This window comes from Jiangella anatolica (assembly GCF_003236295.1).
GTDB classification, from domain to species: Bacteria; Actinomycetota; Actinomycetes; order Jiangellales; family Jiangellaceae; genus Jiangella; species Jiangella anatolica.
The window spans coordinates 1-54,882 of the sequence record NZ_POTW01000034.1; the positions used below are offsets into that span (position 1 = coordinate 1).

Sequence of the window (54,882 nt, forward strand, 5' to 3'; positions counted from 1 at the left end):
CTCACCGGGCCGCCGCCGGACTCGCTGTCGCGCTGACCGCCACCGCCGCCGCGGCCGCCCCGGCCACGTCCGCTCCACCCACCGCACCGCCACCGGCCGCCGACCCGGCAGACCCGGCGGCCGCCGAGTCGACCACGCTGGTCACGCTGGTCACCGGCGACGTCGTCCACGTGACGACCGTCGGTGGCAAGACCTCCGTCGCGGTCGACGCGGCGGACGGCGGCGCGGTCGAGGCGTACGAGCTGGACGGCGACACGTACGTCGTCCCGGCCCGCGTCGCGCCGCAGGTCCGCGCCGGAACCGTCGACGACCAGCTGTTCAACGTCACCCGGCTGATCGAGAGCGGCTACGCCGACGATGCGACCGCCGAGCTGCCGGTCATCGTCACCTACGACGGCACCGCCGCGCGGTCCGCGGCCACCGTCGCGACCAAGGCCGAGAACCTGCCGGCCAGCGACGCCACCCTGCCGCTGCCCAGCATCGACGGCGCCGCGATCGAGGTCAGCAAGGCCGACGCCGCCGACTTCTGGGCCGCCGTCCAGGACGACAGCGGCGTCGACGGCGTGTGGCTCGACGGCAGCGTCGCCGCGACGCTCGACGTCAGCGTCCCGATGGTCGGCGCGCCGCAGGCCTGGCAGCAGGGCCTCGACGGCGCCGGCACCACGGTCGCTGTCCTCGACACCGGCATCGACGCGGGCCACCCCGACGTCGCCGGCCGGATCGCTCAGCAGCAGGACTTCACCGGCAGCGGCAGCCCGGTCGACCGGCACGGCCACGGCACCCACGTCGCCGCGACCGTCGCCGGCACCGGCGCGGGCTCCGGCGGCGCCCGCCGCGGCGTCGCGCCCGGCGCCGACCTGATGATCGGCAAGGTCCTCGACGACGGCGGCAACGGCCAGGACTCCTGGGTGATCGCCGGCATGGAGTGGGCCGCGCGCGGCGGCGCCGACGTCGTCAGCATGAGCCTCGGCGGCTGGCCCACCGACGGCACCGACCCGCTCAGCGTGGCGGTGAACGAGCTGACCGCGGAGACCGGCGCGCTGTTCGTCGTCGCCGGCGGCAACTACGGGCCGGGCGACTACTCGCTGACGAACCCGGGCGCCGCCGACGCCGCGCTCACCGTCGGCAACGTCACCAAGACCGACGAGATCGCGCCGTCGTCCGGCCGCGGCCCGCGCGTCGGCGACCACGCCGTCAAGCCGGACATCACCGCGCCCGGCACGAACATCGTCGCCGCCCGGGCCGCCGGCACCGCGCTGGGCACGCCGGTCGACACGCTCTACACGAGCGCGACCGGCACCTCGATGGCGACGCCGCACGTCGCCGGCGCCGCCGCGATCGTCCGGCAGCAGCACCCTGACTGGACGCCCGAGCAGGTCAAGGCCGCGCTCGTGTCGACCGCGATCCCGCGTGCCCGGCTGACCGTCTACCAGCAGGGCGGTGGCCGCCTCGACGTCGCGACCGCCGTCGCGCAGGGCGTCTACGCCGGCCCGGCGCCGCTGAACTTCGGCTACCTGCCGTATCCGCAGACCGAGCTGGAGCCGATCGTCCGCACCGTCACGTTCACCAACGTCACGGCGGCGCCGGTCACGCTCGACGTCGCGGCGTCGGCGAGCACCGGCGGAACCCCCGCTCCGGCCGGCCTGCTCACACTCGATACGCCGTCGGTCACCGTCCCCGCCAACGGCGCCGCCACCGTCGACCTCACGCTCGACCCGTCGCTCGGCGCCGCCGGCCTGTACAGCGGGTTCGTCACCGGCACCGGCCCGGACGGGGTGAGCGTCTCGCTCCCGCTCGGGCTGAACAAGGAGCCCGAGGTCTACGAGCTGACGGTCACCGTCCTCGACCGCAACGGCGACCCGAACCGCGGCGCGACGCTGCAGATCGGCAACGTCGACGACTCGTCCAAGCACGTCTCGTTCCCCGACCTGGACGCGCGCGGCCAGGCGACCGTCCGCGTCCCACCGGGCACGTACAGCGCGCTGAGCATCATGACCGACCTGGACGGCGAGCGGTACACCTATACGTTCGCCGGCGACCCGCAGGTCGAGGTCGGGCCGGGCGGCGCGAGCGTCGTGCTGGACGGGCGCACCGCGGTCCCGGTCACGGCCGAGGTCGGCCGGACCGTCGAGGGCGTCACCGCGAAGGTCGAGTTCTGGCGCTTCCCGCTGGCCGGCGAGGCGATGCACTACCGCTACCTGCTCGGCGAGCCGTTCACCGACATCTACGCGACGCCGACCGAGGAGGCCACCGAGGGCGGCTTCCACCTCGTCACGCAGTTCTCGCTGGCCGAGCCGGACATCGTCGTCGACGGCGCCGGACTGGAGTCGTTCGAGCCGGAGTACTTCGTCTACGCGCCGGAGCTGCCCGCGGGCCGGTTCCGGTGGGACGTCGTCGACGCCGGCGCCGCGACACCGTCCGAGCTGGCCGGGCTCGACCTGGACGGGCGGATCGCACTGGTCGAGGCCGTCGGCGGGCAGTGGAGCGAGCAGATCCGGGCGGTCGCCACAGCCGGCGCCGAACTGGCGCTGCTGTACAGCCGCAACGGCTACCCGTTCTCCGGCGCGGTCGAGCGCGGGCTGCCGATCCCCGGCGCCGCACTGGACCTGAGTGAGGCCGAGGCGCTGCTGGCCCGCGGCGGCGGCACGGTCACCGTCCACTCCACACCGGACAGCCCCTACCTCTACGACCTGCGCTTCGACCAGGACGGCGCGGTCGGCACGGACCTGTCGTACGACGTCGACACCGACGACCTCGCGACGGTGTCGAGCACGTACCACGCGGACGCGCCGCAACGCACCGTCGCCGACGTGAACGCCTCGTTCGCGCCCTGGCAGGTGTCGTCGTTCGACTCCTACCGCTACTACCGGGCGCCGTGGGAGCGGACGGAGTACGTCACGGCGTCGCCGGGGATGCTGTGGCTCAAGCAGGCCGTCGGCTACGAGACCGACGAGGTGGTCCTGGCCCGGCACGTGCGGGACCGGCTGCGGACGCTGTCGGCCGGCGACGAGCTGGAGGACACCTGGTTCGGCGGGCCGTTCGTGCCGTCGCCGCGGCGCGAGGCGCTCGAGCAGACCCGGCTGGCGATCCCCTGCCCGGCCTGCCGCGACGCCGACGAGCTGTTCTTCTGGATCGAGGACTTCGCCGACTCCGGCGACGGCCACTACGGTGCCTGGGACACCCGCTGGGAGAACTCGGCGACCCGGCTGTACCGCGATGACCAGCTGGTGGTCAGCCGGCGCACCGGGCGCGGGGTGCTGGCGGCGGTCGCGGCGGACTCGGAGTACCGGCTGGAGGTCGACGCCTGGTCGGACGCGCCGTGGAGCTTCGGGACGCGGTCGTCGACGGCGTGGACGTTCCGGTCCGCCGCCCCGTCGCTCCCGGCCTCGGCGCCGTTGCCGCCGCAGTACGCGTGCACCGACCGCGGTCATCGCGACTGCGCGTTCCTGCCGCTGCTGTTCGCGACGTACGACGTGCCGCTGGACGGGTTGAACCGGGCGCCGGCCGGGCGGACGTTCCAGTTCGGCATGACGGTCGGCGGGCAGCTCGGCGCGCCGTCGCCGTCGGTGCACCGGGTGCGGGTGGAGGTCTCCTACGACGACGGCGCCAGCTGGCGGCCCGCGGTGGTCCGGCCGTCGGCGAGCAGCCCGGGCCGGTACGCCGTCACCGTCAAGCACCCCGACGACGCCGAGCACGTCTCGCTGCGCATCGATGCCCAGGGCGATGGCACGCGGCTCGAGCAGGAGGTGATCCGCGCCTACCGGCTGAACTGACCTGCCGCCAGGCCTGGACGCCCTGAGCTGCACCGTGATACATCTTGTATCGTGAGTGAATCGACGGTGTCTCAGGACGTCCTGGCCGCGGCCAAGCGGCTGGCCGAGCGGCAGCAGCTGGGCGGCGCGTCGATGGCCGACATCGCCAAGGAGGCCGGCATCACCCGCGTCACGCTGTACCGGCGCGGCGAGACGCGGACGGCGATCCTGGTCGCGCTGCGCGACGAGCTGGCCCGCGAGGAGCGCGAGCGGCTGCTCCCCGTCCTCACCGGCCCCGGCGACGCCCGCACCCGGCTGACCGCCGCGTTCGAGGTCTTCTGCGCGATCACCGACGAGCGCTCGGACCTGCTGGCCGGGCTCGACGACCCGGCGCTGAACGCGATCTACCACGAGCCCGGCGACGAGTCGCTGACCCGCTCCGAGTTCACCGCGCCGATCGTCCGGCTGCTGCGCGACGGCGCGCTGGACGGCTCGCTGCGCACGGTCGCCGATCCGGAGGAGGCGGCCACCGTGCTCTACGTCCAGGTCTGCGAGACCTACCGCCACCTGCGCCGCGAGCACCGCTGGTCGGCGAAGCGCACCACGGACGCCGTCATCGAGCTGACGCTGAACGGGTTACTGCCGTGACGGCCCTGCTCGAGCGGGTCATCCCCGGCCAGGACGTCGACCGCGGCCGGGTCGCCCGGCTGACCGCCGCGCACGCCGGCGCCGACCTGTTCCAGGCCGCCGTCCCCGCGCTGATCCCGTTCTTCGTCGCCGAACGCGGCATGACCTACGCCGACGCCGGGTTGCTGGTGCTGGCGGGCAGCCTGGCGTCGTCGGTGATGCAACCGCTGGCCGGCGTCGTCGGCGACAAGGTCCGGGCCGCCTGGCTGCAGCCGCTCGGGCTGGCGCTGGCCGGCCTCGGGCTGCTGGCGGCGACGCTGCTCGACTCGTTCGGGGCGATCGCCGCCGCCCTGCTGCTCGGCGGCCTCGGCGTCGCGATCTTCCACCCGGAGGCGTTCCGCGCGACCCGGGCCGCGGCGGCCGCCAGCCCCGGCGCTGCGCTGGGCGTCTTCGCGCTCGGCGGCAACATCGGCTTCGCGCTCGGCCCGTCGCTGGTCGTGCCGCTCGGCGCGGCGTACGGCATCGAGGCGGCCGGCGCGGTCGCCGTGATCCCGCTGGCCGGGGCGCTGCTGCTGGGGCGCGGCATCGACTCGTCCGGCGTCGAGGCCGCCGCCGATCCGGCCGCGACGGCAGCGCTGCCGAGCGACTGGCGGACGTTCGGGTTCGCGACGCTCGGCGCGACGGCGGCCGCGGGTGTGCTGTTCGGGCTCATGGCGTTCGCCCCGGTCTGGTTCGACGAGACGCTCGGCGCCGGTGTCGGGTTGGGCAGCGCCGCCGTCACCGGGATGCTGCTGGCCGGCGCCGTCGGCACCTACGCGGCCGGGACGCTGGGCGACCGGCATGGCCGGCGGCCGGTCGTGCTGGTGTCGGTGCTGGCGCTGGTGCCGCTGACGGCGGTGCTGCCGCTGAACGGGGCGTTCCTGGCGGTGGCGTTGCTGGTGGTCATCGGGTTCGTGCTCGAGGGCATCTTCTACCCGCTGGTGATCGTCGCCCAGGACGGCCTGCCGCGGCACGCCGGACTGGCGGCCGGGATGGCGCTCGGGCTCAGTGTCGGCATCGCGGCCGGCACGACCAGCCTGCTCGGCGTGCTCGTCGACGCGAACGGGCCGGTCGCCGCACTGTGGGGTTGCGCCGTGATGGCCGTCGTCGCGCTGGTCGCCGGCGCCCTGGCCGTCCGCCGCCCGCACTGACGCCCAAATCCGTGGTGGTCCGGGGGGATGCCGTCCCCGCCCGCCTCGCTCGTTCCTCGCTCGGACGCCCGCGCCTACCCCTGACGGCATCCCCCCGGGCCACCACTCGCGACGCCGTCAACAGGGCGTGGACGCCTCGGCCGCGGCGACGCCGTCGACGAAGTCGAGGATCGCGGTCTGGAGCTGCTCGGCCGGGGCGCCGCCCTCGGCGAGGATGTCGGTGCCGTGCCTCGGGGTGGGCAGGACGAGCAGCTCGCTCCCGGGCAACCAGGCGTGCAACTGCCGGGTGTCCTCCGTGGCGCCGTAGCTGTCACCGTCGCCGGTGATCAGCAGCGCCGGGCAGCTCAGGCCGGCGACCGTCGCCTGGTCGAAGTCCATGCCCTCCGAGTGCAGGAGTCCTGCGACCCACACGACGCCGTCGGCCGGCGGCGACGGCTGCAGTGCGACGTGCAGCGACGCCATGGCTCCGAGGCTGGCCCCGGCGACCACGACTCGGCCCGCGCCGTGGTCGCGCAGGTACTCGACGGCGCCGATCACGTCCTGCCAGACCTGGTACCGCGGCCGGAGCCGCTCGTACGTCAGCACCTGGTGGCCACGCCCGGCGAGCGCCTCCGCCGTCGCGGCCCAGTCCTCCTGGCTGTCGCCGTCGCTGCCCATGTGCGACAGGACGACGGCGACCGGCGCGTCGTCGGGGCCGAACAGCCGGCCCTGCCGCGGCTGGCCGTCGCCACCGGTGAACTCGACCTCCTGGTACGGTCCGGCGGGTGTCGGTGCCGCGGACGGCGAGCTGCCGCCGTCGTCGGAGTCACCACCCGAGCAGCCGGTCAGGCAGAGCACGAGCAGGAGCACGAGGGCGGCGCGACGCGGCATGGGCGGCATGGTGCCCTACGAGCCGCGTCGGGTCCAGGCGAGCAGCTGGTCGACCGGCCAGGTGTTGACGATCTTCTCGATCGGCACCCCGCACGCGGCCGCGCGCTCGCACCCGTAGGGCTGCCAGTCCAGCTGGCCGGGCGCGTGCGCGTCGGTGTCGAGCGCGAACATGCAGCCGGCCTCGACGGCGAGCCGGAGCAGCCGCTTCGGCGGGTCCAGCCGCTCCGGCCGCGAGTTGATCTCGACGGCGACGCCGAACCGCGCGCACGCGGCGAACACGATCTCCGGGTCGAACGTCGACTCCGGCCGGGTGCCGCGCCCGCCGGTGATGAGCCGGCCGGTGCAGTGCCCGAGCACGTCCGTGTGCGGGTTCGCGATGGCGGTGACCATGCGCTCGGTGAGCTCGTCGGAGGCCATGCGCAGCTTCGAGTGCACGCTCGCCACGACGACGTCCAGCCGGCCGAGCAGCTCGTCGGTCTGGTCGAGGGTGCCGTCCTCGTTGATGTCGACCTCGATGCCGGTGAGGACCCGGATCCCGTCGCTCTGCTCGTTCAACCCCGCGACGACGTCGAGCTGCTGGCGCAGCCGGTCCGCGGACAGCCCGTTGGCGACGGTCAGCCGCGGCGAGTGGTCGGTCAGCGCCATGTACTCGTGGCCGAGCTCGGCGGCGGCCGCGACCATCTCCGGGATCGGGCTGCCGCCGTCGGACCAGTCCGAGTGCACGTGCAGATCGCCGCGGAGCGCCGTCCGGATCTCCGCGCCGCCCTCGGCGACCGGGCGGCCGCCGGTGGCCTCCAGACGGCGCAGGTAGACCGGGACCTCGCCGGCCAGCGCCTCGGTGATGACGGTCGCGGTGACCTTGCCGATGCCGGGCAGCTCGGTCAGCGTGCCGGCCTCGATCCGCTCGATCAGCTCGCCGATGCCGACGTCGTCGACGGTCTGTGCGGCGGTCCGGAAGGCGCGGACGCGGTAGGTCGGCTCGCGGGCGCGCTCCAGCAGGAACGCGATGCGGCGCATCAGGTCGCCCGGCGTGGGGTCGGCGGTCACGGACCCAGTGTCTCGCGTCCGGTGTGGCCCGGGTCGAAGGCGTCGGCGACGGCCGCGGTCAGCCGCCGGGCCGTCGATCCGTCCGGCTCGCCGTGATCGGGGTTGAACTCGGTGAGCACCAGGCCGGCGAACCCGGGATGCCGCACCATGACCGTCACCGCGCTCATGACCTGGTCGAGCGCGAGCCCCCGGTACTGCGGCACGTCCGCGGCCGGGAGGTCGAGGAAGTTCACGACGTCGACGTCGAGGTGGACGACGAAACGGTCGACGACCGACGTGAGCGCCGACAACGCCAGCCCGGCCGCGGCGGCCGGGTCGGCGCCGACCGACGCCGCCGGGAACCGCCAGCTCGGCACCCGTCCGTGCACGTCCTCCTCGTCGTCGGCGTAGCCGAAGAAGCAGACGCGGTCGGCGGTGAGCAGCGGCCGTCGCGGGCCGAAGCCGCTGAGCGCCTGCGCCGTCCCGGGCAGGTCCAGCAGGTGTGCGACCCCCATGCCGTCGGCGATCGGCTCCTGCGGGTGCTCGGCCGGCGTCATGAGGTCCTGCCCGCCGTCGACGTACATGAGCCCGACGTCCTGGCCCGCCGCGGTGAGGGCGCTGATGACGGCGATGGTCAGCGTGCACTCCCCGCCGACGACGAACGGCGTCTGGCCGGCGTCGAGGATCGTGCGCACCGCCGTGCGGGTGTCGTCGAGGACCTCGAGCACAGCGGTGAGGTTGTTCAGGCCGCCGCCGTCCGGCGCCGGGTGCGCCGCCCAGCGCCGGACCGGCCGGTCGCCGTGGTCGTGGACCGCCTGGCCGGTCCGCCGGAGCCGCTCGACCAGACCCGCCGCCCGCAGCGCCGCCGGCGCCCGCTCCTGGCCCGGCCAGTGCGCGGCAGCACTCGACGGCACGCAGACCAGCCCGAGCGTCGTCATCACATCAGTCCCGTCCCTGCCAGGTGCAGATGCAGATCTCGTTGCCCTCGGCGTCGGCCAGCACCCAGAACGCCGGTGCCCGTCCGTCGTTCACCAGCCGCCCGCCGGCGTCGAGGGCGGCCGCCAGCCGGCGCTGGGCCTCGTCGTGCGGGACGCTGATGTCGAAGTGGATGCGGTTGCGCTGCGGCCGCGGCGCGTCCATCTGCTGGAACCAGAGCGCGGGGCCCTGGCCGTGCGGGTCGACCAGCGCGTCCGCCGGCCCGTCCAGGCCGGGCTCGTCGGTGTAGGCGAGCACCGCCTTCCAGAACGGCCGGATCACCGGGATGTCGATCGCGTCGATGGCGATCTCGAGCGACTGCTCGGACCGCGGCAGCCCGCCGATCGCCGCGTCGGCGTCGCGCCCGGTGGCCCGCAGCGCCGCCGTGATGCGGTCCGCCGCCTCGACGTCCTCGCTGGTCACGTTCGCGATGGCGGGGTCCTGCAGGCTCAGCAGCACCCGGCCCGGCCGAAGGTCGGCCCGCAGGTGATCGTCGGCGGCGCCCGCCGCCCGCGCGGCCGTCGCCGCTACATCCGCGGCCTCCATCGTCGACCCCACCGCGACGCCGGTGTGGAACCGCGCGAGGAGATACCGCCAGCCCAGGTGCTCGACGGCGGCCGAGGCGTCGGGGCGGCTCAGCGGGATGAGCGCGGTGTCGTCCATGCCGGCCATGCTGGCACGAGGGTCCGACAGAATCGGCGGCTTTCAGCCCTGTGCCGCCGCGATGTGGTCGACGGGGCCGGCGTCGTCGACGGGGCCGGCAGGGCCGGCGGGGCCGCGGACGGCGGCGGCCAGGTCGGTGCGGAGCGCGAACGGCACGAACGCGGCCAGCACCGCGACTCCGAGCACCGTCGCCGCCGCGAACGCCGTCCGCAGCCCCCACAGCTCCGCGATGAGGCCGGCCAGGGCGGCGCTGGCCGGGATGACGCCCCAGCTGATCATCCGCGACGCCGAATAGATGCGGCCGAGCAGCTCCGGCGGCGACAGGTTCTGCCGGATCGTCGCGGCGACGATGCGCCAGATGCTCGATCCCGCCCCCGCGATGACGGCGCCCGCCGCCACCGCCCAGATCCCGGCGCCGAGGGCCACCGGCGCCACCAACAGCACCGTGCCGACGGAGTCGAGGATCAGCAGGCGGGTGGTGCCGATCCATCGGCGCAGCGGCTCGACCAGCACGGACGTGATCAAGCCGCCGACGGCCATGGCGGTCAGCAGCAGCCCGTACTGGGCGGCCGAGAGGCCCAGCGGTCCCGGCTCGACCACGTACACGACGAGCAGCGCGGTGGCCACCGCCCAGACGACGTTCATGGCGGCGGTGAACAGGGTCAGCGTCCGCACGACCGGCTGCCCCCACAGGAACCGGAACCCGGCGACCAGCTCGCTCCGCCTCCGGCCCGGCGACGGCGAACCGGCGGCGGGGCCGGGGAAGGCCGCGCCGTCACCCGAGCCCGCGGGAGGCGCCGGGACGCCCCTGCCGCCGGCGGACGCCGCGACCCATGCGGTCACGCCGCCGGGCGCCGCCGCCGGAGCATCCGGGGAAGCCGCCCCATCAGCCACGCCAACCCCGCTGGCCGCGGGAACGACCACCGCGGCCACGTCAACAACCGGCGCCGGGATCGACGCGGTCACACTGACGTGCGTACCGGTCCCGCTGTCCGCGGAGATGGCCACGTCCGCGGCGCCGATCGACGCAGCCGCGGCGGATGTCGACGCAACTGCCACTCCTTCGGCAGCAGCCGCGGGCGACGACCGGTGCAGCGTCATCACCAGCACACCGCCCACCGCGAGCAGATAGAGCGCCGCGCTGGCACCGGTCGCCAGGCCCAGCGTAGCGCCGGCGAGGAGACCGGCGAGTGGCGGCCCGGCCAGCTGGTTCGTCACGTTGACCGTCGCCTCGATCCGCGCGTTGGCCCGGCTGCGCCCGACCGGCTCGACGACCAGCGGGATGGTCGAGGTCAGGGCCGTGTCGACCAGCGTCTCCGCCACGCCGAGCAGCACCGCCACGGCAAGGATCAGCGGCAGCGACAGCGCGTCGGCCAGGTAGGCGGCCGTGACCCCGCCCAGCACCAGCCCGCGCACCGCGTTCACCGTGCCGAGCAGCGCGCGCCGGTCCACCCGGTCCACGATCCAGCCGGCGTGCAGCCCGAACACCGGCCACGCCAGCGTCAGCGCCGCCGTCACCGCGGCGACCCCACCCGCGGACGCATCGACGGCGAGCGCCAGCAGCGGCAGAACGAACAGCGCCATCCCGTCGCCGAGGTTGGCCGCGCCCGTCCCGAACCACAGCCCGTTGAACGACCGGCCCAGCGACACCGGCAGCACGCGCATCGGATTCTCACCCTTCATCGGCGTTTCACTGGTAGTAGTTCTGGCACAAATCGTTCTCACCTGTCAACGCAATATGAACGGTGAGATATTCTGGCGGGCATGACCGACGTCGAACTGGTGGGCAATGCGCTCTGCCTCGACTTCGCCAACACGGTCAACGCGCGACCGGTCGCCCGGCGTGACTGGCTGGCGTCGCCGGAGGAGGTCACGACCTGGGCGCGCGCCGTCGGGCATCCTGTCGACGGGGATCCGAGCCTGCGGTTCACCCTCCCCGCCGCGCGCGACCTGCGCGAGGCGGTGTTCCGGGTGTTTGAGCCGCTGGCGCACGGTGAGGCCGCACCACCGGACGACCTGGAGACGGTGCACGCCACCCACGCGGAGGGGTTCGCGCGCGGCCGGATCGTCGCCGACGGCGAGACGTTCCGGCTGGTGTGGGCCGAGCCGCAGACCCTGCGCGTACTCCTCTGGGACGTCGCGGCGTCGGCGGTCGGGCTGCTCACGACGGGGCCGCTGCACCGCCTCGGCGACTGCCCGTCGTGCCACTGGCTGTTCCTCGACACCAGCAAGAACGGGCGCCGCCGCTGGTGCAGCATGGCCACCTGCGGCAGCCGCGACAAGTCACGCCGCTACTACGAGACGCGCAGCGCCGGCGATCCCGAAGGCGACGGGTGAGCACACGGCAAGCACACCGGCGCCCGCCACGAGCGCCGTCGGGAGGGCGCGGCGGCGAGCGCCTTCCGGCGGACGGGGTTGTCCATCACCAGGCTTTCTGGAGCGTCGACACGATTGCACGCGTAGTACGACACGCGATTTCGTGCCGAACGTGATCAACTCGGCGCCGGAGCGGCACCAACCCGTCAGGACGACGGCAGCGTCGACGAGAAGTGCGCGTCCAGCGCCTCGACGGCGAATGCGACCTGGTCGGACTGGTCATAGAAGTCGGTCTGCGACCCCTCGCCCCACACAGCCGAAACCGGGCCACGCAGCCGGGACCGCAACTCCTCGATGTGGGACGGGAACACGCACCCGTCCGAGTGGACGAACAGCGTCGGCGCCGCCACCACGTCCGCCGTCGACTTGGCGTCGAACGTGAGCCACGGCAGCCAGGACGCCTCGGCCATCTCGTTGCGCCAGGATGGCAGTGCACCCCGCGAAGGGTTCGCGTAGTAGTCCATCTCGAAGAACATGCCGGCGCGGTCGTTGCCGGGCTCGTACGCGGGCACCGTCATGACGACGCCGTCGTCGCGGAAGCGAGCGAGGGCGGCCTGTGCCCGGTCGAGTCGCATGCGCACGCCGTCGATGCCGCCGTAGAAGGGGGCGACCGACTCGGTGTCGTGGAACCAGCCGGCGACCGAGCCGAAGGACGCGATCGGCGCGCCATAGGCGATCGCCGCCAAGGCGTACTGGGCGCTCGCGCACACCCCGACGTAGCCGAGGCCGCCGGGACGGACGAACGACAGCGACGAGGCGAACCGGGCGGCCGCGGCGATGTCGGCGATCTTGCGGCTGGGCAGCTCGAACTGCCGCGGCTCGCCGCCGCTCTCGCCGAAGCCGGCGAAGTCGAACGTGATCGCGGTGTAGCCGCGGGCGGCCAGCTCGGCGGCGTAGAGGTCGGCCATCTGCTCCTTGACGGTCAGCCAGGACCCGGTCACCAGCACGCCCGGCTGCCGCTCCAGAAGGTCATCGGTGCGACGGTGGACGCGGCCGGCGAGCAGGGTGCCGCTGCTCTCGAACACGACGGGAAACGTGGTCATGGGCCGACGCTCGCACGCCGGCCCATGACCACGGAGGGTCGAAACCTGCTGACCTCCGGATCGACCCCGGAGCGACCCGATCGACCTACGGCCGCGTCCGGTGGAATTTGCGGCGGCACTCCTTCAGGTCCACCGTCACCGACTCGCCGAGGTCCACGTTCACCTCGACGGTCTGCAGGACGGTACCGTCGGGCCGCTCGCAGGTGAGGATCCACGGCTCCTCGTAGAACCCGGTCTGGAACCCGTGCACCCCGTCCTCCTGGTACGCCGGGATCGGCCGGTACGACGGGTTCACCGCCCACTCGAACTTGCCGTTGCGGCTCTCGATCGTCAGGTCCGAGCCGAGCGTGGTGGTGAACGACGACGGGCGAGTGGCGCCGTCGGGCTGCAGGTAGGGGCTGGTGTACATGTCGAACGCCTTCGTGACGCGCAGCACGGCGCCCTTCGGCCCCTGGCCCTCGATGACGGCGTACTGGTCGGGGTCGGCGGCCGTCTCGAGCATCGTCAGCATCGCGTCGCGGTGCTCGTCGTACACGTCGAGGACCTGCGTCTGGTAGGTGCGCGGCACGCCGGCGTCCGGGCAGGTCTCCGTGGTCAGCGCGAGCCCGCGGGTCGCGTAGTAGGCCCAGTCGATCGCCTCGCCGGTCGTCTCGTAGTCCTCCGCCGACGGCAGCGCCTTGTAGCCGGGCCCGTAGATCGACGCGACCTCCGACGCGAGCGCGTGCAGCCGGTCGACGTCCTGGGCGGGGCCGGCCTCGAGCTGCAGCGGCGGATACAGCACGACCTGGATGCAGGTGTGCTGCGTGTTGAACACGACCGCCTGCCGGGTCGACAGCAGCCACTCCATGTTCCGCGTCTCCGGCTCCGACCACGGGGCCGCCCCGCCGGTGGAGATCGGCAGCCAGCCCAGGCCGTAGTTGCGGTTCATGTCGGTGTTGGTGTCGGTCTGGCGGCGGCCGCGGACGAACCCGTCGACGTTGACGACGGGCACGACGACGACGCGGGCGCGGTCCAGCAGCCGGGTCACCGAACGGTCGCCGGCGGCCGCGCGCTCGACCAGGTCGATGGCGAACTCCATGGTCAGCTCGCCGCTGGGGAACTCGTTGCCGTGGTGCATGCCGACGTCGACGAAGACCGGCTTGCCGTCATCGGCGGTGACGTTCGTGCTGATCTCGACGCCGCGGACGGTGCGCCCGGACGTCGTCGGATAGGGCAGCGTGATCGGTTTGACCAGGTCGGGATGGTCGGCGACCAGCTCGGCCAGGTCGGCCTCGTAGTCGGCCAGCGTCCGATACGCGGTGTTGCCGCTGGGCAGCTCGGCGGCCGACGGCTCGGCGGACCCGACAGCGGCGGGAACGGCGACCGCGGGGACCGCCAGGACGGCCGCGGCGGCCAACGTCAGCGTGCGACGCCTCGAACGGGGGTGACCAGTAAGCCTCATGAACGCATTCCTCTCCGCGGGGGACGACGGGGCATGCAGTCCGAGTCAAGATCGACCGGCTTGCGCCGAGGTTACCGTTTTGTGACGTATGGCACGAGCGATATCGCATGTCACGCCGCGCTGCATGAGTCCGCCGCGTGCGATAGCTTCCGTGCATGTCCGAGCCCGGCGCGCCGCCGCCCAACCCGTACGCGCAGCCCAGCGGCGCCACGCCACAGCCGCAGCCGCAGCCGTACCCGTCGACGCCGGCCGGCCCCACCCCGTACCCGCCACCCGGCGGCCAGTACCCGCCGCCACCCGGTGGCCAGTACCCGCCGCCCTACGGCCAGTACCCGTGGCCTGCCGAGCAGCAGCCCAAGCCCGGCGTCAACGGGCTCGCCGTCGCCGCCCTGGTGCTCGGCATCATCGCGATCTTCCCGCTGGCGATCATCTTCGGCATCATCGCGCTGGTCCAGATCTCCCGGACCGGGCAGAAGGGCCGTGGCCTCGCGATCGGCGGGCTGGTGACGGCCGGGCTGTGGCTGGCGCTCATCGTCGGCGCGATCATCTGGGCGGTCATGACGATGGCCGACCGCGACGAGGACGGCGCCATCGTCGAGGAGGGCGACGTCTCGACGCTGGACCTGCGGGTCGGCGACTGCGTCACCGGGCTGCGCGACACCGAGGACGAGACGAGCATGGCGACGGTACCGGCGCTCCCCTGCGACCAGCCGCACGAGGGCGAGGTGTACGCGACGTTCGACCTGGACGAGGGCGAGTATCCCGGCGAGGCGGTGCTCTTCGCGACCATCGAGGAGCGATGCCTCGAGGAGCTGGAGACGTTCTCGCAGCAGGCCTGGGACGACCCGAACATCAGTGTCTTCTACCTGTATCCGGAGGAGCGCAGCTGGTCGTACGACCGTGGCGCCGTCTGCATCGCCTACGCCCTAGAAGGCACGCTCACCGGGAGCCTGGCCACACAGGACGGGTGAACACCTGACGGAGTGGCTTGCGGTCTGAGTTAGGTTAGGCAAACCTAGTTGACTGCAGATCATTCTCCGTGAAAGGACCGCGCCCGTGGCGTACCCCGAGGGTCTCAGGCTCGCCGAACCGCCAGCAACCGGAACCGCCGAACCCGCCGACGACCTGCTCGAACGCCAACGCCGCCGAGAGTCCTCCGCCCGCTCCTACCCCCGCCGGCTGCCGATCGCGCTGGTCGCGGCCAGCGGCAGCACCGTCCGCGACCGCCAGGGCCGCGAGTACCTCGACTGCCTGGCCGGCGCGGGCGCGCTGGCGCTGGGGCACCACCACCCGGTCGTCGTCCAGGCGCTGCGGGACGTCCTCGACGAGGGGACGCCGCTGTCGACGCTGGACCTGCCGACGCCGGTCCGGGACCGGTTCGTCGAGCAGCTCTTCGAGGTGCTGCCCGAGCCGCTGCGCGACGGCCGCATCTTGTTCTGCGGGCCGACCGGCGCCGACGCCGTCGAGGCGGCGGTCAAGCTGGCCCGGACCGCGACCGGCCGGTCCGGCGTCCTCGCGTTCGGCGGCGCCTACCACGGCATGACCCAGGGCACGCTCGCGCTGACCGGGCGCAAGGCGGTGAAGGAGCCGCTGGGCACGCTGTTGCCCGACGTCCACCACCTGCCGTTCCCGACGGCGTTCCGCTCGCCGTTCGGCGTGAGCGACAGCGACGGGGCCGCGATGGCCGGCCGGCTGGTGGAGTGGGCCCTGACCGACGACCTCAGCGGCATCGCGACGCCGGCCGCCGTCATCGCCGAGCCGGTGCAGGGCGAGGGCGGCGTGCAGCCGATGCCGCCGGCCTTCGCCGCGACCGTTCGCCGCGCCACCCGCGCGGCGAACACCGTCCTCATCGCCGACGAGGTGCAGACCGGCCTCGGCCGCACCGGCGACCTGTGGGCGAGCGAGGCGATCGGCCTGGATCCGGACGTGCTGGTGCTGTCCAAGGCGATCGGCGGCGGGCTGCCGCTGGCGGTGATCGTGCACCGCGGCGAGCTCGACGGCTGGCAGCCGGGCGCCCACGCCGGCACGTTCCGCGGCCAGACGCTGGCGCTCGCGGCGGGCGCGGCGACGATCCGCGAGGTGGTCCGCGCCGGGCTGGCGCAGCGGGCCCGCGAGGCCGGCCGCCGGCTGACCGAGGGACTGCTCGCCGTCGCCGCCGATGACCCCAGGGTCGGGCACGTCCGCGGCCGCGGCCTGATGGCCGGCGCCGAGCTGGTCGACCCCGGCGTGGTCGACGCGGACGGCGTCCCGGTGCCGGACGGCTGGCTGGCCGCCCGGGTGCAGCGCGCGATGCTGGAGCGCGGCGTCATCGTCGAGGTCGGCGGCACGCACGACGCCGTCGTCCGGTTCCTGCCGCCGCTGATCATCACCGACGACGAGCTGGACCGGGCGGTCGAGGCGTTCGGCGCGGCGCTGCGGTCGGTGCACGCGGACGAAGGTGCCGACCGATGACCGCACCGCTGTTCCTCGACGGAAGCCCGGCCGCGCACGACGCGCTGCGGGCCGCAGTCGCCGAGGTGCTCGCCGTCCTCACCGCGACCGACGAGCGCGGGCCGTTTCCGTCCGCCGGGCCGGCTCGGCTGCGCGAGACCGCCCAGGCGATCGAGCCGCTGCCCGACGACGCGGAGCCGCTCGGCGAGGTGCTCGCCGACGTCGGGCGGACGGTGCTCGCGAACGGCGCGCGGGTCACCGATCCGTGGTGCGCCGCCCACCTGCACCCGCCGACGCTGCTGACGGCGGCCGCGGCCGAGCTGGCGATCGCCGCGACGAACCAGTCGATGGACTCCTACGACCAGGCGCCGATGGCGACGTACGTCGAGGACCGGCTGGTCGGCCGGCTCAACGAGCTGATCGGGCTGCCGGCGACCGCGTCCGGGGTGCTGACGTCGGGCGGGACGGCGTCCAACCTGCTTGGGCTGCTGCTCGCCCGCGACCACGCCGCCGGCGGGGCGAACCTCAGCGGGCTGCCCGCCGGCGCTGGCCGCTGGCGGATCCTCGCGTCGGCCGGCGCGCACGTCAGCGTCCGGCAGGCCGCCGCCGTGCTGGGGCTGGGCCGGGACGCCGTCGTCGCGGTCGGCACCGATGACGACGGCCGGATGGACGTCGCGGCACTGGACCGGACGCTGGACCAGCTGGCGCAGACCGGCGCGGTGCCGATCGCCGTCGTGGGGACCGCCGGCACGACCGACACCGGCGCCGTCGACCCGCTGGCCGCTCTGGCCGACCGCGCCGCCGCGTGTGGCGCGTGGTTCCACGTCGACGCCGCCGTCGGATCGGCGCTCGTGCTCAGCGACCGGCTGAAGCCGCTGGTCGCGGGGCTGGAGCGGGCCGACTCGATCACCGCCGACCTGCACAAGCTGTGGTGGCAGCCGATCGGCGCGAGCGCGCTGCTGGTCCGGTCGGCGGCCTCGCTGGGCAGCGTGCGCGAGCCGGCCGACTACCTCAACCGCACCGAGGACGACGACGTGCTCAACCTCGTCGACCGGTCGCTGGACACGTCGCGCCGGTTCGACGCGCTGAAGATCCTGGTGTCGCTGCGCGCGACCGGCCGGCGGCGGCTGGCCGGGCTGGTGGAGCACCTGGTCGACCTGGCCGCGCTGGCCGGCGAGGCGGTCCGGCGGCGCGCGGACCTGGAGCTGCTGGCGCCGCCGCAGACGGTGACCGTACTGTTCCGCTGCCGCCCCGACGGCGTCGACGAGGACCGGCTGGACGCCCTCAACGTCGACGTCCAGCGGCGGTTGCTGACCTCCGGCCGGGCCGTTGTCGGGCGGACCCGGTATCGCGGCCGCGTCGCGCTGAAGCTGACCTTCACGAACCCGTTGACCAGCCCGGACGATGTCGCGGCGCTGCTCGCCGCGGTCGCCGCCGAGGCGTCTGCACGGGTGGGGGTGGCGGCATGACGGACGTGCTGGAGGCCGCCGCCCTGGCCGCTGCCGCGACGCCGACCCGGGCCGCGGACGATGCGACGGCGCATGCGCTGCTGTCGTGCTGGCTGCGCGAGGTGCCCGGGTGGACGCTGGTCGCCGCCGCCGACGCTGCCGCCGCCGACGCTGCCGGTGCGCAGTCCCCGCCCGGCCGGGTGGGCCACCGACTTTACGAGCAGGCACCGACAGACTCCGCCACGATCGGCGACACCACGGATGTGCAGACCCCGTACGGCTCCGCGCTCGCGCCCGACGCCTCGGTTCCGAGTGCGCAGACCCCGCCGGCATCGCCGAGCGCTCCTGCCGACGGCACTGCCGGTGCGCAGTCCCCGCCCGGCCGGGTGGGCCACCGACTTTACGACCAGGCACCGACAGACTCCGCCACGATCGGCGACACCGCTGGCAGGGGCGTCGGAACCAGCGGGGCGCGGATCATCATCCCGCTGCCGCGCTGGAACGCCCGCCTCATCGTCGGTGTCCGCCGGGTGTCCGCGACGTTCCGGCACCAGTTGGAGCTCCCGGCGCTGATCCAGGTCGGCGACGCCGAACCGCGCCCCGCCGGACTCGCGCAGCTGGCCGTCCTCCTCGCCGACGCGCTGCCGGGGACCACGGCGGAGCCGCTGGTCACGCGCGTCCTCGACAGCGCCGCCGCGGTCGCCGACCACCTGACCACCCGCGCCGCCGACATCGACCGGCTCTGGTCGGCCGAGCCGCTGCCGTTCATCGAGTCCGAGCAGGCGCTGCTGCTCGGTCACCTCGTCCACCCGACCCCGAAGAGCCGCGGCGAGCTGGGCGCCGTCGAGCGCCGCCGGTACTCCCCCGAGACCGCGGGCGCCTTCCCAGTGCACTGGCTGGCCGTCGACCGCGACCTGGTCCGCCACGGCAGTGCCCTCGACGCGTCCGCGCCGGAGCTGGCCGAGGCGCTGCTGCGCGACGATCCCGCCGTCGACCGGTCCGTCCTGGCCCAAGCCCGCGGCGACCGGATCCTGCTGCCCGCCCACCCGTTCGAGGCCGCGCACCTGCGCGCGGCGCCGGACACCGTGGACCTGTTCGAGTCCGGCGCGGTCGTCGACCTCGGCCCGCTGGGCGCGCCGTTCCGGCCGACCACGTCGGTGCGGACGCTCTACCGGGCCGACAGCCCATGGCAGCTCAAGTTCAGCCTGCACGTCCGCGTCACGAACTCCATGCGCGTCACGCTGGCGAAGGAGCTGGACCGCGCAGTCGAGTCGGCGGCGCTCGCGCGCACCGTCGTCGGCGCCCGGACGCGGGAGGCCGCGCCCCACTTCGTCCTCGTCCAGGACCCCGCCTACCTGACGGTTGCCCGCGGCGACACCGTGCTGAACGGCTTCTCCGTCCTGCTTCGCGAGAACCGCTGGAACCAGCAGGGGCCGGCCGACGTCACAGCGCTCACCACGCTGTGCCAGGACCATCCGTACGGCGGACGCAGCCGCCTGGCCGCGATCGTCGCGGCGCTGGCCGCACGGACCGGCCGGGCCGAGGACGACGTCGCCCGCGAGTGGTTCGGCCGGTTCTGCGACGTCGTCGTGCGGTCGCTGGTCCGGCTCTACCTCGACGTCGGCCTGTGCTTCGAGGCGCACCAGCAGAACACGCTGGTCGAGCTGGACGGCGGCTGGCCGGTCCGCGGCGCCTACCGCGACAGCCAGGGCTACTTCCACCGCGAGGCCGCCCACGGCGACCTGACCGCCGTCATCCCCGGGCTGGGCGAGGTCACCGAGTCGATCTTCCCCGAGGAACTGGCCGACGAGCGGCTGGTCTACTACCTGTTCGTCAACCTCACGCTCGGCGTGGTCAACGCGCTCGGCCCGGCGGTCGATGAGTCCACTCTCCTCAGCGACCTGAGAAGGGTGCTGACGGAGGAACGCGCGCGCGGCGGCCAGTACCCCGCGACGCTGCTGGACCGGCTGCTCGACGACGAGCGCTGGCCGTGCAAGGCGAACCTGCTGACGCGGGCGCACGACCTGGACGAGCTGGTCGGCGACATCGCCACCCAGTCGGTGTACGTGACGCTGCCGAACCCGCTGGCGGTGAGCCGATGAGCTGGTCGGTCACGCTGCCGGGAGCGGCGGTGGAGCTGACGTTCGCGCCGGTCCGGCCGGACGATGACGCCGAGCTGATCCACGACTGGATGAACCGCTCGCACGTCGTGCCGTGGTGGCAGCTCGGGGTGTCGCTGCCGGAGATCCACAGCTATCTGGCCGGGCTGACGCACCTGCGGCCGTGGCTCGTGTCGGCGCACGGCGTCCCGTTCGGCTACGTCGAGACGTACGTCGTCGCCGAGGACGCGCTGGCCGGCTACTACCCGGCGCGGTCCGACGACCAGGGCTTCCACCTGCTGGTCGGGCCGCTGTCGATGCTCGGGACCGGGGTGCCGCGGCTCATGGGCCGGGCGATCCTGGCCTGGCTGCTCAACCGCGGCGACCGTGCCGTCTGCGAGCCCGACGTCCGCAACGGCCGCATGCTCGCGTACTGCGACCGGCTCGGGCTGACGTCGCTGGGTGAGGTCGACCTGCCGGAGAAGCGCGCGGCAATCCTGGCCTGCGAGCGGGCGACCTTCGACGCCCGCTGGCCGGACGACCGCGCCGCGGTGGGGGTGCTCGAATGACCGAGTACGACGTCATCGGCGTCGGGCTGGGGCCGTTCAACCTGGGCCTGGCCGCGCTGCTCTCGCCCGTCGACGACGTCGACGCGGTGTTCTTCGAGGCGGCGCCGCGGTTCGCCTGGCACCCCGGCCTGATGCTGCCCGGCACGACGCTGCAGGTCCCGTTCCTGGCCGACCTCGTCACGCTGGCCGACCCGACCAGCCGCTGGTCCTTCCTCAACTACCTGCACGAACGCGGCCGGCTCTACCGGTTCTACTTCTACGAGCGGTTCCACGTGCCGCGGGCGGAGTTCGACGCGTACGCCCGCTGGGTCGCGGAGTCGCTGCCGTCCTGCCGGTTCGGCTCGCGAGTGACGGCGGTGGAGCCCGACGGCGGCGGCTGGCGCGTCGTCGTCGAGACGCCCGGCGGAGTCGAGGAGCACCGGGCCCGGTCGGTCGTGTTCGGCGTCGGCACCCGGCCGGCCGTGCCCGCCGTCGCCCGGTCCGTGCTCGGCGAGAGCGTCTTCCACACCGAGGACTACCTGACCTACCGGGAGAAGGCGGTGACGGCGTCCGCCGTCACCGTCGTCGGATCCGGGCAGAGCGCCGGCGAGGTCGTCGCCGACCTGCTGGAGGCCGGGCTGCCCGGCGGGCTGACGGTGGACTGGTTCACGCGGTCGCGCGGGTTCCTGCCGATGGAGTACTCCAAGCTCGGGCTGGAGCACTTCACGCCCGAGTACACCTCCTACTTCCACGGCCTGCCCGCGGTCCGTCGCGACGAGATCCGGGCCGGCCAGGACCTGCTCTACAAGGGGCTGTCCGCCGAGACCAGCGAGCGGATCTACGACCTGCTCTACGCCGCGACGGTGGACCGCGCCGACCCGCCGGTCGTGTACGCCGGCGGCTGCGAGCTGGTGGCGATCTCGCCGTCGCCGGTGCCCGGACGGCGCTGGCGGCTGACCTGGCGGCACCGCGACCTGGACCGCACGTTCACCCGCGACACCGACGTCGTCGTGCTCGGGACCGGGCACGAGCCGTCCCCGCTGCCCGTGCGTGACGGCGTGCTGGCGCGCGACGCGCTCGGCCGGCCGGAGGTGTCGCTGGACTACCGGCTGACGCTGGCGTCCGGCGCGCCGTCGACGCTGTTCGCGCAGAACGCCGAGCTGCACACGCACGGCGTCGGCGCGCCGGACCTGGGCCTGGGCGCGCACCGCAACTCCGTCATCGTCAACCAGCTGGCCGGCCGCGAGGTCTACCCGGTCCGCGACCGCACCGTCTACCAGAGCTTCGGCGTCCCCGAGGAGGCCCGTCCATGACCGCGTTCGGCCTGGAGCACTGGGAGCGGGCGAACCGCGAGCTGATCGCGAAGCTGCTCACCGAGTTCGGCTACGAGGAGATCATCCCGCTGTCCGGCGCCGTGTCGGTGGAGCTGCCGGGAGCGACGCTGACCGGACGGGCGACGCGGCGGGCACTGGGCTGGTGGCGGGTGGATCCGTCGTCGCTCGAGCTGGCCGGCGGCGGGGCGCTGCCGGACGCCGTCGACGTGTTCACCGCGGTGCTTCTGGCGGCCGGGGCGGAGGCGGCGACCGTCGCCGGCGCGGTGTCCGAGCTGTCGTCGACGCTGCTCACCGACGCGCGCCAGCTGGCGACCGCGCGGCCGGCTGCCGAGCTCGTCGACCTGGAACCTGTGCTGGTCGAGGCCGAGCTGACCGGGCATCCGTGGATCGTCGCGAACAAGGGCCGGGTCGGGTTCGGCGCCGACGACCTGCTCGCGTACCCGCCGGAGGCGCGGGCCGACGTCCGGCTGCTGTGGCTGGCCGCGTCGCCGGCGGTCGCGGACGCCGTCGGGCTGGATCACCCCGCTGTCGTACGGGAGCAGGTCGGGGACGCGGCGTTCGAGGCGCTGCTGGCGGGCGCGCAGCTCGGCGGGCTGGACCCGTCGACCTGCGTGTTCGTGCCGGTGCACCCGTGGCAGTGGGCGCACCGGATCCAGTCGCTGCACGCGGGCCAGCTGGCCCGCGGCGAGCTGGTGTTCCTCGGCGAGGGGCCGGCTCGGTACCGGCCGCAGCTGGCGATCCGCACGATGACCGACCTCGACGACCCGGCCCGGCGGTACCTCAAGCTGCCGCTGTCGATCCTCAACACGTCTGTCTATCGGGGGCTGCCGCGGGAGCGGACGCTGGCGGCGCCGGCCCTCACGTCGTGGCTGTCGTCGGTGGTCGCCGGGGACGCGTTTCTGCAGGAGAGCGGGCTGATCCTGCTCGGCGAGGTGGCCGGCGTCAGCGTCGCGCACCCGACGTACGCCTCGCTGCCGGGCGTGCCGTACCAGTACACGGAGCTGCTCGGCGCGATCTGGCGCGAGCCGATCCAGCCGTACCTGCGCGACGGCGAGCAGGCGGTCTCGCTGGCCGCCCTCCTGCACGTCGACCCATCCGGCGGCTCGTTCGCGGCGGAGCTGGTGTCGCGGAGCGGGCTGTCGCCGGCCGAGTGGGTCGCACGGCTGCACGCCGCGGTGCTGCCACCGCTGCTGCACGTGCTGTACAAGTACGGCGCGATGTTCTCGCCGCACGGGCAGAACTGCATGATCGTGCACCGTGACGGCGTGCCGACGCGGCTGGTCGTCAAGGACTTCGTCGACGACCTGGCGATCTGCTCGGAGTCGATCCCCGAGCACGCGGACCTCCCGCCGGACGTCCGCGCCGCGCTGGCCGACGTGATCCTGGACGGGAAGACGCTGCGCAAGTATCTGCAGAACGGGCTGCTGATCTGCGTGTACCGGTATCTGGCGGAGATCTGCGCCGACGTTCTCGGGCTGCCGGAGGCCGATTTCTGGGCGTCCGCCCGGGCGGTGCTCGTCTCGTACCAGGACCGGTTCCGCGGCGAACTGGCCGACCGGTACACGCTGTTCGACCTGGAGTCGCCGACGTTCCCGAAGCTGTGCCTGAACCGGCTGCGGCTGTTCGAGCGCGGCTACGCCGACGACCCCGAACGCCCCGTCATCTCCGCCCTCGGCACCGTCCCCAACCCCTTGGCACCGACGTTCACCCCGGAATGATCACGTTGAGTTGGGGTGCTCCCGCTTCACCAGGCATGCACGCCTGGGGAAGCGGGAGGGATCCTACTTGACGTGATCATTCCCACGAGGGGTCAGTGGAGGTCGTTGCGGCGCCAGAGGGCAGCAGCGCGTTCGAGCTCTTCCGCCATGCGGAGGTTGCCCTTGGCGAGCCGGGTCTGCCGTTCGCCGTCCGCCTCCCCCATGTCGTCGGCGGAGTGCGCACGGCCGGCGGCGACGACCCGGCAGAACGCGGCCGCCCGTTCCAGTGCGACCGCGAAGTCGCCGGTGAACGCGCTGGTCAGCACCGCGTCGCCGAGCGCGGCCACCTCGGCCGGACCCGGCGGGTGTGCGACGCCGGCGACCGCCGTCGACACCTCCGCGACCCGCTCGCCGACGGCGAAGACGCGGGCCGCCTCGGAGCCGTTGCGGTGCACCCAGCTGCGCAGCAGGTACAGCGACCAGAGCGTGCCGGGCAGCGTGTCGGCGCCGGAACCGCGCCACAGCTCGGCCATCTCGTCCAGGCCGAGCCGGTCGGCGAGGTCGAGCAGCCGCGGCGCCGCGCCGGGCTCGGATCGGGCCGCCTGCAGGACGGCGGCCGCGGTGGCGTGCGCGACGGCGGTGCGGTCGGCGGGATCGGGGTCGCCGAGCAGTTCGGGCATGTCGGGGCGCAGCTGCGGGCGCCGGTGGCTGCCTTCGGTCACGTCACCATTGTCCACTGTCGTCCGGTCAGGCCTCGAACGCGCCGCCGGGAGCCAGCACGCGCAGCTCCGTCTCCTCCGGCGCGAGCTTCTCGTACAGGTTGTAGAAGAAGTCGGGCGCGGCCAGCAGCGCCTCGTGGATCGGGACCGCGACGTTCGGCGTCAGCGCCCGCAGGTAGTCGGCCGACTCGCTCAGCTTCAGCCACGGCGCGGCCGTCGGCAGCCCGAGGATCTCGACGTCGACGTCGGGGATCGTGAACGAGTCGCCCGGGTGCAGGAACCGGCCGCCGATCAGGTAGGCGACGTTCGGGATGACCGGCACGTCGGGGTGGATCACCGCGTGCTGGCCGCCGAACACGTCGATGCCGGTGCCGACGTGCAGCCGCTCGCCCGGCTGGACACCGGTGGCGGCGATGCCGGACTCGGCCAGGACGGCCGCGCTGCCGCCGTCGGTGTAGAGCGTCGCGTCAGGGTTGGCCGCCAGCAGCGCCGGCAGCCGGCCGACGTCGAGGTGGTCCGGGTGCTGGTGGGTGACCAGCACCGCCGTCAGCCCCGTCAGCGTCTCGAAGCCGTGCGAGAAGCCGCCCGGGTCGATGAGGACGCGAGCGTCGCCGTCCTCGACGAGAACACAGGAGTGCTCGAACTTCGTCAGCCTCATGATCTCGAGGCTAGCGCCGGCTCGGCGGTTCCGCGCGGCCACCGCCCGGCTGCCACAGGACGTCGCCGGCGGCCCGGTTGGCGTAGCGGGCCAGGATGAACAGCAGATCGGAGAGCCGGTTGAGGTAGGTGGCGGTGAGCGGGTTGACGCCGTCGATGTCGCCGCTGCCGTACTCCTCGACCGCCCGCCAGGCCGATCGCTCCGCTCGCCGCACGACGGTGGTGGCGACGTGCAGCTGCGCGGCCGTGACGGTGCCGCCGGGCAGGATGAACGACGTCAGCTTCGGCACCTCGGCGTTGTAACGGTCGCAGTCGGCCTCCAGCTCCTCGATCCAGGCGGCCTGGACCCGCAGCGGCGGGTGCTCGTACTCGGGCTTCAGCGGCACGCAGAGGTCGGCGCCGACGTCGAAGAGGTCGTTCTGGACCCGCTGCAGCACGGCCAGCACGTCGGGGCCGAGGTCGCCGCCGCCGGCGCCGGAGCGCTCCAGCGCGATCGCCACCCCGATGGCCGCGTTGGCCTCGTTGGCGTCGGCGTACGCGGCCAGCCGCGGGTCGGTCTTGCGGGTGCGGCTGAAGTCGCCCAGCCCGGTCGTGCCGTCGTCGCCGGTGCGGGTGTAGATCCTCGTCAGCCTCACCATGTCCCCACACTACGGTGACGAGATGTCCTCGACTCTGCTGCCGGTCGGTCCGGGTCTCGTCGTCACGATGGTGGTTCTCGTCGTGGTCGCCGTCGCCGTGAGCGCCGTCGCGCACCTCGGCCACGACCGCGCGGTGGTGACGGCGGCCGTGCGGGCGGTCGTCCAGCTCGCCGCCGTCGCGCTGGTGCTGGCCGCCGTCGTCGAGGTAGAGCCGCTGACGGCCGCGTTCCTGCTGGTGATGCTCGCGACGGCGACGGTGACCGCGGGGCGCCGGATCACCAGCGACCGGTCCTGGTGGCGGGCGGTCGTGCCGGTGGCGGCCGGTCCGCTGCTGGTGGTGACGGCCCTGCTGGCCGTCGGCGTCCTGCCGACGACGCCGCTGGCGGTGATCGCGGTCGCCGGGATCCTGATCGGCGGCGCGATGACGGCGTCCGCGCTGGCCGGACGGCGCGCGCTGGACGAGCTGGAGACGCGACGGGGTGAGGTGGAGGCCGCGCTGTCGGTCGGCCTGTTGCCGCGCGACGCCGCGCTGGAGATCGCCCGGCCGCAGGCGGCGACGGCGCTGATCCCGGCGCTGGACCAGACCCGCACCGTCGGTCTGGTGGTGCTGCCGGGCGCGTTCGTCGGCATGCTCATCGGCGGCGCCGACCCGATCCAGGCCGGCGCCGTTCAGCTGTTCGTGCTGATCGGACTGCTGGCGGTCGAGACGGCCGCCGTCGCGCTCACGATCGAACTGGTTGCCCGCGGCGCGATCGTCCGGCCGGCAGCCGGGCACTGACCCGCGTCAGCGCCGGCACGACGAGGTAGACGGCGACCGGCACGACCAGCAGCGTCAGCACCAGCGTGCTCAGCGGCGTCGGCAGGTCGCCGGTGAGCGGGCGGAGCAAGAACTGCCCGAGCGTCACGAGCGGGTAGATGGCCAGCCAGATGATCACGGCGCGGCGGTGGACGGAGGGTGGACGGTTTTCCAACTGCATGGTTGGAGTTTGCGCCAGTCGGCCGCAAAAAGCAACTAGACGGTTGGAGATTGCTACGGTGCTGTCATGCCGTGGGACACCGAGGCGACCCGTCGCCGCCTCCTGGACGCCGCCGTCGAGGAGTTCGCCGAGTACGGGCCTGCCGGCGCCCGCGTCGACCGCCTCGCCCGGTCCGCCGGCGTCAACAAGGAGCGCATCTACCAGTACTTCGGCGACAAGGACGGGCTGTTCCGGGCCGTGCTGACACAGGAGCTCCAGCGCCTCGCCGAGGCCGTCCCGCTCACGCCGGAGCAGGCCGGCGACCTCGGCGACTACGCCGGGCGGCTGTTCGACCACCACACCGACCACCCGCACCTCCTCCGGCTGCTGCACTGGGAGGGCCTGGTCAGCGGCGGCGAGGTCGTCGCCGAGACGAAGCGGGCGATGCATCTGCAGGAGAAGGTCGCGGCGGTCGCCGACGCACAGCGGCGCGGGCTGGTGACCGGCGCGGTCGGCGCCGGTCAGCTGCTCTACGGCCTCATGGCGCTGGTCGACTGGTGGTTCGTCGTGCCGCACGTCGCCCGGATGACGGTCGGCGCCGACGGCCTGGACCGCGCGACGCAACGGGCCGCCGTCGTCGAGCTGGCCCGCCGGATGACCGCGCCCTGACCGGCCCGAACCGCTCTGCGGCGTGTCGTCAAGGTGATCCTTCCCACGCCACAACGCTGGGAACAACCACGGACATCGGGTAGTTTCAGGTACTGGCGACAGCCCTTCGGGGCTCTCGCTGGGCGGCGGGCCGTGGTAACCCCGGGTCCCACTTATAGCCGCTACGAGCGGCCGTTGCGCCGAGAGGCGTTCCCGGCCCGGCGCCCGAACCATCCCGCGTAGGCCACACTGGCTGCGTGGAGCTCAGGCAGTTGGAGTACTTCGTCGCCGTCGCGCACGAGAAGAGCTTCACGCTGGCGGCGAAGCGACTGCACGTCGTCCAGAGCGCCGTCTCCGCGGCCATCGCCGCGCTGGAGAAGGACCTCAAGGTCACCCTGTTCGAGCGCAACGCGCAGCGGGTGGTGCTGACCGAGGCCGGCGCGGCCCTGCTGCCGGAGGCGCTGGCGGTGCAGGACGCCGTCCAGGGCGCGCACGACGTCGTCGACGAGCTCGGCAGCGGCCTGCGCGGCCGGGTCCGGATGGCGATGCTCGGCGGTCTGGCGCTGATCGACCTTCCCGCCGTCGCGGGCCTGTTCCGGGCCCGCTACCCCGGTGTGGAGCTGCAGCTGCGGGTCGAGGCGAGTGGGTCGTCGGGCAACCTGGCGGCGCTGCTGGCCGGCGACTGCGACGTCGCGCTCCTGGCCCTGAGCGGGCCGGCGCACCCGGATCTGGCCACGTGGGAACTGGTCCGCGTGCCGAACGTGCTGGCGGTGCCGGTGCGGCACCGGCTGGCCCGGCGCCGCCGGGTGATCCTGGCCGATCTCGCCGACGAGAGCTTCGTCGACTTCCCACCCGGCTTCACGAACCGCGCGATCGCGGACCAGGTGTTCGAGGCCGCCGGCCTCTCCCGTCGCATCGCCGTCGAGGTGGCCGGCGTCGACGAGGCCGCCGCGTTCGTCCGCCACGAGGTGGGCGTCGCGCTGCTGCCCGAGTACGCGGCCCGGCTCACGGACGGGGTGCGCGTGCTGCCGGTCGACGGGCAGTCGTTCGAGTGGGCCGTGCACCTGGCGACCCTGCGCCGGCGCCGGCCGCCCGCGGCGCTGCGGGCGCTGCTGGGGCTGGTGACGCAGCACGTCCGGTTGCTCGACGGCACGGTCGCCGGCCGGGACTTGCATCGCGCGAACTGATCCTGGCATCGAAGAGATTCGTTTGTATTGATGCTTCTCGGATTCCACGATCGAGGTGTCAGCACACACCTCAGATCCGGAAGGACCCGGTCATGACCGACCAGAACACACCTCGCGTCGCGATCGTCACGGGCGGCTCGCGCGGCATCGGCCGCGAGACCGCCGCCCGGCTGGGCCGCGAGGGCTATGCCGTCGGCGTCACCTATGGCGGCTCGAAGGACGAGGGCGAGCAGGCGGCCGCCGAGGTCGTCGCCGCGGGCGGGCAGGCCATCGCCGTCCAGGCCGACGTCGCCGACGAGCACTCCGTCGCCGCCCTCTTCGACGAGGTCGAGCGGGCCTTCGGCGGCGTCGACGTCGTCGTCAACGCCGCCGGCATCATGCGGCTCGCGCCGCTGGCCGACCTCGACCTCGCCGAGCTCGACGCCCACCTGCGCACCAACGTCCGCGGGACCTTCGCCGTCGACCAGCAGGCCGCCCGCCGGCTGCGTCGGGGCGGCGCCATCGTCAACGTGTCCAGTTCGCTGACGCGGTTCTCGCGACCCGGCTACGCCGCCTACGCGGCCAGCAAGGGCGCCGTCGAGGCGATCACGCTGATCCTGGCCCGCGAGCTGCGGGGCCGGGACATCACTGTCAACGCCGTCGCGCCCGGCCCCACCGCGACCGCGCTGTTCCTCGACGGCAAGCCGCAGGAGCTGCTCGACCGGCTGGCCGCCGAGGCGCCGCTGGAGCGCATCGCCGAGCCGTCGGACATCGCCGAGGTCATCGCGTTCCTGGCCGGACCGGCGCGCTGGGTCAACGGCCAGACGCTGTACGCGAACGGCGGTGCGATCTGATGGGCACGATCCTCATCAGCGGCGCGTCCAGCGGCTTCGGCGCACTCACCGCCCGCGCCCTGGCCGACGCCGGCCACACCGTCTACGCGGGGATGCGCGACGTCGCCGGCCGCAACGCCACCGCGGCGGCCGAGGCGCGGGCCTACGCCGGCGGCACGTTGCGCGCCGTCGAGCTCGACGTCAGCTCCGACGAGTCCGCCCGGCAGGCCGTGGCGACCGTCGTCGGCGAGCAGGGCCGGCTGGACGTCCTGCTCCACAACGCCGGTCACATGGTCACCGGCCCGGCCGAAGCGTTCACGCCCGAGCAACTCGCCCAGCTCTACGACACGAACGTCGTCGGCACCCAGCGGCTCAACCGCGCCGCCCTGCCCGTGCTGCGCCGGCAGCACGACGGCCTGGTCGTCTGGGTCGGCAGTTCCAGCACCCGCGGCGGTACCCCGCCGTATCTGGCGCCGTACTTCGCGGCGAAGGCCGGGATGGACGCGCTGGCCCAGAGCTACGCGCTGGAGCTGTCGCGGTTCGGCATCGAGACCACCATCGTGGTCCCCGGCGCGTTCACCAAGGGCACCAACCACTTCGCGCACAGCGGCTCGCCGGCCGACATCGCCGTCGCCGCCGAGTACGAGGAGCGCTACGCCGGCCTGATGGACGACGTCAGGCAGCGGCTCGCCGGGCTCGAGCCGGAGTGGGCCGACGTCGCCGACGTCGCCCGGGCCATCGTCGACGTCGTCGGCGCCGAGAAGGGCCGCCGCCCGTTCCGCGTCCACATCGACCCCTCCGACGACGGCTCGGTCGCCGTCAACGCCGTCGCCGACCGCATCCGCGCCGACTTCCTGCTGCGGATCGGCCTGTCCGACCTGCTGCACCCGAGCGTCTCGTGACGCTCGTCGACGTGCACGCGCACTTCCTCACCGAGGAGTACGTGGCCGCGGCCGTGCGAGCCGGGCACCTCGCCCCCGACGGGATGCCCGGCTGGCCGCGGTGGTCGGTCTCGTCGCAGCTCGAGCTGATGGACCGGCACGGGATCTCGCGTGCCGTGCTGTCGGTCTCGTCGCCCGGCGTGCACTTCGGTGACGACGTCCGGGCCCGAGTGCTGGCCAGGCGGGTGAACGAGGCGGCCGCGGGACTGGCCGCCGAGCGGCCGGACCGGTTCGGGTTCCTCGCCGCGCTCCCGCTGCCCGACCTCGACGGCGCGCTGGCCGAGACCGGGCACGCGCTGGACCAGCTGGCGGCGTCCGGGGTGGCGGTGCTGACCAACGCCGCCGGCCGCTACCCCGGCGACCCGCGGCTGGAGCCGTTGTGGCGGTTCCTCGACGAGCGGGAGGCCGTGGTCCTGCTGCACCCGACCTCGCCGCCGAACTGGCGCGACGTCGCGCTGGACCGGCCCCGGCCGCTCATGGAGTTCGTGTTCGAGGGGGTGCGGGCGGTCGGCGACCTGGTGCTCTCCGGGGTGCTGACGCGCCATCCGCGGATCCGGTTCGTGGTCGGCGACGCCGGGTCGGTGCTGCCGCTGCTGGCGTCGCGGCTGGAGCTCCTCGCCGACGACGGGGCCCGGCTCGCGGCGCAGCTGGACCGGCTGTGGGTCGATCTCGGGACGTCCGGCCTCTGGCCGTCGGGGTCCGAGCAGGTGGTCTACGGCAGCGGGTTCTGCTTCACGCCGGCGGCGGGGGTCGCCCGGCAGCTGAGCCGGCTGGACCGGGCCGGCGGCGACTGGCGTGCGACCACGACGGCGAACGCGGCGCGGCTGCTCGGCGATGTGCCGCTCGCCGCGCGGGGGTAGGTCACGACCAGCCGAGCTCGTGCAGCCGCTCGTCGTCGATGCCGAAGTGGTGCGCGACCTCGTGCACGACGGTGATCAGCACCTCGTCGACGGCGTCGTCGCGGGTGTCGCAGATGCGCAGGATCGGCAGCCGGAACAGCCTGATCGTGTCCGGCAGCACGCCGGTGTACCACTCGCCGCGCTCGGTCAGCGGCGTACCCTCGTACAGCCCGAGGATGTCGGGCTCGTCGGCCGGCGCCTCGTCCTCGATCAGGATGACGACGTTGTTCATCATCTCGGCCAGTTCCGGCGGGATCTCGTCGATCGCCTCGGACACCAGCCGTTCGAACTCCGCCTCGGTCAGCTCCAGCACGGCACCAGTCTCGCCTGCCGCGATGGGCGGAGCCGTTTCCGGGGGCGGAAATGTGTTACCAACGAGACGTGGAGGTAGCGACGGAGACGAGTCCGCCGGGGGACCCGGCGCCGCGCCGGGAGTGGCAGGACTACGCCCGCCCGGCGACCTGGCCACCGTGGCTGCGTCGCACGTTCACGCTGCTCAGCCCGGTCGCGCTGGCGCTCGTCGGCGCGTGGATCGCGTTGGCCGTCGCCGGCACCACGCAGGCCTACGTGGGGCCGCTGGCCATCGACGTCGCGTTCCGGCCGGCGTTCACCGGCGAGTCGGTCATCGAGCTGGACCCCGTCGGCGCCGTCGTCCTGGACACCCACTCCGGACCGGTGCAGCTGAACATCTCCGTCCGCGAGGTCGACCTCGACGGCCTCAACGGCTACGTCAACGACCCGTACTCGCTGGCCGGCCTGGACGACCAGATCGGCGCCGGCATCCAGGACGTCATCGTCGACGCTGCGGTCCGGGCCGGCCTCACGGCGGTCGTCGGCGGGACGCTGGCGGCGCTGCTGGTGCTGCGCTCGGTGCGGCGGACGGCGCTGGCGGCCGGCGTCGCCCTCGCCGCGGTGCTCGGCGGGTACGGGCTGACGGCGCTGACGTTCGACCCCGACGCCGTCCGGGAGCCGGCGTACACCGGGCCGCTGGCGGCCGCGCCGCAGCTGATCGGCAACGCCGAGGACATCGCGACGAACTTCGACGCCTACGCCGACCAGCTGGCCGGCTTCGTCGCCAACGTCGCCGCCGTCTACGACACGACGCTGAACCTGGAGACGTTCCAGCCCAACGACGACACGATCCGCGTCCTGCACGTGTCGGACCTGCATCTCAACCCGGCCGCCTGGGACATCATCGACGCCGTCGCCGAGCAGTACGCCGTCGACGTCATCGTCGACAGCGGCGACATCGTCGACCAGGGGACGCCGCTGGAGAACTCCTACGTGCGCCCGATCGCCGACCTCGGCCGGCCCTACGTCTTCGTCAAGGGCAACCACGACTCCGTCGCCACCGCGGCCGCCGTCGCCGCCGCACCCAACGCCGTCGTCCTGGACGGCGAGCCGGCCGAGGTGGCCGGGCTGCGCTTCCTCGGCGCGCCGGACCCCCGGTTCACGCCGGACAAGTCCGTGCGCGGCGTCCCCGACGAGGTCATCCGCGAGGGCACCGAGGAGTTCGCCGACGAGGCGGCCGAGCTCGACCCGCCCCCGGACGTCATCGTCTACCACGACCCCAGCCACGCCGAGCTGTTCGACGGCATCGCGCCGCTGGTGCTGTCCGGCCACGCCCACAAGCGCGACACGTATGTCCTCGACGACGGCACGCGGGTCATGGTCCAGGGCTCCACCGGCGGCGCCGGGCTGCGCGGCCTACGTGACGAAGATCCCACTCCGGTCAATCTGTCGGTGCTCTACTTCGATCCGGAGACGAAAGGGCTCGTGGCCTGGGACGATCTGACCCTCGGCGGCCTCGGCCAGACCAGCGCCGAGATCGACCGCCACCAGGCCGGCGAGGACGACGGCGCAGCCCAGGGCCCCGAGGACCCGTCGCCAGCTCCCGATTTGGAGAACTGAGCGCGTCCACCCTATGCTTTCAACGTCCCGAACGGCGACGAGCCATGGGCCATGTCGTCAGATCTGGTCCCCATCGTCTAGCGGCCTAGGACTCCGCCCTTTCAAGGCGGCAACGCGGGTTCGAATCCCGTTGGGGATGCGGTACCCGTTCCGACGGTCGCCGGGCACGGAAGTACGAACGCAAGGTCCTGTGGAGCAGCTCGGAGTGCTCGCCGCCCTGTCAAGGCGGAGGTCGCGGGTTCAAGTCCCGTCAGGACCGCCAGCAACACCCACAGCTCAGAGGTCATCCTCTGAGCTGTTTTCATGTCCGGAGCCCGATTCCGGAGCCCGATCGTGCGCAGCTGGTCGGCCCCTCTGGGAGGCCCAGCCAGCGGGCGACCGAGGCGCCGACGTCCGCCAAGGAGGCGAGGTCCGGGCCACGGCGCGTCGATGGGGCGCCGCCCGTTCCGGCCAGTACGGGGACGAGTTCGCGGGTGTGGAACGGGTGACCGATGGACGGGTCGTTACCGTGGTCGCCGGTGACGACCAGCAGGTCGTCCGGGCCGAGCCGGGCGGCGATGCCGGGCAGCGCGCGGTCGACGGTCTCCAGCAGGGAGGCGAACGCGGCCGGGTCCTGCGAGTGGCCGGCCAGATCGGTCTGCTGGACGTTCGCGACGACCAGCCCGGTCCCCGCGGCGGAGGCGACGTCGGCGAGGACGGCTGCCGTGTCGACACCGGGACGCCGGTCGGCCGGGGCGGACGTCACCAGCAGGTCCGCGGCCTTGCCGATCAGCACGACGCGGTGACCGGCGCGGGCCGCCACCTCATGCAGCTGCGAGGCATGGTCGACCGGCGCGCCGAGGTGCTGCACCCGCAGCCCGCCGTTGCGGTAGAACCCGCTGGCCGGCGTGTCCAGGCCGACCGTCCCGTCCGGACCTGGGCGGACGGCGTCGGCCAGCGGCCGGTCCGACCGGCCGCCGACGGCGATGACACGGGCGACCGGCGCCACCGAGCGGACGACCTGCGCGATCGCCAGGATCGCGGCGAAGTCCAGGTCGTCCAGCCGGGCCGAGACGTTCCAGTTCAGGCCGGGGTCGGCCTCCAGGTTGTCGTGCACGAGCGCGAAGCCGTCGACGACCAGCACGGGCAGATCGGCCAGCGTCGAGACGAGGTGCCCGGCGACCCGCAGCGCCGCAGCGACCACGTCGAGACGGTCGGCCAGCCGGCACAACACGACGTGCGACATGTCGGCGCCCATGAGCGTCTGGTGGCCGGCGAACGAGTCCGCGCCGGGATAGCCGAGCCCGGCCAGGGCGCCAGAGGCCCGCACCAGCGGAACGGGCGCGGCCAGAACGTCACCGAGATCCGGCCGGACCGCCGTCAGACCCAGACCAGCCAGGTGCGGCACTGCCAGCGGCCGGCCCCGTGACCGCGAGGTCCAGGCGGCGACGGAGCCGACGGTGTCAGCCGCGGCGTCCGCGGCCCGCACCAGAGCAGCGTCCGGCATCGCCCCGGCCCCGAAGCCGTCGAGGACGAGGACGGTCGCCGACCGGCTCATGCGACCCGGCCGCCCAGCGCGTCGAACACGCCGTCCAGCCGCGGCCGCCCGGACCCGATCCCCGAGACGACGGCGACCCGGGAACGCGTCACGAAGATCTGCGTCCGGAACGCCATGACGGCCGTGTCGCCGACCCGCGCGCCGCCACCGTCGCCGAGCCAGTCGAACCGCCGGTAGTAGTCGATGCTCCCGGCCGGGGTGTCCCGCAGCGTCGCCCGGCGCACCCCGCCGGCCGTGGCCACGACCAGGTCGCGAGCCCGGCCGCGGCTGTAGAAGCCGCCGCCGAACACGCTCGGCGCCGAGCCGAGCTGTGCGATCTCGGAGACGTACACGAGCGCCGGACGCTCGGTCAGCCCGGCATCGACGGCGTGCTCGGGCGTCGTGCCGGTGAGTGAATGGCCCGGCTCGCCGACCGTGCCGCCGAGCGCCGCGATCTGCGGGATCGTGCTGACGCTCGTGTGGCTGGGCAGCGACAGGACGGGATCGAGGCCCGCCGCGCGCAGGGTCGCCGCGGCGGCGAGCACCCGCTCCAGCGTGCCGGTGGGCCGCGGCCGGCCGGCGGCGGTGTCGAAGCTCAGGCACGGGAACCCGGTCGCGCCGGCGATGCGGACGCCGCCCAGTTCGGCGGCGAACGCCAGCACGCCGGCGACGTCGGAGACCTCGAAACCGCCGTCCTGGCCGGGGAACGTCGACTCGGCCGCGCCGCGGATCTTCAGCAGCACCGGCTGGACGCGACCGCGCCCGCCGGCCGAAGCGGCCGCCGCGACCGCGGCCAGGTTCTGCTCGTCCGCCACCGTCACGTATGCGGGCCCCGCGGCGAGCAACCGCGGGAGCCGGCGAGCGGGCACCTGCACCAGATGGCCCAGGTTGCCCAGCCGGGCGCCGGCCCCCAGCAGCGCGCCGGCCTCGCGGTGGTCGATCGCCGCGGCCAGCGGCAGGTGCTGCGCCACGGTGGCCGTGACGAGGGGATTGCGGCCGTACTGCTTCGCGACGAACCACAGCTCGACGCCGTGCCGCCCGCCGGCCGCCGCCAGCGCGGCCGCGTTGTGGTCCACCGCGTCGAGGTCGATCACGTAGGTGTCCGGCTCGACGGCGCCGGAGCGGTGCAGGTCGATCGCGGCCTCGACGAGCGCCGGGTTGCGCCGCTCGGTCATCGCCAGGAACATCAACGATCCCCTTCGGCCAGCGCCGACCGCAGGATCCGCACGGTCAGCTCGGCACCGGCCCGCATCGGGTTCACCCGGATCGCCCAGTCCGCCAGCTCCGGCTGCGCGGCCAGCGTCGACGACGACAGCCGGTAGACCAGCGGAGTGATCTCGTGCCGCGAGTTGGAGCCGACGGGGAACGGCGCGGCGCCGTGCCGCGCGGCCCACTCCGGCACCCGCGCCGCCACCGGCCGGTCCAGCAGCGCGATCACGCAGAGGTCCTGCGCATTCGCCACCCGCAGGTCGACGACACCCGGCACGGCGCCGCCGGCCAGCAGTTCGGCCAGCTCCGTCACCGCGCGGGCCTGCGCTGCCCAGTTCAGCGGGACCATCACCAGCGCCTGCAACGCCGCCAGCGCCTGGGCGCCCTGGACCTGGCCGCCGCCGGAGTAGTTCGCCACCCGCGCCCGCCCCACCACGTCCGCGGAACCGACGACCACCCCGACGCCCTCCGGCCCGTGCAGCTTGAACAGCGAGAACGCCGAGACGGTGGCGCCGTGCTGCACGCCGATCCGCGGGGTCCGGAACACCGCGTAGTTGTCGTCGACGACGACGCCGTGGCCGGCGGCGACCGCCCGCGCGATCACGGCGGCGGGCTGGTGCCGGTCGCCCAGCCGTTGCCGCGAGTGCTGCACGTAGACCCAGCGCGCCGGGTCGCCGGCCAGCGTCGCGTCGAGGGCGGCGTCGTCGTCGAAGTCGACCCGGGCCACCTCGACGCCGCCATCGCGGAACGTCGTCGCCGTCGTCGCGTAGTCCGGCGCGTCGTGGGCGATGACGCGCCGTTCGCCCCGCGCCCACGGGCCGGCCGACAGCGCGGCCCGGATGGCGCCGGTACCCGCGCCCTGGACCAGGCAGGCGTCGTCGGCGCCGAACGCCTCGGCCAGGGACGCCTCGGCACGCGCCGTCGTGTCCGGCCGGCCGAGTCCCGGGACGACCCCGACGTCGGCGCGGAACAGCGCGCCGTCGGTGAAGTGCGCCGCGATCGCGCCGACCAGCCGCTGCTGCATCCCCAGCGCGTCCTCGGCGGTCGCGATCGGCAGCGGCGTCGTCTCGGGCAGCGAGGGGCTCATGGTGTCTCCGTTCCGTCCAGCCAGCGCAGCGGGTTCGCCCGGTAGAGCAGGTCGAGCGTCGGCGGGTCGACGCCGCGGGTGGCGAGCTCGGCGCGGAACGGGCCGAGCACGTGGCCGAAGCCCGGCCCGCCGCGGCTGGTCAGGTAGGCGTCGCGTGAGATGTCGTTGCTGAGCAGGACGTGCCGCGCGTACCCCGCCGCCAGCAGCGCGAGCAGCAGCTCGATCCGCTTCTCGTCCGGCTGGTAGGACGCCTTGCCGACGGTGTCGAAGGCGACGTACGCGCCGGCGGCGGCGATGGCCTGGTGCTGACGCTGGTCGTCGATGAGGTCCTGGTGGCCGATGCAGATCCGGTGCGGCGGCAGCCCAGCCGACGTCAGCAGGTCGAGCTGCTCCAACGCACCCCGTCCGAGGTGGGCGTGGGTGGCCACGGACAGCCCGGTGGCCAGCGCGGCGCCGGCCGACGCGAGCAGCCCGACCCGCTCCGCAGGACTGGCCGAGCCGCTGCTGCCGATCTCGCCGATCACGCCGGGACGGACCTCCGAGCCGATGTCGTCCACCAGCAGCTCGGTGGCCCGCACGACGGAGTCGCCGGGCTCGCCGCCCGGGTGGAACCGCTCGTAGTACCAGCCGGTCGCGACGACGACCTCGACGCCGGCCCGCTCGGCGATCGCGCGGGCCCGGGCCCGGTCGCCGCCCATGCCGCGGCCGGTCAGGTCGACCACGAGGCCCAGCCCGTGCTCGGTCCGGGCCGCGGCCAGCTCGGCCGCCACCGCGGCGTCGTCGCTCACCCGCGCCTCGGGGTCGCCGAACCGGGTGAGGTCGACGACCAGGTGCTCGTGCGCGAGGACCGTGCCGGGCACGTCCGCCGGCACGAGCACCCGGCCGCTGGCGGTCCGGATCGGCATCAGCCCGCCACCGGCTGGACGAGGTCGACGAGGTGCAGCAGGTTGAGCGCGATGCCGCCGACGATGACCGCCGCCGGACCGGCCGCCATCCGCACCACCGGCCGTCCCATCGCCTCGTTGATCAGGTACAGCCCGCCGACCAGCGCGATGCCGAGACCGCCGCCCATCGCCAGGCCGGCCATCAGCGAGCCGACCAGGATCGCCAGCGTGAGCGACTCCGTGATCGCGTGCCTGATGTGGTCGGCCGACTCGCGCACGCTCGGCCAGTGCTGCAGCCACCGCCCGACGGCGCTGAGCAGCAGCACCTCGACCGACATCACCAGCGCGCCGAGCACGAACGCGACCGCGAGCGCCAGCGGCCAGGCGTCGATGAACAGGTGCGACAGGTAGCCGATCGGGTACACGAAGGTGAACCCGGCCATCGCGTACGCGCCGGAGGCCAGCGCCGTCGTCGCGATCAGCGGCACGAAGCCGAACGCCCGCAGGAAGTCGACCTGCGCGGCCTCGCCGTAGGTGCCGTCGGCGACGAGGAAGCTGGTCGCCTCGCCGCCGCCGAAGATGCCGCTGGCCGCCAGCGCCGCGACCAGCCCGCCGAGCACGCCCAGCGGGATCACGTTGCGGCGCAGCCGGTCCGCGTTCGGCCCGAACAGCTGGTCCGACGCCGCGGCAGCCGCGGCCCGCTGCTCGGCCAGCACGACGCGGTCGGTCTCGGAGGCGCCGGCCAGAACCAGTTGCTCGGCCCGCCGGGCGGACCGGTCCTGGGTGAGCGCGAATCCGAGCAGCATGACCACACCCACTGCCATCGCCAGCGAGCCGGGGAACAGCGTCTCCCAGACGTTCATCGACAGCAGCACGACGGCGAGCTCGGCGCCGAACGTGATCAGGCCCTTCGCCCGGCCGAACTGGCGAGTGATCGCCAGCACCGGGAACAGCGTGAACAGCCAGAGGATCGGGGTGGAGATCTGCTGGAGCGCGGTGACGAAGTCGATCGGCAGCGACGTCGCCGCGTCGTTGGCGGCATTGAGGCCGAAGACGCAGATCGCGCCCCACGCCGCGCCGCCCGCCGCCGCGAGCCACCGCCACGGCGCGACCAGGCCGATGATCTCCACCGGCAGGAACACCAGCCACGGGTTGAGGACGCCGGTGGACAGCGCCATCGGCGCGCCGAGGCCGAAGATGAACCCGGCCGACAGCCCGGTGACGATCGTCGCGGTGGCCAGCCGGGTGGACCGGCCCTGGATGTAGTCGAGCAGGAACGGCCGGGCGCCGTCGTTGAAGACGGCGAGGGCGGCGTTCGCGATCAGCGCCGCGAACGCGCACATCACGATGACCAGCGCGCCTTGCCACGTTTCGAACGAGACCGACGCGGTGTCGGTGGCGGCGAGGATCATGCGTCCGCCCCCCGCCGTCTGCCGTCCAGCTCCGCCCACAGCGCCGGCACGACCTCCTGGACCTGATCCAGGGCGAAGCCGAACGCGACGTTGCCCTCGTCGACCGCGGCCTTGATCGCGGCGGCGGACGGGATCGTGCGGCCGAACGTGTGGGTCCGGTCCGAGCCGAGCAGGCCGACGAGCACGCCGAGGCTGGCGCCGGCGCCGGTGTGGCAGGTGCCCATGTAGTAGTCCGCCTGGCCGGCGCGCAGCTGGACGGCGGCGTCCATGTCGGTGCCCACGATGACGGTGTCACCGGGACTGAGCAGTGGTCGCAACACCTCCGCGACCTCGGTCTTCGCAACTCCACCAGCGATGATCTTCATCGGTTCTCCTTGGTTGCGGTCAGCGCGAGGGCGCCGAGATGGAGGCTGAGGTACTGCTGCTCGACGGCGGACAGCGCGACGCCGAGGGTGGACTCGGCCCGTTCGGACAGCCGGGCCGCCGCGACGACCGCGTCCGGCGCCTCGTCGACGACCTGCCGATAGACGACGTCGGCCGGCGGCTCGATGTCCGGCTCGCCGCGCAGCAGCCGGCCGAGCGCGGCGACGAGGTGCGAGGTCAGCGAGCCCGCGGTCTCGTCGGTGACGTCGTGGTCCGGCTCGAGCCGCTCGAGCTCGCTCGTCACGAAGTCGACGACGCCCGGCGGGGTCTGCGCCATCGCGCGGAACGTGTCCAGGCGCAGGCGAAGTCGGTCGTCCATGCGTGACTCCGTCCGTGGGGTTCAGTAGGTGGGGATGCGCCGCCCGGCGACGACGTCGTCCGCCGCCGTCCGTACCAGGTCGTCCACGAGCGCGGCCTTGACCGCCGTCGGCACCGCGTCGGCGTCCCGGCGCGCGACGATGACGGCCGACGTGGTGGCGTCGTCCGCCAGCCCTTCGACCGGATGGACGGTCACCGGGCTGGAGATGTGGGTGTCGATCTCGTCCAGGTTCCACACGGTCGCGTCGACGAGACCGTCGGCGAAGTGCCTGTTCAACTGGTTGTACGAGACCTCGATGCGCTGCTGCTGGGGCAGACCGGGGAACACGGCCGCCGTCAGCTCCGCCTGGTCGACCGACGCCGGGTCGACGGCGACCCGCAGCCCCGCGTCGTCCGGCGCCCTCCCCTCGGCGACGACGAGCCCGTGCGCGCCGACGTAGGAATGCGGGCCGAAGTCGCGCACGATGTCCAGCTCGGGATCGGACTGGGCGGCGAACCGCGACATGACGGCGTAGTCGGCCCGCTCCTCCCGCAGCGCGCGCATGCGGTCGGTGGAGCCGCGGACGAACATCAGCGTCAGCGGGACGCCGGCCCGCTGGAACGACGCGTGCATGCCCGTCGCGAGGCCCTCGTAGCGGCGTGAGTACGGCAGCGGCATGGCGACCGAGATCGACCGGCCGCCCGCGAACTCCCAGATCAACCCGTGGTCGATCGCCGCGACGAAGGTGCCGAGCTTGCCGCGCGGCCGGATCTCGACCGCACCGGCCTCCTCCAGCAGGCCCAGTGCCGCCTGGACCGTGCCCTTGCCGACCTGGTACCGCTCGCTGAGCTCCTGCACGGTCGCCATGCGGTCGCCCGCGGACGCCGTGGAGAGCTCAACGGCCAGCAGGTGGGCGACGGCTCCGGCCTTCGACATGAGCATCTGGAGGCGCGACATGCCGGGGATACTATCCAGAATTCCGGATATTGGCCAGAACTGATTTCTGGTGCTGCTGGGTTGCGGTTGCGCGCCGCGTCGGCGGAGGTGGAGGCCCCGAGTCTGCGGGTGCGGACCCCCCGCTCGCGGCCGCCCGCAAGATCAAACCGCTACGCGAGCGGACCTGCGGGACGACCCACATGCGACGGCCACCTGGCCGGCGCCAGAACCCGGGCCGACGTCGTCGACCCGGCGGCAGCACTCGCGAGGAGTCGGCGCTCCCGGTCAGGCCGGGTCGAGGACGGGCGCGACGCGGTCAGGGTCCGGCTCGGCGCCTTCGTCGCGGAGCGGGTGGGCGATCTCGTCGGCCGGGAGCCTGGCCCAGACGATCGCCACGACGGCGACCACCACCGGGACCACCCCGGCGATCACGAACGTCGGGCGCAGCCCGATGACCTCGGAGATCGGGCCGGCCAGCGCCATCGACACCGGCATCAGCGAGATCGAGACGAAGAAGTCGAGGCTGGCGACGCGGCCCAGCAGCGCCGGCGGCACCCGCCGCTGCAGCAGCGTGCCCCAGATGACCATCGGCGCGGAGAACAACGCACCGAGCAGGAACGCCGACACGATGACCACCCAGATCGCGCCGGCGAAGCCGATGACCACCATCGGCAGGCAGCCGACGCCCCAGAGCAGGTTCATCCAGGTGAGGTAGCGGCGCGGCATCCGCATCGACGCCATGATCAGCGAGCCGACGGCGCCGCCGATGCCGAACGCGCCGAGCACCCACGCATGGTCGCCGGGGCCGCCGCCGAGCCGGTCCTTGATGATGAACGGCACCAGCACCTCGAGCGGGCCCATCAGGACCAGGATCATCAGGCTGGCGAACAGCAGCGTGGCCAGCAGCCACGGCGTTCGCCACATGTAGGCCAGGCCCTCGCGCATGTCGGCCAGCGCGGTGCGGACGGGGTGCGCGACGGCCTCGGCGGGGAGCTCGCGGCGGACCGCCGTCTTCGGGACCGTGGTCAGCGCGAGCAGGCCGAGCGCCGCGGCGCCGGCGGCCACCAGCACCGCCGAACCGGGGTTGGCCATGCCGACGACGGCGCCGGCGACGGCCGGGCCCAGCGCCTGACCGACCGTCGGCCGGACCATGCCCTCGAAGCCGTTCACCGCCATCAGGTCCGACTCGGGCACCAGCGCCGGCAGCCACGCCGAGTACGCCGGGTAGTAGAACGCCATGCCGACGCCGGTGACGAACGCGACGACGGCCAGGTGCCACAGCCGGGTGACGTCGGTCAGCGAGAGCGCGGCGACCAGCGCCATGCCGCCCAGCTCGACACAGGCGACGCAGATCAGGATGGTCTTCTGCGGGACCCGGTCGGCGACGACGCCGGCCAGCAGAGCCGGCAGCATGACGCCGACGGCTGACGCCGTGGAGACGACGGAGAGCTGGCCCGGCCCGCCACCGATGCGGATGACCTCCCACACCTGCGCCACGATCCAGACGCCGGACGCGAACGTCGACAGCACCAGGGCCACCGCCAGGCGACGGTAGGCCGGGGTGCGGAACGGCGTCAGCGCGCGCGGCAGCTGCCGGCCGGCGGCGTCGGCGACGGATTGCGTGTCGGTCATCGGGTGCTCCTCCGCGAACGATTGTGCCGATACCGACTGACAAAGTCGCCCGGATTCATCGCCGCCGGGCCGCGCCCCGGTGCGCTCAGGAGAAGTCGGCGTTCGGGTCCATCCAGACCAGCTCCCAGTGGTGACCGTCGGGGTCGAGGAAGCTGCGGCCGTACATGAATCCCTCGTCGAACGGGTCCTTGGCCTTCTGGCCGCCGGCCGCCAGGGCCTTGTCGGCCACCTCGTCGACCTCCTCACGGCTGGCCACGGTGACCGCGAGGATCGCCTCGGTCCCCGACGTCGAGACGCCGTTGGCGACCGACTCGGCGAAGAAGTCCTCGACCAGCGCCATCACGTAGATCGAGTCGCTGACGGCGACGCATACGGCCTGCTCGTTGGAGAAGTCCTGCTGGAGCTCGAAACCGAGCGCCGTGTAGAAGGCCGTCGCCCGGGAGAGATCCGTGGTGCGCACGTTGACGAAGAGCTTGCGGGACATGGGTCACTCACCTTCCTGATCTGTGTCCGCCGGTCAACTGTTTCCGGCTGAGGACAACTGTGTCCCACAGATACTGTTTCCGCAAGACTCAATTTTGGTAGAGTTCCGGAGACAGATGTGGAGGGCACCCGGTGACCGGTTCGGATACGACAGCGGATGGCACGATCCAGCTGCTCTGGGGGCTGCGAGAGGGGCCCACTCGTGGACCGAAGCCGGTGCTCAGCCTCGAGCGCATCGCCCAGGCGGCGGTCGACCTCGCCGACGCCGAAGGGCTCGCGGCGGTCTCGATGCAGCGGGTCGCGGCCGACCTCGACTTCACCAAGATGTCGCTCTACCGGTATGTCACCGGCAAGGACGAGCTGGTCGCGGCCATGATCGACCTCGCCGTCGGTGAGCCGCCGGCGTTTGGCGACCTGCCCGGGACGTCGTGGCGGCCGCGCATCGAGGCGTGGGTGCGGCTGCTCGGGCAGACGTGGGAGGCGCACCCCTGGCTGCCCTGGGTCACCATGGGCGACCGCGTCATGGGCCCCAACGAGACCGGCTGGACGGAGCTCTCGGCGGCCGTGCTCGCGGAGACCGGACTGACCGGACCCGAGCGCATGAGCCTCGCCCGCATGCTGGGCGGCCACGTCCGCGCCACCATGTCGGTGGCGACGGCCGGCACCCAGCCGTGGGTCAACGGGCATCAGGCGGCGCTGCTGCGCGAGCACGCCGACCGCTACCCGACGCTGCACGCCCTGCTCGACGGCGAGGCGCCGCCGCCGGACAACGGCCGTGACTTCGGCCTGCGCCTCATCCTCGACGGCGTCGAGCGCCTCATCGCCGAGCGCACGACCTGACCCACAAGCAGTGGCGATTCCCGGTGCCAGCAGTGACACTGGACGAGTGAAAGCCGATGTCAGCGCCCGCCCCGGCCACTCCCACGAGCATGCCGACGACGTCCGCACCGTCGAACGGGCCCTGGACCGCCTGCGCGCCCGCGGGCATCGCATCACCGGCGCCCGGCACGCGGTGATCGAGGCGCTCGCGACGGTCGACGGCCACCCGAGCGCGGAGCAGCTGTCCGAGCAGGTCCGCGAGCTGCACCCGACGGTGCACCGCGCCACCGTCTACCGCACGCTCGAGACGCTGGCCACGCTCGGCGTCGTCACGCAGGTGCACGTCGGCGGCAGTGCCACCACCTACCACCTGGCCGCCGAGGCGACCGGGCACGACGACCACCTGCACGCCAGCTGCCGGGTCTGCGGCCGTATCATCGACCTCCCCAGCGACCTGCTCGACCCGATCAAGCGGCGGCTGGCCGACGAGAGCGACTTCCAGCTCGACCCGCCGCACATCGCGCTGTCGGGCACCTGCCGGCGCTGCCAGTAGTCAGCTCAGCCGCAGCGTCGCTCGGACCGGCCAATGGTCCGACGGCAGCCGGCCGCCGGGCCGCTCGCGCACGACCGCGGCGTCCTCGATCGTCCAGTGCGGGCTGACGAGGATGTGGTCGATGCGCCGCCCGGCCGCCGTCCCGGTGAACCCGTGCATCGTCCCGCCGGTCACCGGCACCGGCGCGAACCCGGCCTCCAGCAAAGGCCCCATGACGTCGCGGGCGCCCTGCACGGCGTTGAAGTCGCCCATGACGACGGCGGGGACCGACGGGTCCAGCCAGCCGGCCAGCTGCCGGGCCGACGCCACCCGATTGGCCGCGTGCCGCTCGTCGAGATGGGTGTTGACGACGGTGAACTCGCGCGCCGTGCGCCCGTCGCGGCAGCGCAGCACCGTCGCGACCCGTGGGAACGACGCCTCCGGCAGCCGGGTCCCTGGGATGTCCGGGGTCTCGCCGTACCAGCGGGTGTGCTGTTCCACGACGGTGACGAAGCCGCCGGCGACGACGACCGGGCACTGCTCGCCGGACCGGCCGCCGTTGCGACCCGCGCCGAACCAGCTGGTGCCAGGGAGCCGCCGGGCGAGGTAGCGGCGCTGGAACTCGTAAACCTCCTGCAGCCCCAGCACGTCGGCGCCGAGCGAGCCGATCGCCGCCGCCGTCGCGCCGCGCCGGAACCACCACGAGCTGAGCCAGTCGAACGCGCGACCGTTGCGGATGTTGAACGTCGCGAACCGCAGCACCCCACCCGAGTCCACGGCGGCAGCGTAGCGGTCAGGAAGGGCCCGCGGAGGCGAACGACGGGGTGCGGGTGGGCCTCCGCCCGGCCCGTTCGAGCGCGCCGGCGAACCGGGCCGCGTCGCGCACCGCGGCGCCGTCCGGATCGTTGTTGAAGTAGACGTAGACGTCCTCGTCGTCGGCCCACGTGTCCGCGAGCCGGTCGGCCCAGCTGCGCAGCGCCTGGCCGCCGTACTTCGGCCACGGATGCGCGGCGCCCTCGTGCAGGCGGAGGTATCCCCAGCCGGTCGTCCGCCACAACGGGGCGACCGGCCGGCCGCGCCGATCGGCCCAGCAGAGCGCGGCGCCGCGGTGCTCCAGCACCGCCCGGACCTCGTCGGTCCACCACGACTCGTGCCGCGGCTCGACCGCCACCCGCACGTCGCGCGGGAACAGCGACAGGCAGCGGTCCAGCCGGTCCGGCGCGGCCTTCAGGTTCGGCGGCAGCTGGATCAGCACCGGCCCCAGCTGGCCGCCGAGCCCGGCGGCGACGTCGAGGAACCGGCGCACCGGCTCCTCCGGGTCGCGCAGCCGCCGGATGTGCGTCAGGTACCGGCTGGCCTTCATCGCCATGACGACGTCGTCGGGCAGCCGCTCCCGCCACGACTCGACCGTCTCGCGCCGCGGCAGCCGGTAGAACGCGCCGTTGTTCTCGACGGTCGCGAACTCCTCGGCGTACCGCTCCAGCCAGCGCCGTTGCGCCAGCCCGGCCGGGTAGAGCACGCCGCGCCAGGAGTCGTACTGCCAGCCCGACGTGCCCACGCGCACCACCATGTCGGATCAGTGCCCATTCCTGGCCGGTTCGAACGTCCGTCACACCGCGACGGCCTGCACCGCGGGCACCCGGATCGCCTTGCGGGCCGCGCCGAGGCACGACGCCAAGGTGAGGACGGCGGCGGTCGTGACGATGCCGAGGTAGATGCCGATCGTGGTGTCCGGCAACAGCTCGCCGGTCCGCGCCAGGCTGTACGGGAACACCGTCACGATCGAGCCGACCGAGCCGAACAGCACCCCGGCCGCCGCCAGGACGGCGCCCTCCATGCCGACCATGCCCAGCACCTGGGGCGGCGTCGACCCGACCAGCCGCTGCTGGCCGAACTCGCGGCGCCGGTGCGTGGTGGCCGCGACCAGCGTGTTGATCACCAGGATCGCCGCGAACACCGACAGCATCCCGACCACGACGAAGTTCAGCGTCTCGATCGCCTGCGCCTCGTCCGGCGGGATCGACGTGCCGGCCGCCGGCGGCGCCGCGTTCTCGATGCTCTGCATGTAGAGCGTGCCGGTGGCGACGCCGGTGAACAGGATGATCGGCATCAGCGCGCCGGCCATGTGCTGCGTCCGGCGGCGCACGTTCTCCACCGCGAGGTAGCCGCTGACGCCGCCGAACAGGCGCAGCGGACCGGCCAGGACCGCCGTCACGGCCCGCACCAGCACCGGCGCGAACAGCGCCAGCCCGATGGAGAACCAGATCGAGGCCTGCCCGGCGGTCTGCATCGCGTCGATGCCCTTGTCCTCGAACAGCGCGACGGTGAGGATCGCGCAGTTCAGGCCGATCGCGAGGAACGCGATGGCGGCGATGGTGCGCTTGCGGGTCATCCGCGCCTCGTCCAGTGTGACGGCGGTCAGCGCCTCCTTGGCGCGCATCCGGGTCGCGCGGCGGGCGGTGACGATCGCGCCGCCGACCGCGGCCAGGAACGTCACGCCGATCCCGATGGACAGCGCCGCCGCGCCGAACGCGTAGGAGATCCCCTCCGCCACCTGGCCGGTGTTCTGCAACGTGTCCAGCAGCAGCCGTCCGGCGCCGAGCGCGGGCAGGATCGCCAGCGCCGCCGCCGCGACGGCGACCAGCGCCGCCTCGCCGACGATCATCCGGCCGACCTGGAACGGCGTCGCGCCGATGCTCTTCAGCAGCGCCAGCTCACCGGCCCGCTGCCGCACCGACAGTGTCATCGTCGAGAGCACCGCGAACAGCACGATCACCAGACCCCAGCCGCCGACGACCAGCGCCATCGTGACCAGCGTCTCCTCGCTGACGGAGTCGACGCCGGGGCCGGCGGCGGTGTCGAGCAGCGCCGCGAACGACATCACGACGACCGCGCCGAGGAACATCGACAGGAAGCTCGCGACGAACCCGCCGGTACGGTGCCGCAGCGAGCGGACGGCCAGCCCGAACATCGTCACTCACCCACTGCCGGGCGCAGGGCGGCCGCGTCGCCGAGGTGGGTCATCCGCTCGGCGACGGCCTCGGCCGTCGGGCGGTCCAGCGAGCCGGCGATGCGGCCGTCGGCCAGGAAGATCACCGAGTCGGCGTACGACGCCGCCACGGGGTCGTGCGTCACCATGACGACCGTCTGGCCGTACTCGCGCACCGCCTCGGCCAGGAGCGTCAGCACATTGCGAGCGCTGCGGCTGTCCAGCGCGCCGGTGGGCTCGTCGGCGAAGATCGCGCTCGGGTTCGTGACCAGCGCCCGGGCGATCGCGACGCGCTGCTGCTGCCCGCCGGACAGCTCGGTCGGACGGTGGTTCGTCCGGTCGCCGAGCCCGACGCGCTCCAGGATCTCCAGCGCGCGCTTGCGGTCGGCCCGCTTGCCGGCCAGCCGCAGCGGCAGCGTCACGTTCTGCAGGACGGTGAGCGTCGGCAGCAGGTTGAACTGCTGGAAGATGAAGCCGATGCGCTGGCGGCGGAACTTCGTCAGCTGGGTCTCGCTGCCGCCGGTCAGCTCCGCGCCGTCGATGAACACCCGGCCGTCGGTCGGCTGGTCCAGGCCGGCGGCGCACTGCAGGAACGTGCTCTTGCCGGAGCCGGACGGCCCCATGATCGCCGTGAACGTGCCGGCGGCCAGGCTGACGGACACGTCGTCCAGCGCCCGGACCGGGTTCTCGCCGGTGCCGTAGGTCTTGCTGACCTGCACCAGCCGAAGCGCCTCGGCCGACCTCGTGATGTCCATGCTCTTCTCCTTCTCGTCAACGTCTCTCCAGCAACCTAGGGATCCGGCCCGGCCGAGCACGATGGAGCAGACTCCCCAGCCGGGGTGGGGCTAGCCCCCGGAGTCCGTCTTGACCGGCTCGGTACAGTGACGGCGTGCCAGGTCTCGGACGCGGACGAGCGCGCGTAGCGCGCGGCCTGGTCATGTCCGCGGCCTGTCTGGCGCTGCCCACGTTGGCGCACGTGGCCGCCGGCGGCGACGTCTCGACGCATCCCGGCTTCGTCCTGGTGGCGTTGCTGTTGTGCGTCGCCTGCGTCGCGCTGGCCGACCGGCGCCGCTCGGTGGCCGAGATCGCGGCGATACTGGTCTTCACCCAGCCCGTGCTGCACGTCCTGCTGACGCTGGACGGCCACCACGGCGGCTCGTCCGCCGACGTCGGGTCCGCGGTCCCGTCCGCCGAGATGGCCCTGGCGCACCTGCTGTCCGCCGTCGCGCTGACGGTGCTGCTGGCCGGCGCCGAGAACGTCGCCTGGTCGCTGGCCGCGCTGTCGGCGACGGTGCTGCTCACGCGGGTGCGCGAGCTGCTCGCGTCGCCGATCGTGGGAGCGCCGCGCCTGCTCGGCGGCGGCGACGGGGTGCGGGTGGCGGCCGCGCCGCGCAGCGTCCTGCTGGTCCGGTCGACACCGTGGAGAGGCCCGCCGGCTCTGCCGGTTCTGGGCTGATCGCAGATCGACGGGGACGTGGCGCCGGGTGAGTCCGGTGTCGCGTGGCTCCCGTATCTCTCCACGACTGAGACAAAGGACGCATTCCATGAAGATCCGTACCCTCGCCCGGGCCGGCCTGGCCGCCGGCGGCGCCGTCGCGCTCGGGGTCGTGCTCGCGGCCGGCGCCGCGGCGCACGTCACCATCCGGCCCGACGTCGACACCGCCGGCTCCTACGCCAAGATCACCGTCCGGGTGCCGAACGAGTCCGACACCGCGGGCACCATCCAGGTCCGGCTCGACCTGCCCGCCGACACCCCGATCCCGTCGGTCCGGGTGCAGCCGCATGCCGGCTGGACCGCGGAGCTCACCATGACCACGTTCCCGGAGCCGGTGCAGGTCGGCGACCGGACCCTCGAGGAGGCGGTCACGTCCGTCACCTGGACCGCCGACGCCGGCGTCCGGATCGGCCCGGGTGAGTTCGACGAGTTCGCCATCTCCGTCGGCCCGCTCCCCGAGGCCGGCACCTACTTCCTTCCGGCCACCCAGACCTACGACGACGGCGAGGTCGTCGAGTGGGCGGAGGAGACGGTCGAGGGCGAGGAGGAGCCGGAGCACCCGGCGCCGGTGCTCGAGGTCGTCGAGGCGCCCGAGGGTGCGGACGGCCACGGCGGCGGCGCGCCGACGGCGGAGAACGTGTCCGACGAGGACTCCGACTCCGCCGCGACCTCCGACGAGGGTTCGTCGTCGGACGATCTCGCCCGCGGCGTCGGCATCGGCGGGCTGGTCGTCGGCGCGGCCGGCGTGGGCATCGGCGCGGCGGCGCTGCGGCGGCGTCGTGCGTAGGCTCCGTCACCTGATCGGGGTCGCGGCGCTGGCCGCGGCCCCGGTCGCCGGGCTGTCCCTCGCCGCCGCCCCGGCCGCCGTCGCGCACGACCAGTTGGTCGGCAGCACGCCGGAGGAGGGCGGCACCGTCAGCACGCCGCTCACGTCGGTCGAGCTCGTCTTCAGCGCCGCGATCCCGGGCGAGTTCGTCCAGGTCGGCGTCACCGACGCCGCCGGGACCACGCACCAGGACGGCGCGCCACAGACCGTCGGCGACACCGTCACCCAGGCCGTCCGGCAGCTGCCGGACGGCGAGTACACGATCGCCTACCGCGTGGTCTCCTCCGACGGACATCCGATCGACGGGACGGTCGCGTTCACCGTGGCCGGCGTGGGCCCCGCCGAACCGGCCGACTCCCCGTCGTCCGAGCCGGCGCCGTCGTCCGAGCCGGCGCCGTCGTCCGAGCCGCCGACACCGGCCGAGACGTCGTCGGAGCAGACCACGCCGGCCGCCGAGTCGTCCGCCGACGACGGCGGCGGGCTGGGCTCGACGGCGACCGTCCTGCTGATCGCCGGCGGCGCCGTCGTCGTCGCCGTGCTCGCGTTCGTGGCGGCCGGTGGCTGGCGGCGCGGCCCGACCGAGGACACTGACAGCTGATGAACACCTCGACTCCGGCCGTCGACGTCGTACCGCCCACCCGCCAATGGGGTCCGGCGGCGGCCGGGGTCGCCCTGGTCACGCTGGTCGTGGCGCTCCTGCTCGGCGGCGGCACGACGCCGGGCATCCCCGGCCTCGGCGACCCCGGCGCCGTCACCCAATGGGGGCTGCCGGTCGCCCGGGCCGTGCTCGACGGCGCCGGCGCGGTCACCGTCGGGCTGCTCGGCCTGGCGGTCGTGCTGCCGACGCGCAAGGGCCAGCTCGGTAGCGACGCGCTGCACGCGCTGCGGGCGGCGTCGCTGTCGGCGCTGGTGCTCGCCGTCGCCGCGGCCGTCGTCCACCTGCTGACGCTGTCCGACCTGGTCGGGCGGCCGCTGCCGGACGCGCTGGCCGGCGACTCGTTCGTCTCCTACACGTCGACGGTCGAGCAGGGGCGCGCGTACGCGGCGATGGTGGTGCTGGCGCTGGCGCTCGTCCCGGCGGCGCGGCTGACGCTCGGCCAGGGCGGCGCGATCGCGCTCCTCTGCCTCGGCGTCGCGGCGCTGGTCCCGCTCAGCCTCATCGGGCACTCGTCGTCCGGCGACTACCACCACTCGGCGCGGGTGTCCCTCCTCGTGCACCTGATCGGCATGGCGGTGTGGGTCGGCGGGCTGATCGCGGTGTCCTGGTACGCCGGACGGCGCGGGCGGGAGCTGCCACGGGTGGCGCGCGCCTTCTCCGCCGTCGCGCTGGGCTGCTTCGTCATGGTGGCGGCCAGCGGCGTGCTGAACGCGTGGGTGCGGCTGGCGTCGCTGTCAGAGGTGTTCACGTCGTCGTACGGGCTGATCCTGCTGGCGAAGGTGGTGGCGCTGGTCGCGCTGGGCTGGCTCGGCTGGCGGCACCGGACCCGCACCCTGCCGCAGCTGGACGCCGGCCGTCCGGGCGCGTTCCGGCGGCTGGCGATCGGCGAGATCGTCATCATGGCCGCCGCCATCGGCCTGGCCGTCGCGCTCAGCCGCACCGAGCCGCCCGGTCCGACGATCCCGGAGGTCCGCACCGTGGTGCGGGAGCTGATCGGATTCCCGGTCCCGCCGGAGCTCAGCCCGGGCCGCATCGTCACCGAGTACTACCCGGACGCGATGTTCGCGCTCGGCGTCCTCGCCGCCCTGCTGCTCTACCTCGGCGGCGTCTGGCGGCTGCGTCGCCGCGGCGACTCCTGGCCCGTCGGGCGGACCATCGCCTGGCTGGCGGGCCTGGCCACCGTCGCGTTCGTCGGGCTGTCCGGCCTGCAGACCTACGGCATGGTGATGCTGTCGGTGCACATGGTCCAGCACATGATCCTCATGATGGTGAGCCCGATCCTGCTGGTCCTCGGCGGTCCGATCACGCTCGCCCTGCGCGCGCTGAAGCCGGCCCGGCGCGGCCAGCTCGGCCCCCGCGAGGCCATCACGGCCGCCGTCAACAGCCCGGTCGCCCAGGTGCTGACGCACCCGCTGGTGGCGCTGGCGCTGTTCGTGTCCGGCTCGTTCACGGTGTACTTCACCGGCCTGTTCGAGTCGGCGATGCGGTCGCACACCGGCCACATGCTGATGAGCGCCCACTTCCTCGTCGTCGGGTACCTGTTCTTCGAGATGCTCATCGGCATCGACCCGCTGCCCAAGCGACCGCCGTTCCCCGCCCGCGTCGTGCTGCAGCTGCTGGCGATGTCCTTCCACGCCGTCTTCGGACTGGCCCTCATGGAGTCGTCGCGCCTCATCGCCGGCGACTACTACCGCGAGATCGCCGTCGAGATGCCATGGCTGCCCGACCCGCTGGACGACCAGATCCTGGCCGGGCAGATCACGTGGGGCTTCGGCGAGGTGCCCGGGCTGCTGGTCATCGGCGTGCTTTTCGTCCAGTGGTACCGCTCCGACGAACGCGAGGCGCGCCGCTTCGACCGTCGCGAAGGCGAGGACGAGGCCGAGCGCGAGGCCTACAACGCCTACCTCGCCGAGCTCGACGAGCGGTCCCGCCGCGAGAAGACCTGAGCGCCGGCGGAGGCGATTTCGCCCGGCGCGGAGGTGTCGGCTAAACTCGTCCCGCCAACGCAAGGACAGGTAGCTCAGTTGGAAGAGCGTCCGCCTGAAAAGCGGAAGGTCGGCGGATCGAACCCGCCCCTGTCCACCCCTTCACCAGCGAGGATGTCTCCCGCTGGTTGACCGTGAGAGACCGGATCCGACCGGGGATCGCGGTTCGAAGGTGCACGTATGGTGCGCGACGGGTCCCCCTGCCACCGATGAGTCTTCGTCGCCCGCGTGGTCTGCCGTCTGTCGAGGTTCGATCTCACAGAAGGATGACGTGACATGCCGCTGGACCTGTTCGCCGGGATCTACGTCCGTGACTATGCCGCCGTGCAGTCTTGGTATGTGCGGCTTCTCGGTTCCGAGCCGGCCTTCCTTGCTACCGAGACTGAAGCCGTGTGGCAGCTTGCCGAGCACCGCTGGCTCTACATCAAGGAGAACGGCGAGCACGGCGGGCACGCCGTACTTGCGATCATGGTCGACGACCTGGACGCCCAGGTCGCGCAGATCGCCGAACGTGGCATCGAGCCCGCGGCCTGGGAGGAGTATGGGCAGGACACCCGCAAGGCGGTCTATCACGACCCCGAAGGCAACGAGGTCGGCTTCGGCGTGATCCCGAACTGACCAGCGCGGCGGGCCCGGACGGCAGCTTCTCGCCGGGCGCGTACGTGTGGGTCAAGATCGCCGCACGCAGGGCGTTCGCTACCTGGATGTCCGACGCGGGGCCGCAACCCGAGGTCATGCCCGCGGTCACCCTCCCGTAGGGTCCTGGTCCGTGAAGCAGAGTCTCAAGAGGACCCTCGTCCTCCTTCCGATCTCCCTTCTCCTGCTCGCCGCTTGCGGAGACGACGACGGCGGAACAGGCAGCGACGACAGCGCATCGCCCCAGGCGCCGGCATCCGAGGCCGCGCCGAGCGACGACGCCGGCAGCGACGACGACTCGGCGGGCGCGCTCGACCAGAGCACCGACCTGTGCAGCCTGGTGAGCGAGGAGACGCTCGCGGCGTCCGACCTGACCGCGGCCGACGGGTCGCAGCGGGACCGGGCCGGCCTGCCGGCCTGCGTGTGGGACAGCCTCGATCGGACGATCGCCGTCGCGGTCGACTTCGCCTACGCCCTCGGCCCGATCGAAGAGGGTGGCATGGAGGTCGAGGAGATCAACGGGCGCCCCGTCCAGGTCGCCTACGACTCCGAGATGACCTGCTTCTACAGCTTCACCGTCGACGACCAGACCAAGGTGGACGTCATCGTCGAGGACCTCGGCGACCCCACGGTGACTCCAGGTGAGCCGTGCGACGCCGGGCGCGCCGCGCTCGACGACGTCATGGAGAAGACGGGCTGACGCGTGCGGCCGGGCCGACAGGACGAGGCTGTCCGCCGCGTGATGGGCGGATCTCGGCGCTCGCTCATGGCGACTCCGTCGTGTCGGCCGGCCTCACATCCCTCGATCGCGACGCCACAGCAGGCAGGCCATCCCGACCGCGAGCGCCACGATCGCGCCGATCACCGCGTCCAGCGTCTCGTCACCCCGGCCGTGCGCGCGAAGCCACGGAATCACGCCCGCGCTCGCGATGCCGATGCCGATGCAGCTGAATCCGAACCAGCGCAACCAGTACATCGATCCTCCCCGATCCCAGGCACAGCGGTCAGCCGCTGCGGGGCCGCTTCCTCCGGCTGCGCCACCACAGCGGCAGGGCGCCGGGCTCGTCCCGCGCCGCGGGTGGGACGGCGATCCGCGGGCGGTTGAACAGCACGACGCCGGCCGTGATCGCCAGCATCGCCACGAAGCCGGCGCCGAGCCAGACGGTGAGCCGGCCGGCCGCCCGGCTCGCGGACCCGGACAGAGCGTCCTCGAGCAGACTCGCCACGAGGCCGAGCTGCAACAACGCCAGCGCGGCGACGCACCCCGGTAGCGAACGGATGTCTGCGGTGCCCAGCGCGTTGCCGAACCGCGCCCACCGCCGCCCGGGCTTCGTCGTGGTCCGCCGGTCGGGCCGCTCGCGCCACATCTTGATCGTCAGGACGAGCCCGAACACCACCAGCGGCGTGAGCAGGACGGTCACCACCAGCGCGCCCACATCGACGCCGCCGTCACTCATCGGTCGCACCGTCCTCGGTGGCGACCCGTGCACCGGCCAGGAAGTCGAGCAGGGCGCGGGCCAGCTCCTCCGGGGCCTCCTCGGCCACGTGGTGGCCGGAGTCGACGGTGCCGGCCCGGACGTCGCCGGCCCAGGGACGCCAGACGGCGAGTGCGTCGCCGTACAGCGACTCCATGTCGTCGCGAGACGACCAGAGGACAAGGACGGGGCAGTCGATGCGCCGGCCGGCCGCGCGGTCGGCGTCGTCATGAGCGCGGTCGACGCCAAGGCCGGCGCGGTAGTCCTCGAGCATGGCGCGCACGGTCGCCGGGTCGTGGATCGCGCGGTGGAAGTCGGCGAAGTTGGCGGTGCCCATCCGCTCGGGCGTGTTGGCACCGCCGGCGACCCCGACGTCGTACCAGGCGTCCGGGTCGGCGCCGATCGCTCGCTCCGGACGCTCCGGCTGGGCGAAGAAGAACCAGTGGTACCAGGCCTGAGCGAACCGCGCGTCGCAGCGGGCGAGGGCCTCGCCGATGGGCACGCAGTCGAGCACGGCGAGTGCCGTGACCACATCCGGGTGATCCAGCGCGAGCCGGTAGGCGACGTAGCTCCCGCGGTCGTGGCCCACGACGGCGAATCGGTCGTGTCCGAGCGCCCGCATGAGCTCGACGCCGTCGGCGGCCATGGCCCGCTTCGACTGCTGCACGTGGTCTGGCTGCGGCGGCGGGGCCGTGGACTC

At 73.5% G+C, this 54,882-nt stretch carries 55 protein-coding genes and 3 tRNA genes (1 of these 58 only partly in view); 29 read left to right on the top strand and 29 right to left on the bottom strand.

What is annotated here, in order from left to right; genetic code table 11:
- The 3 genes from C1I92_RS15490 to C1I92_RS15500 all read left to right on the top strand — a co-directional run.
- Positions 1-3,773, top strand: a 3,773-nt coding sequence (locus tag C1I92_RS15490; protein WP_111255558.1) for a S8 family peptidase, incomplete at its 5' end; no start/stop codon positions are given.
- Positions 3,774-3,839: 66 nt separating this feature from the next.
- Complete coding sequence (locus tag C1I92_RS34470; RefSeq protein ID WP_199521269.1) at positions 3,840-4,400, top strand: TetR/AcrR family transcriptional regulator; 561 nt, start codon at positions 3,840-3,842, stop codon at positions 4,398-4,400.
- Entirely contained in the window at positions 4,397-5,569 is a 1,173-nt protein-coding gene (locus C1I92_RS15500) for an MFS transporter (protein WP_111255559.1), read from the top strand. The genes C1I92_RS34470 and C1I92_RS15500 overlap by 4 nt, the downstream gene beginning before the upstream one ends.
- A gap of 117 nt (positions 5,570-5,686) precedes the next feature.
- Here C1I92_RS15500 and C1I92_RS15505 read toward each other — a convergent pair whose 3' ends face one another.
- Genes C1I92_RS15505 through C1I92_RS15525 form a run of 5 tightly spaced genes read right to left on the bottom strand, consistent with a single transcriptional unit; the run spans position 5,687 to position 10,768 of the window.
- Positions 5,687-6,439: an alpha/beta hydrolase gene (locus C1I92_RS15505; protein ID WP_158564143.1), complete on the bottom strand. Its 753-nt coding sequence runs from the start codon at positions 6,437-6,439 to the stop codon at positions 5,687-5,689.
- 15 nt (positions 6,440-6,454) lie between these two features.
- Entirely contained in the window at positions 6,455-7,456 is a 1,002-nt protein-coding gene (locus C1I92_RS15510; protein ID WP_111255608.1) for a PHP domain-containing protein, read from the bottom strand.
- Between the two features lie 26 nt (positions 7,457-7,482).
- Positions 7,483-8,403: an arginase family protein gene (locus tag C1I92_RS15515; RefSeq protein ID WP_199521270.1), complete on the bottom strand. Its 921-nt coding sequence runs from the start codon at positions 8,401-8,403 to the stop codon at positions 7,483-7,485.
- Between the two features lie 4 nt (positions 8,404-8,407).
- Positions 8,408-9,103, bottom strand: a complete 696-nt coding sequence (locus C1I92_RS15520) for a VOC family protein (RefSeq protein ID WP_111255609.1) — start codon at positions 9,101-9,103, stop codon at positions 8,408-8,410.
- Between the two features lie 42 nt (positions 9,104-9,145).
- Positions 9,146-10,768: an MFS transporter gene (locus C1I92_RS15525; protein WP_158564144.1), complete on the bottom strand. Its 1,623-nt coding sequence runs from the start codon at positions 10,766-10,768 to the stop codon at positions 9,146-9,148.
- 99 nt (positions 10,769-10,867) lie between these two features.
- Between C1I92_RS15525 and C1I92_RS34910 the strand changes: the two genes are divergently transcribed.
- Positions 10,868-11,440 carry a CGNR zinc finger domain-containing protein gene (locus C1I92_RS34910; protein ID WP_111255563.1) on the top strand — a complete coding sequence of 191 codons (573 nt, stop codon included), beginning with the start codon at positions 10,868-10,870 and terminating at the stop codon, positions 11,438-11,440.
- 185 nt (positions 11,441-11,625) lie between these two features.
- On the opposite strand, the gene C1I92_RS15535 is transcribed toward C1I92_RS34910, so the two are convergent.
- Both C1I92_RS15535 and C1I92_RS15540 read right to left on the bottom strand, forming a co-directional pair.
- Positions 11,626-12,522: an alpha/beta hydrolase gene (locus C1I92_RS15535; protein ID WP_111255564.1), complete on the bottom strand. Its 897-nt coding sequence runs from the start codon at positions 12,520-12,522 to the stop codon at positions 11,626-11,628.
- An 85-nt stretch (positions 12,523-12,607) separates the two neighbouring features.
- Entirely contained in the window at positions 12,608-13,963 is a 1,356-nt protein-coding gene (locus C1I92_RS15540) for a M14 family zinc carboxypeptidase (protein WP_111255565.1), read from the bottom strand.
- Between the two features lie 155 nt (positions 13,964-14,118).
- Between C1I92_RS15540 and C1I92_RS15545 the strand changes: the two genes are divergently transcribed.
- From C1I92_RS15545 to C1I92_RS15575, 7 genes are all read left to right on the top strand, one after another.
- Positions 14,119-14,934, top strand: coding sequence for a DUF4190 domain-containing protein (locus tag C1I92_RS15545; protein WP_111255566.1), 816 nt, complete (start codon positions 14,119-14,121; stop codon positions 14,932-14,934).
- Between the two features lie 85 nt (positions 14,935-15,019).
- Positions 15,020-16,414, top strand: a complete 1,395-nt coding sequence (locus tag C1I92_RS15550; RefSeq protein ID WP_111255567.1) for a diaminobutyrate--2-oxoglutarate transaminase family protein — start codon at positions 15,020-15,022, stop codon at positions 16,412-16,414.
- On the top strand, positions 16,411-17,862 hold the full coding sequence (locus C1I92_RS15555; RefSeq protein ID WP_111255568.1) for a pyridoxal phosphate-dependent decarboxylase family protein: 1,452 nt from the start codon (positions 16,411-16,413) through the stop codon (positions 17,860-17,862). The genes C1I92_RS15550 and C1I92_RS15555 overlap by 4 nt, the downstream gene beginning before the upstream one ends.
- Positions 17,859-19,943, top strand: coding sequence for an IucA/IucC family protein (locus C1I92_RS15560; RefSeq protein WP_111255569.1), 2,085 nt, complete (start codon positions 17,859-17,861; stop codon positions 19,941-19,943). Before C1I92_RS15555 ends, C1I92_RS15560 begins: the two co-directional genes overlap by 4 nt.
- On the top strand, positions 19,940-20,509 hold the full coding sequence (locus C1I92_RS15565; protein WP_111255570.1) for a GNAT family N-acetyltransferase: 570 nt from the start codon (positions 19,940-19,942) through the stop codon (positions 20,507-20,509). The genes C1I92_RS15560 and C1I92_RS15565 overlap by 4 nt, the downstream gene beginning before the upstream one ends.
- A complete protein-coding gene (locus C1I92_RS15570; protein ID WP_111255571.1) occupies positions 20,506-21,801 on the top strand; it encodes a lysine N(6)-hydroxylase/L-ornithine N(5)-oxygenase family protein in 1,296 nt (431 codons plus the stop codon). The genes C1I92_RS15565 and C1I92_RS15570 overlap by 4 nt, the downstream gene beginning before the upstream one ends.
- Positions 21,798-23,540: an IucA/IucC family protein gene (locus tag C1I92_RS15575; RefSeq protein ID WP_111255572.1), complete on the top strand. Its 1,743-nt coding sequence runs from the start codon at positions 21,798-21,800 to the stop codon at positions 23,538-23,540. The genes C1I92_RS15570 and C1I92_RS15575 overlap by 4 nt, the downstream gene beginning before the upstream one ends.
- 92 nt (positions 23,541-23,632) lie before the next feature.
- Here C1I92_RS15575 and C1I92_RS15580 read toward each other — a convergent pair whose 3' ends face one another.
- The 3 genes from C1I92_RS15580 to C1I92_RS15590 are packed head-to-tail and all read right to left on the bottom strand — an operon-like array spanning position 23,633 to position 25,533.
- Complete coding sequence (locus C1I92_RS15580) at positions 23,633-24,241, bottom strand: hypothetical protein (RefSeq protein ID WP_199521271.1); 609 nt, start codon at positions 24,239-24,241, stop codon at positions 23,633-23,635.
- A gap of 25 nt (positions 24,242-24,266) precedes the next feature.
- Positions 24,267-24,896 (bottom strand): MBL fold metallo-hydrolase, encoded by a 630-nt coding sequence (locus tag C1I92_RS15585; protein ID WP_111255611.1) that lies wholly within the window; start codon positions 24,894-24,896, stop codon positions 24,267-24,269.
- A 10-nt stretch (positions 24,897-24,906) separates the two neighbouring features.
- On the bottom strand, positions 24,907-25,533 hold the full coding sequence (locus tag C1I92_RS15590) for a cob(I)yrinic acid a,c-diamide adenosyltransferase (RefSeq protein WP_111255573.1): 627 nt from the start codon (positions 25,531-25,533) through the stop codon (positions 24,907-24,909).
- 22 nt (positions 25,534-25,555) lie between these two features.
- Here C1I92_RS15590 and C1I92_RS15595 point away from each other — a divergent pair, with 22 nt between their 5' ends.
- A complete protein-coding gene (locus tag C1I92_RS15595) occupies positions 25,556-26,311 on the top strand; it encodes an ABC transporter permease (RefSeq protein WP_111255574.1) in 756 nt (251 codons plus the stop codon).
- Here the strand turns inward: C1I92_RS15595 and C1I92_RS15600 are convergent.
- The gene (locus C1I92_RS15600; RefSeq protein WP_111255575.1) at positions 26,256-26,510 is read right to left on the bottom strand and encodes a hypothetical protein; all 255 of its coding nucleotides are present in this window, start codon (positions 26,508-26,510) and stop codon (positions 26,256-26,258) included. The genes C1I92_RS15595 and C1I92_RS15600 overlap by 56 nt on opposite strands.
- A 66-nt stretch (positions 26,511-26,576) precedes the next feature.
- Here C1I92_RS15600 and C1I92_RS15605 point away from each other — a divergent pair, with 66 nt between their 5' ends.
- From C1I92_RS15605 to C1I92_RS15625, 5 genes are all read left to right on the top strand, one after another.
- Positions 26,577-27,158 carry a TetR/AcrR family transcriptional regulator gene (locus C1I92_RS15605; RefSeq protein WP_111255576.1) on the top strand — a complete coding sequence of 194 codons (582 nt, stop codon included), beginning with the start codon at positions 26,577-26,579 and terminating at the stop codon, positions 27,156-27,158.
- Positions 27,159-27,394: 236 nt separating this feature from the next.
- Positions 27,395-28,324: a LysR family transcriptional regulator gene (locus C1I92_RS15610; protein ID WP_111255577.1), complete on the top strand. Its 930-nt coding sequence runs from the start codon at positions 27,395-27,397 to the stop codon at positions 28,322-28,324.
- A gap of 92 nt (positions 28,325-28,416) precedes the next feature.
- Positions 28,417-29,157, top strand: coding sequence for an SDR family oxidoreductase (locus C1I92_RS15615; RefSeq protein ID WP_111255578.1), 741 nt, complete (start codon positions 28,417-28,419; stop codon positions 29,155-29,157).
- Positions 29,157-30,038 carry an SDR family oxidoreductase gene (locus tag C1I92_RS15620; RefSeq protein ID WP_199521272.1) on the top strand — a complete coding sequence of 294 codons (882 nt, stop codon included), beginning with the start codon at positions 29,157-29,159 and terminating at the stop codon, positions 30,036-30,038. The genes C1I92_RS15615 and C1I92_RS15620 overlap by 1 nt, the downstream gene beginning before the upstream one ends.
- Positions 30,035-30,937, top strand: coding sequence for an amidohydrolase family protein (locus C1I92_RS15625; RefSeq protein WP_111255579.1), 903 nt, complete (start codon positions 30,035-30,037; stop codon positions 30,935-30,937). The genes C1I92_RS15620 and C1I92_RS15625 overlap by 4 nt, the downstream gene beginning before the upstream one ends.
- Position 30,938: 1 nt before the next feature.
- On the opposite strand, the gene C1I92_RS15630 is transcribed toward C1I92_RS15625, so the two are convergent.
- Positions 30,939-31,289, bottom strand: a complete 351-nt coding sequence (locus C1I92_RS15630) for a metallopeptidase family protein (RefSeq protein WP_111255580.1) — start codon at positions 31,287-31,289, stop codon at positions 30,939-30,941.
- Positions 31,290-31,357: 68 nt separating this feature from the next.
- Here C1I92_RS15630 and C1I92_RS15635 point away from each other — a divergent pair, with 68 nt between their 5' ends.
- The 3 genes from C1I92_RS15635 to C1I92_RS15645 all read left to right on the top strand — a co-directional run bounded on the left by C1I92_RS15635 (position 31,358) and on the right by C1I92_RS15645 (position 33,149).
- Positions 31,358-32,887 (top strand): metallophosphoesterase family protein, encoded by a 1,530-nt coding sequence (locus C1I92_RS15635; protein WP_146605154.1) that lies wholly within the window; start codon positions 31,358-31,360, stop codon positions 32,885-32,887.
- Positions 32,888-32,953: 66 nt separating this feature from the next.
- Positions 32,954-33,026, top strand: a tRNA-Glu gene (locus C1I92_RS15640).
- Between the two features lie 45 nt (positions 33,027-33,071).
- A tRNA-Asp gene (locus C1I92_RS15645) sits at positions 33,072-33,149 on the top strand.
- A 39-nt stretch (positions 33,150-33,188) separates the two neighbouring features.
- Here C1I92_RS15645 and C1I92_RS15650 read toward each other — a convergent pair.
- From C1I92_RS15650 to C1I92_RS15695, 10 genes are all read right to left on the bottom strand, one after another.
- Positions 33,189-34,424, bottom strand: coding sequence for a phosphopentomutase (locus tag C1I92_RS15650; RefSeq protein ID WP_111255582.1), 1,236 nt, complete (start codon positions 34,422-34,424; stop codon positions 33,189-33,191).
- The gene (locus tag C1I92_RS15655; RefSeq protein WP_111255583.1) at positions 34,421-35,590 is read right to left on the bottom strand and encodes an alanine racemase; all 1,170 of its coding nucleotides are present in this window, start codon (positions 35,588-35,590) and stop codon (positions 34,421-34,423) included. Before C1I92_RS15655 ends, C1I92_RS15650 begins: the two co-directional genes overlap by 4 nt.
- Positions 35,590-36,699 (bottom strand): aminotransferase class V-fold PLP-dependent enzyme, encoded by a 1,110-nt coding sequence (locus C1I92_RS15660; RefSeq protein ID WP_111255584.1) that lies wholly within the window; start codon positions 36,697-36,699, stop codon positions 35,590-35,592. Before C1I92_RS15660 ends, C1I92_RS15655 begins: the two co-directional genes overlap by 1 nt.
- Positions 36,696-37,604, bottom strand: coding sequence for a phosphotriesterase family protein (locus tag C1I92_RS15665; protein ID WP_111255585.1), 909 nt, complete (start codon positions 37,602-37,604; stop codon positions 36,696-36,698). Before C1I92_RS15665 ends, C1I92_RS15660 begins: the two co-directional genes overlap by 4 nt.
- Positions 37,604-38,995, bottom strand: a complete 1,392-nt coding sequence (locus C1I92_RS15670) for a YhfT family protein (protein ID WP_111255586.1) — start codon at positions 38,993-38,995, stop codon at positions 37,604-37,606. Before C1I92_RS15670 ends, C1I92_RS15665 begins: the two co-directional genes overlap by 1 nt.
- Positions 38,992-39,360, bottom strand: a complete 369-nt coding sequence (locus tag C1I92_RS15675) for a DUF2620 family protein (RefSeq protein ID WP_111255587.1) — start codon at positions 39,358-39,360, stop codon at positions 38,992-38,994. The genes C1I92_RS15670 and C1I92_RS15675 overlap by 4 nt, the downstream gene beginning before the upstream one ends.
- Complete coding sequence (locus C1I92_RS15680; RefSeq protein WP_111255588.1) at positions 39,357-39,737, bottom strand: transcriptional antiterminator; 381 nt, start codon at positions 39,735-39,737, stop codon at positions 39,357-39,359. Before C1I92_RS15680 ends, C1I92_RS15675 begins: the two co-directional genes overlap by 4 nt.
- 21 nt (positions 39,738-39,758) lie before the next feature.
- Positions 39,759-40,673, bottom strand: a complete 915-nt coding sequence (yhfZ, locus tag C1I92_RS15685) for a GntR family transcriptional regulator YhfZ (RefSeq protein WP_111255589.1) — start codon at positions 40,671-40,673, stop codon at positions 39,759-39,761.
- A 264-nt stretch (positions 40,674-40,937) separates the two neighbouring features.
- A complete protein-coding gene (locus tag C1I92_RS15690) occupies positions 40,938-42,284 on the bottom strand; it encodes an MFS transporter (protein ID WP_111255590.1) in 1,347 nt (448 codons plus the stop codon).
- A gap of 85 nt (positions 42,285-42,369) precedes the next feature.
- The gene (locus tag C1I92_RS15695) at positions 42,370-42,768 is read right to left on the bottom strand and encodes a VOC family protein (protein WP_111255591.1); all 399 of its coding nucleotides are present in this window, start codon (positions 42,766-42,768) and stop codon (positions 42,370-42,372) included.
- Positions 42,769-42,983: 215 nt separating this feature from the next.
- Here C1I92_RS15695 and C1I92_RS15700 point away from each other — a divergent pair, with 215 nt between their 5' ends.
- Entirely contained in the window at positions 42,984-43,607 is a 624-nt protein-coding gene (locus C1I92_RS15700) for a TetR/AcrR family transcriptional regulator (RefSeq protein ID WP_233507021.1), read from the top strand.
- Positions 43,608-43,653: 46 nt separating this feature from the next.
- Entirely contained in the window at positions 43,654-44,139 is a 486-nt protein-coding gene (locus C1I92_RS15705) for a Fur family transcriptional regulator (RefSeq protein WP_199521273.1), read from the top strand.
- Here the strand turns inward: C1I92_RS15705 and C1I92_RS15710 are convergent, their stop codons facing one another.
- The 4 genes from C1I92_RS15710 to C1I92_RS15725 are packed head-to-tail and all read right to left on the bottom strand — an operon-like array spanning position 44,140 to position 47,862.
- On the bottom strand, positions 44,140-44,895 hold the full coding sequence (locus C1I92_RS15710; RefSeq protein ID WP_158564145.1) for an endonuclease/exonuclease/phosphatase family protein: 756 nt from the start codon (positions 44,893-44,895) through the stop codon (positions 44,140-44,142).
- Between the two features lie 16 nt (positions 44,896-44,911).
- Positions 44,912-45,688: a DUF72 domain-containing protein gene (locus tag C1I92_RS15715; protein ID WP_111255594.1), complete on the bottom strand. Its 777-nt coding sequence runs from the start codon at positions 45,686-45,688 to the stop codon at positions 44,912-44,914.
- A 39-nt stretch (positions 45,689-45,727) separates the two neighbouring features.
- Positions 45,728-47,089: an FtsX-like permease family protein gene (locus tag C1I92_RS15720; RefSeq protein WP_111255595.1), complete on the bottom strand. Its 1,362-nt coding sequence runs from the start codon at positions 47,087-47,089 to the stop codon at positions 45,728-45,730.
- 2 nt (positions 47,090-47,091) lie between these two features.
- A complete protein-coding gene (locus tag C1I92_RS15725) occupies positions 47,092-47,862 on the bottom strand; it encodes an ABC transporter ATP-binding protein (RefSeq protein ID WP_111255596.1) in 771 nt (256 codons plus the stop codon).
- A 134-nt stretch (positions 47,863-47,996) separates the two neighbouring features.
- Here C1I92_RS15725 and C1I92_RS15730 point away from each other — a divergent pair, with 134 nt between their 5' ends.
- The 7 genes from C1I92_RS15730 (at position 47,997) to C1I92_RS15760 (ending at position 53,407) form a co-directional block, all read left to right on the top strand.
- Positions 47,997-48,563, top strand: coding sequence for a hypothetical protein (locus tag C1I92_RS15730; protein WP_146605155.1), 567 nt, complete (start codon positions 47,997-47,999; stop codon positions 48,561-48,563).
- A gap of 88 nt (positions 48,564-48,651) precedes the next feature.
- Entirely contained in the window at positions 48,652-49,389 is a 738-nt protein-coding gene (locus tag C1I92_RS15735) for a YcnI family copper-binding membrane protein (RefSeq protein ID WP_111255598.1), read from the top strand.
- Positions 49,382-50,026, top strand: coding sequence for a copper resistance CopC family protein (locus C1I92_RS15740; protein ID WP_158564146.1), 645 nt, complete (start codon positions 49,382-49,384; stop codon positions 50,024-50,026). The genes C1I92_RS15735 and C1I92_RS15740 overlap by 8 nt, the downstream gene beginning before the upstream one ends.
- Positions 50,026-52,032: a bifunctional copper resistance protein CopD/cytochrome c oxidase assembly protein gene (locus tag C1I92_RS15745; RefSeq protein WP_111255600.1), complete on the top strand. Its 2,007-nt coding sequence runs from the start codon at positions 50,026-50,028 to the stop codon at positions 52,030-52,032. The genes C1I92_RS15740 and C1I92_RS15745 overlap by 1 nt, the downstream gene beginning before the upstream one ends.
- Positions 52,033-52,095: 63 nt before the next feature.
- Positions 52,096-52,168: transfer RNA gene (locus C1I92_RS15750), tRNA-Phe, on the top strand.
- 179 nt (positions 52,169-52,347) lie between these two features.
- On the top strand, positions 52,348-52,689 hold the full coding sequence (locus C1I92_RS15755; RefSeq protein WP_111255601.1) for a VOC family protein: 342 nt from the start codon (positions 52,348-52,350) through the stop codon (positions 52,687-52,689).
- A gap of 151 nt (positions 52,690-52,840) precedes the next feature.
- Positions 52,841-53,407: a DUF3558 family protein gene (locus tag C1I92_RS15760; RefSeq protein ID WP_158564147.1), complete on the top strand. Its 567-nt coding sequence runs from the start codon at positions 52,841-52,843 to the stop codon at positions 53,405-53,407.
- A gap of 93 nt (positions 53,408-53,500) precedes the next feature.
- Here the strand turns inward: C1I92_RS15760 and C1I92_RS15765 are convergent, their stop codons facing one another.
- The 3 genes in view from C1I92_RS15765 to C1I92_RS15775 are tightly spaced (at most 28 nt apart) and all read right to left on the bottom strand, a layout consistent with a single transcriptional unit that may run on beyond the window.
- Positions 53,501-53,683: a hypothetical protein gene (locus C1I92_RS15765; RefSeq protein ID WP_111255603.1), complete on the bottom strand. Its 183-nt coding sequence runs from the start codon at positions 53,681-53,683 to the stop codon at positions 53,501-53,503.
- A gap of 28 nt (positions 53,684-53,711) precedes the next feature.
- The gene (locus C1I92_RS15770) at positions 53,712-54,164 is read right to left on the bottom strand and encodes a hypothetical protein (RefSeq protein WP_111255604.1); all 453 of its coding nucleotides are present in this window, start codon (positions 54,162-54,164) and stop codon (positions 53,712-53,714) included.
- Positions 54,157-54,882 carry the 3' portion of an alpha/beta fold hydrolase gene (locus C1I92_RS15775; RefSeq protein ID WP_111255605.1) on the bottom strand. 189 nt of this gene lie beyond the right edge of the window, so the window shows 726 of its 915 coding nt (coding positions 190-915); its start codon lies beyond the right edge, outside the window; it ends in the stop codon at positions 54,157-54,159. The genes C1I92_RS15770 and C1I92_RS15775 overlap by 8 nt, the downstream gene beginning before the upstream one ends.

What these genes read in the sequence shown, in the direction of transcription:
- C1I92_RS15600 (WP_111255575.1), bottom strand. Translation starts at nt 26,510, where the DNA reads ATGCAGTTGGAAAACCGTCCACCCTCCGTCCACCGCCGCGCCGTGATC.
- C1I92_RS15720 (WP_111255595.1), bottom strand. Translation starts at nt 47,089, where the DNA reads ATGTTCGGGCTGGCCGTCCGCTCGCTGCGGCACCGTACCGGCGGGTTC.
- C1I92_RS15560 (WP_111255569.1), top strand. Translation starts at nt 17,859, where the DNA reads ATGACGGACGTGCTGGAGGCCGCCGCCCTGGCCGCTGCCGCGACGCCG.
- C1I92_RS15675 (WP_111255587.1), bottom strand. Translation starts at nt 39,360, where the DNA reads ATGAAGATCATCGCTGGTGGAGTTGCGAAGACCGAGGTCGCGGAGGTG.
- C1I92_RS15605 (WP_111255576.1), top strand. Translation starts at nt 26,577, where the DNA reads ATGCCGTGGGACACCGAGGCGACCCGTCGCCGCCTCCTGGACGCCGCC.
- C1I92_RS15680 (WP_111255588.1), bottom strand. Translation starts at nt 39,737, where the DNA reads ATGGACGACCGACTTCGCCTGCGCCTGGACACGTTCCGCGCGATGGCG.
- C1I92_RS15665 (WP_111255585.1), bottom strand. Translation starts at nt 37,604, where the DNA reads ATGCCGATCCGGACCGCCAGCGGCCGGGTGCTCGTGCCGGCGGACGTG.
- C1I92_RS15690 (WP_111255590.1), bottom strand. Translation starts at nt 42,284, where the DNA reads ATGACCGACACGCAATCCGTCGCCGACGCCGCCGGCCGGCAGCTGCCG.
- C1I92_RS15620 (WP_199521272.1), top strand. Translation starts at nt 29,157, where the DNA reads ATGGGCACGATCCTCATCAGCGGCGCGTCCAGCGGCTTCGGCGCACTC.
- C1I92_RS15590 (WP_111255573.1), bottom strand. Translation starts at nt 25,533, where the DNA reads ATGGTGAGGCTGACGAGGATCTACACCCGCACCGGCGACGACGGCACG.
- C1I92_RS15585 (WP_111255611.1), bottom strand. Translation starts at nt 24,896, where the DNA reads ATGAGGCTGACGAAGTTCGAGCACTCCTGTGTTCTCGTCGAGGACGGC.
- C1I92_RS15535 (WP_111255564.1), bottom strand. Translation starts at nt 12,522, where the DNA reads ATGACCACGTTTCCCGTCGTGTTCGAGAGCAGCGGCACCCTGCTCGCC.
- C1I92_RS15575 (WP_111255572.1), top strand. Translation starts at nt 21,798, where the DNA reads ATGACCGCGTTCGGCCTGGAGCACTGGGAGCGGGCGAACCGCGAGCTG.
- C1I92_RS15525 (WP_158564144.1), bottom strand. Translation starts at nt 10,768, where the DNA reads ATGCGCGTGCTGCCGGTGTCGCTGGGCCGGTCGTTCAACGGGCTGTGG.
- C1I92_RS15545 (WP_111255566.1), top strand. Translation starts at nt 14,119, where the DNA reads ATGTCCGAGCCCGGCGCGCCGCCGCCCAACCCGTACGCGCAGCCCAGC.
- C1I92_RS15695 (WP_111255591.1), bottom strand. Translation starts at nt 42,768, where the DNA reads ATGTCCCGCAAGCTCTTCGTCAACGTGCGCACCACGGATCTCTCCCGG.
- C1I92_RS15670 (WP_111255586.1), bottom strand. Translation starts at nt 38,995, where the DNA reads ATGATCCTCGCCGCCACCGACACCGCGTCGGTCTCGTTCGAAACGTGG.
- C1I92_RS15725 (WP_111255596.1), bottom strand. Translation starts at nt 47,862, where the DNA reads ATGGACATCACGAGGTCGGCCGAGGCGCTTCGGCTGGTGCAGGTCAGC.
- C1I92_RS15615 (WP_111255578.1), top strand. Translation starts at nt 28,417, where the DNA reads ATGACCGACCAGAACACACCTCGCGTCGCGATCGTCACGGGCGGCTCG.
- C1I92_RS15755 (WP_111255601.1), top strand. Translation starts at nt 52,348, where the DNA reads ATGCCGCTGGACCTGTTCGCCGGGATCTACGTCCGTGACTATGCCGCC.
- C1I92_RS34910 (WP_111255563.1), top strand. Translation starts at nt 10,868, where the DNA reads ATGACCGACGTCGAACTGGTGGGCAATGCGCTCTGCCTCGACTTCGCC.
- C1I92_RS15650 (WP_111255582.1), bottom strand. Translation starts at nt 34,424, where the DNA reads ATGAGCCGGTCGGCGACCGTCCTCGTCCTCGACGGCTTCGGGGCCGGG.
- C1I92_RS15540 (WP_111255565.1), bottom strand. Translation starts at nt 13,963, where the DNA reads ATGAGGCTTACTGGTCACCCCCGTTCGAGGCGTCGCACGCTGACGTTG.
- C1I92_RS15595 (WP_111255574.1), top strand. Translation starts at nt 25,556, where the DNA reads ATGTCCTCGACTCTGCTGCCGGTCGGTCCGGGTCTCGTCGTCACGATG.
- C1I92_RS15510 (WP_111255608.1), bottom strand. Translation starts at nt 7,456, where the DNA reads ATGCGCCGCATCGCGTTCCTGCTGGAGCGCGCCCGCGAGCCGACCTAC.
- C1I92_RS15505 (WP_158564143.1), bottom strand. Translation starts at nt 6,439, where the DNA reads ATGCCGCGTCGCGCCGCCCTCGTGCTCCTGCTCGTGCTCTGCCTGACC.
- C1I92_RS15515 (WP_199521270.1), bottom strand. Translation starts at nt 8,403, where the DNA reads ATGACGACGCTCGGGCTGGTCTGCGTGCCGTCGAGTGCTGCCGCGCAC.
- C1I92_RS15660 (WP_111255584.1), bottom strand. Translation starts at nt 36,699, where the DNA reads ATGAGCCCCTCGCTGCCCGAGACGACGCCGCTGCCGATCGCGACCGCC.
- C1I92_RS15565 (WP_111255570.1), top strand. Translation starts at nt 19,940, where the DNA reads ATGAGCTGGTCGGTCACGCTGCCGGGAGCGGCGGTGGAGCTGACGTTC.
- C1I92_RS15655 (WP_111255583.1), bottom strand. Translation starts at nt 35,590, where the DNA reads ATGTTCCTGGCGATGACCGAGCGGCGCAACCCGGCGCTCGTCGAGGCC.
- C1I92_RS15770 (WP_111255604.1), bottom strand. Translation starts at nt 54,164, where the DNA reads ATGAGTGACGGCGGCGTCGATGTGGGCGCGCTGGTGGTGACCGTCCTG.
- C1I92_RS15555 (WP_111255568.1), top strand. Translation starts at nt 16,411, where the DNA reads ATGACCGCACCGCTGTTCCTCGACGGAAGCCCGGCCGCGCACGACGCG.
- C1I92_RS15520 (WP_111255609.1), bottom strand. Translation starts at nt 9,103, where the DNA reads ATGGACGACACCGCGCTCATCCCGCTGAGCCGCCCCGACGCCTCGGCC.
- yhfZ (WP_111255589.1), bottom strand. Translation starts at nt 40,673, where the DNA reads ATGTCGCGCCTCCAGATGCTCATGTCGAAGGCCGGAGCCGTCGCCCAC.
- C1I92_RS15765 (WP_111255603.1), bottom strand. Translation starts at nt 53,683, where the DNA reads ATGTACTGGTTGCGCTGGTTCGGATTCAGCTGCATCGGCATCGGCATC.
- C1I92_RS15715 (WP_111255594.1), bottom strand. Translation starts at nt 45,688, where the DNA reads ATGGTGGTGCGCGTGGGCACGTCGGGCTGGCAGTACGACTCCTGGCGC.
- C1I92_RS15745 (WP_111255600.1), top strand. Translation starts at nt 50,026, where the DNA reads ATGAACACCTCGACTCCGGCCGTCGACGTCGTACCGCCCACCCGCCAA.
- C1I92_RS15570 (WP_111255571.1), top strand. Translation starts at nt 20,506, where the DNA reads ATGACCGAGTACGACGTCATCGGCGTCGGGCTGGGGCCGTTCAACCTG.
- C1I92_RS15735 (WP_111255598.1), top strand. Translation starts at nt 48,652, where the DNA reads ATGAAGATCCGTACCCTCGCCCGGGCCGGCCTGGCCGCCGGCGGCGCC.